The organism is Desulfitobacterium chlororespirans DSM 11544 (assembly GCF_900143285.1).
Classification (GTDB): Bacteria; Bacillota; Desulfitobacteriia; order Desulfitobacteriales; family Desulfitobacteriaceae; genus Desulfitobacterium; species Desulfitobacterium chlororespirans.
This window is the reverse complement of record NZ_FRDN01000003.1, coordinates 575,262-632,932: the sequence shown is the minus strand read 5'-3', so window position 1 is coordinate 632,932 and position 57,671 is coordinate 575,262. Positions and strand designations below refer to the sequence as shown.

General features: G+C 47.1%; 59 protein-coding genes (2 of these 59 cut by a window edge). 44 read left to right on the top strand and 15 right to left on the bottom strand.

Annotated elements, in window-relative coordinates; all coding sequences use genetic code 11:
* From BUA14_RS02845 to BUA14_RS02825, 5 genes are all read left to right on the top strand, one after another.
* A protein-coding gene (locus tag BUA14_RS02845) for a response regulator transcription factor (RefSeq protein ID WP_005810448.1) crosses the window boundary here: on the top strand, positions 1-614 show its 3' portion. It extends 37 nt beyond the left edge of the window; the window shows 614 of its 651 coding nt (coding positions 38-651); the start codon falls outside the window, past its left edge; its stop codon occupies positions 612-614.
* Between the two features lie 278 nt (positions 615-892).
* Entirely contained in the window at positions 893-1,318 is a 426-nt protein-coding gene (locus BUA14_RS02840; protein ID WP_072771177.1) for a GntR family transcriptional regulator, read from the top strand.
* Positions 1,315-2,229, top strand: a complete 915-nt coding sequence (locus tag BUA14_RS02835; protein WP_072771176.1) for an ATP-binding cassette domain-containing protein — start codon at positions 1,315-1,317, stop codon at positions 2,227-2,229. Before BUA14_RS02840 ends, BUA14_RS02835 begins: the two co-directional genes overlap by 4 nt.
* Positions 2,207-2,971, top strand: a complete 765-nt coding sequence (locus BUA14_RS02830) for a hypothetical protein (RefSeq protein ID WP_072771175.1) — start codon at positions 2,207-2,209, stop codon at positions 2,969-2,971. The genes BUA14_RS02835 and BUA14_RS02830 overlap by 23 nt, the downstream gene beginning before the upstream one ends.
* Positions 2,968-3,723, top strand: coding sequence for a hypothetical protein (locus tag BUA14_RS02825; RefSeq protein ID WP_072771174.1), 756 nt, complete (start codon positions 2,968-2,970; stop codon positions 3,721-3,723). The genes BUA14_RS02830 and BUA14_RS02825 overlap by 4 nt, the downstream gene beginning before the upstream one ends.
* A 56-nt stretch (positions 3,724-3,779) precedes the next feature.
* Here BUA14_RS02825 and BUA14_RS02820 read toward each other — a convergent pair whose 3' ends face one another.
* Positions 3,780-4,022 (bottom strand): DUF2164 domain-containing protein, encoded by a 243-nt coding sequence (locus BUA14_RS02820; RefSeq protein WP_072771173.1) that lies wholly within the window; start codon positions 4,020-4,022, stop codon positions 3,780-3,782.
* Entirely contained in the window at positions 4,019-4,927 is a 909-nt protein-coding gene (locus BUA14_RS02815) for a putative RNA methyltransferase (protein WP_072771206.1), read from the bottom strand. The genes BUA14_RS02820 and BUA14_RS02815 overlap by 4 nt, the downstream gene beginning before the upstream one ends.
* Before the next feature lie 129 nt (positions 4,928-5,056).
* Here BUA14_RS02815 and BUA14_RS02810 point away from each other — a divergent pair, with 129 nt between their 5' ends.
* From BUA14_RS02810 to BUA14_RS02775, 8 genes are all read left to right on the top strand, one after another.
* Positions 5,057-5,356 carry a hypothetical protein gene (locus BUA14_RS02810; RefSeq protein WP_178371604.1) on the top strand — a complete coding sequence of 100 codons (300 nt, stop codon included), beginning with the start codon at positions 5,057-5,059 and terminating at the stop codon, positions 5,354-5,356.
* A gap of 164 nt (positions 5,357-5,520) precedes the next feature.
* Positions 5,521-5,823 (top strand): zinc-ribbon domain containing protein, encoded by a 303-nt coding sequence (locus BUA14_RS02805; protein WP_072771171.1) that lies wholly within the window; start codon positions 5,521-5,523, stop codon positions 5,821-5,823.
* Between the two features lie 183 nt (positions 5,824-6,006).
* Positions 6,007-7,098 carry a serine hydrolase domain-containing protein gene (locus tag BUA14_RS02800; protein ID WP_072771170.1) on the top strand — a complete coding sequence of 364 codons (1,092 nt, stop codon included), beginning with the start codon at positions 6,007-6,009 and terminating at the stop codon, positions 7,096-7,098.
* Between the two features lie 219 nt (positions 7,099-7,317).
* Entirely contained in the window at positions 7,318-8,949 is a 1,632-nt protein-coding gene (locus BUA14_RS02795; RefSeq protein WP_072771169.1) for a methyl-accepting chemotaxis protein, read from the top strand.
* A 165-nt stretch (positions 8,950-9,114) separates the two neighbouring features.
* On the top strand, positions 9,115-10,116 hold the full coding sequence (locus BUA14_RS02790) for an acetylxylan esterase (protein ID WP_072771168.1): 1,002 nt from the start codon (positions 9,115-9,117) through the stop codon (positions 10,114-10,116).
* Between the two features lie 237 nt (positions 10,117-10,353).
* Positions 10,354-10,626, top strand: coding sequence for a CD3324 family protein (locus BUA14_RS02785; protein WP_015942661.1), 273 nt, complete (start codon positions 10,354-10,356; stop codon positions 10,624-10,626).
* Between the two features lie 159 nt (positions 10,627-10,785).
* Positions 10,786-12,456, top strand: a complete 1,671-nt coding sequence (locus tag BUA14_RS02780) for an ATP-binding protein (RefSeq protein WP_072771205.1) — start codon at positions 10,786-10,788, stop codon at positions 12,454-12,456.
* The gene (locus BUA14_RS02775) at positions 12,453-13,142 is read left to right on the top strand and encodes a response regulator transcription factor (protein ID WP_072771167.1); all 690 of its coding nucleotides are present in this window, start codon (positions 12,453-12,455) and stop codon (positions 13,140-13,142) included. The genes BUA14_RS02780 and BUA14_RS02775 overlap by 4 nt, the downstream gene beginning before the upstream one ends.
* A 121-nt stretch (positions 13,143-13,263) precedes the next feature.
* Here the strand turns inward: BUA14_RS02775 and BUA14_RS02770 are convergent, their stop codons facing one another.
* Genes BUA14_RS02770 through BUA14_RS02755 form a run of 4 tightly spaced genes read right to left on the bottom strand, consistent with a single transcriptional unit; the run spans position 13,264 to position 17,670 of the window.
* The gene (locus BUA14_RS02770; protein ID WP_072771166.1) at positions 13,264-14,061 is read right to left on the bottom strand and encodes a dimethyl sulfoxide reductase anchor subunit family protein; all 798 of its coding nucleotides are present in this window, start codon (positions 14,059-14,061) and stop codon (positions 13,264-13,266) included.
* 28 nt (positions 14,062-14,089) lie between these two features.
* A complete protein-coding gene (locus BUA14_RS02765) occupies positions 14,090-14,659 on the bottom strand; it encodes a DMSO/selenate family reductase complex B subunit (protein ID WP_072771165.1) in 570 nt (189 codons plus the stop codon).
* 27 nt (positions 14,660-14,686) lie between these two features.
* Positions 14,687-17,032: a DMSO/selenate family reductase complex A subunit gene (locus tag BUA14_RS02760; RefSeq protein WP_072771164.1), complete on the bottom strand. Its 2,346-nt coding sequence runs from the start codon at positions 17,030-17,032 to the stop codon at positions 14,687-14,689.
* 2 nt (positions 17,033-17,034) lie between these two features.
* Entirely contained in the window at positions 17,035-17,670 is a 636-nt protein-coding gene (locus tag BUA14_RS02755; RefSeq protein WP_072771163.1) for a TorD/DmsD family molecular chaperone, read from the bottom strand.
* 699 nt (positions 17,671-18,369) lie between these two features.
* Between BUA14_RS02755 and feoB the strand changes: the two genes are divergently transcribed.
* Together feoB and BUA14_RS02745 are read left to right on the top strand one after the other, a co-directional pair.
* Entirely contained in the window at positions 18,370-20,724 is a 2,355-nt protein-coding gene (gene feoB, locus BUA14_RS02750; RefSeq protein ID WP_072771162.1) for a ferrous iron transport protein B, read from the top strand.
* 4 nt (positions 20,725-20,728) lie between these two features.
* Positions 20,729-20,887 carry a FeoB-associated Cys-rich membrane protein gene (locus tag BUA14_RS02745; RefSeq protein WP_072771161.1) on the top strand — a complete coding sequence of 53 codons (159 nt, stop codon included), beginning with the start codon at positions 20,729-20,731 and terminating at the stop codon, positions 20,885-20,887.
* Between the two features lie 62 nt (positions 20,888-20,949).
* On the opposite strand, the gene BUA14_RS02740 is transcribed toward BUA14_RS02745, so the two are convergent.
* Positions 20,950-21,411, bottom strand: coding sequence for a hypothetical protein (locus BUA14_RS02740; RefSeq protein WP_072771160.1), 462 nt, complete (start codon positions 21,409-21,411; stop codon positions 20,950-20,952).
* 208 nt (positions 21,412-21,619) lie between these two features.
* Here BUA14_RS02740 and BUA14_RS02735 point away from each other — a divergent pair, with 208 nt between their 5' ends.
* The 8 genes from BUA14_RS02735 (at position 21,620) to BUA14_RS02700 (ending at position 30,291) form a co-directional block, all read left to right on the top strand.
* Entirely contained in the window at positions 21,620-22,543 is a 924-nt protein-coding gene (locus BUA14_RS02735; RefSeq protein WP_072771159.1) for a ketopantoate reductase family protein, read from the top strand.
* 161 nt (positions 22,544-22,704) lie between these two features.
* Positions 22,705-23,028 (top strand): MFS transporter, encoded by a 324-nt coding sequence (locus tag BUA14_RS02730; RefSeq protein WP_207649523.1) that lies wholly within the window; start codon positions 22,705-22,707, stop codon positions 23,026-23,028.
* Positions 23,029-23,200: 172 nt separating this feature from the next.
* Positions 23,201-24,472 carry a serpin family protein gene (locus tag BUA14_RS02725; RefSeq protein ID WP_072771157.1) on the top strand — a complete coding sequence of 424 codons (1,272 nt, stop codon included), beginning with the start codon at positions 23,201-23,203 and terminating at the stop codon, positions 24,470-24,472.
* Between the two features lie 206 nt (positions 24,473-24,678).
* Positions 24,679-25,341: a GntR family transcriptional regulator gene (locus BUA14_RS02720; RefSeq protein WP_072771156.1), complete on the top strand. Its 663-nt coding sequence runs from the start codon at positions 24,679-24,681 to the stop codon at positions 25,339-25,341.
* Between the two features lie 58 nt (positions 25,342-25,399).
* Positions 25,400-26,782 (top strand): dihydropyrimidinase, encoded by a 1,383-nt coding sequence (gene hydA / locus BUA14_RS02715; RefSeq protein ID WP_072771155.1) that lies wholly within the window; start codon positions 25,400-25,402, stop codon positions 26,780-26,782.
* Between the two features lie 336 nt (positions 26,783-27,118).
* Entirely contained in the window at positions 27,119-28,447 is a 1,329-nt protein-coding gene (locus tag BUA14_RS02710) for an MFS transporter (RefSeq protein ID WP_072771154.1), read from the top strand.
* Positions 28,448-28,507: 60 nt separating this feature from the next.
* A complete protein-coding gene (locus tag BUA14_RS02705) occupies positions 28,508-29,254 on the top strand; it encodes an aspartate/glutamate racemase family protein (protein WP_072771153.1) in 747 nt (248 codons plus the stop codon).
* A 239-nt stretch (positions 29,255-29,493) separates the two neighbouring features.
* Entirely contained in the window at positions 29,494-30,291 is a 798-nt protein-coding gene (locus BUA14_RS02700; RefSeq protein WP_072771152.1) for a fumarylacetoacetate hydrolase family protein, read from the top strand.
* Positions 30,292-30,435: 144 nt separating this feature from the next.
* Here BUA14_RS02700 and BUA14_RS02695 read toward each other — a convergent pair whose 3' ends face one another.
* From BUA14_RS02695 to BUA14_RS02680, 4 genes are all read right to left on the bottom strand, one after another.
* On the bottom strand, positions 30,436-31,188 hold the full coding sequence (locus BUA14_RS02695) for a maleate cis-trans isomerase family protein (protein WP_072771151.1): 753 nt from the start codon (positions 31,186-31,188) through the stop codon (positions 30,436-30,438).
* Between the two features lie 174 nt (positions 31,189-31,362).
* Positions 31,363-31,794 (bottom strand): DUF3830 family protein, encoded by a 432-nt coding sequence (locus BUA14_RS02690; RefSeq protein ID WP_072771150.1) that lies wholly within the window; start codon positions 31,792-31,794, stop codon positions 31,363-31,365.
* An 88-nt stretch (positions 31,795-31,882) separates the two neighbouring features.
* Positions 31,883-32,563 (bottom strand): Crp/Fnr family transcriptional regulator, encoded by a 681-nt coding sequence (locus BUA14_RS02685; protein ID WP_072771149.1) that lies wholly within the window; start codon positions 32,561-32,563, stop codon positions 31,883-31,885.
* A gap of 157 nt (positions 32,564-32,720) precedes the next feature.
* Positions 32,721-33,791 carry a nitrilase-related carbon-nitrogen hydrolase gene (locus BUA14_RS02680; RefSeq protein WP_072771148.1) on the bottom strand — a complete coding sequence of 357 codons (1,071 nt, stop codon included), beginning with the start codon at positions 33,789-33,791 and terminating at the stop codon, positions 32,721-32,723.
* A 330-nt stretch (positions 33,792-34,121) separates the two neighbouring features.
* Between BUA14_RS02680 and BUA14_RS02675 the strand changes: the two genes are divergently transcribed.
* The 12 genes from BUA14_RS02675 (at position 34,122) to BUA14_RS02620 (ending at position 44,612) form a co-directional block, all read left to right on the top strand.
* Complete coding sequence (locus BUA14_RS02675; protein WP_072771147.1) at positions 34,122-34,751, top strand: MarR family winged helix-turn-helix transcriptional regulator; 630 nt, start codon at positions 34,122-34,124, stop codon at positions 34,749-34,751.
* A 113-nt stretch (positions 34,752-34,864) separates the two neighbouring features.
* Positions 34,865-36,208 carry an MATE family efflux transporter gene (locus BUA14_RS02670; protein WP_072771146.1) on the top strand — a complete coding sequence of 448 codons (1,344 nt, stop codon included), beginning with the start codon at positions 34,865-34,867 and terminating at the stop codon, positions 36,206-36,208.
* Between the two features lie 220 nt (positions 36,209-36,428).
* Positions 36,429-36,695 carry a type II toxin-antitoxin system Phd/YefM family antitoxin gene (locus tag BUA14_RS02665; protein WP_072771145.1) on the top strand — a complete coding sequence of 89 codons (267 nt, stop codon included), beginning with the start codon at positions 36,429-36,431 and terminating at the stop codon, positions 36,693-36,695.
* A 242-nt stretch (positions 36,696-36,937) separates the two neighbouring features.
* On the top strand, positions 36,938-37,456 hold the full coding sequence (locus BUA14_RS02660; protein ID WP_072771144.1) for a GNAT family N-acetyltransferase: 519 nt from the start codon (positions 36,938-36,940) through the stop codon (positions 37,454-37,456).
* 23 nt (positions 37,457-37,479) lie between these two features.
* A complete protein-coding gene (locus tag BUA14_RS02655; protein ID WP_072771143.1) occupies positions 37,480-39,036 on the top strand; it encodes a PucR family transcriptional regulator in 1,557 nt (518 codons plus the stop codon).
* Positions 39,037-39,178: 142 nt separating this feature from the next.
* Positions 39,179-40,588, top strand: coding sequence for an aminomethyltransferase family protein (locus BUA14_RS02650; protein WP_072771142.1), 1,410 nt, complete (start codon positions 39,179-39,181; stop codon positions 40,586-40,588).
* A 196-nt stretch (positions 40,589-40,784) separates the two neighbouring features.
* The gene (locus BUA14_RS02645; protein ID WP_345788625.1) at positions 40,785-41,354 is read left to right on the top strand and encodes a cyclodeaminase/cyclohydrolase family protein; all 570 of its coding nucleotides are present in this window, start codon (positions 40,785-40,787) and stop codon (positions 41,352-41,354) included.
* Between the two features lie 177 nt (positions 41,355-41,531).
* Positions 41,532-42,143 carry a MarR family winged helix-turn-helix transcriptional regulator gene (locus BUA14_RS02640; protein ID WP_072771140.1) on the top strand — a complete coding sequence of 204 codons (612 nt, stop codon included), beginning with the start codon at positions 41,532-41,534 and terminating at the stop codon, positions 42,141-42,143.
* A gap of 142 nt (positions 42,144-42,285) precedes the next feature.
* Positions 42,286-42,861, top strand: coding sequence for a Uma2 family endonuclease (locus tag BUA14_RS02635; RefSeq protein WP_072771139.1), 576 nt, complete (start codon positions 42,286-42,288; stop codon positions 42,859-42,861).
* A gap of 226 nt (positions 42,862-43,087) precedes the next feature.
* Positions 43,088-44,011: a DUF3102 domain-containing protein gene (locus BUA14_RS02630; RefSeq protein ID WP_072771138.1), complete on the top strand. Its 924-nt coding sequence runs from the start codon at positions 43,088-43,090 to the stop codon at positions 44,009-44,011.
* An 88-nt stretch (positions 44,012-44,099) separates the two neighbouring features.
* Positions 44,100-44,324, top strand: coding sequence for a DUF1659 domain-containing protein (locus BUA14_RS02625; RefSeq protein ID WP_072771137.1), 225 nt, complete (start codon positions 44,100-44,102; stop codon positions 44,322-44,324).
* Positions 44,325-44,372: 48 nt separating this feature from the next.
* Positions 44,373-44,612, top strand: coding sequence for a DUF2922 domain-containing protein (locus tag BUA14_RS02620; protein WP_072771136.1), 240 nt, complete (start codon positions 44,373-44,375; stop codon positions 44,610-44,612).
* Positions 44,613-44,770: 158 nt separating this feature from the next.
* On the opposite strand, the gene BUA14_RS02615 is transcribed toward BUA14_RS02620, so the two are convergent.
* The 4 genes from BUA14_RS02615 to BUA14_RS02600 are packed head-to-tail and all read right to left on the bottom strand — an operon-like array spanning position 44,771 to position 48,926.
* Positions 44,771-45,385: an ABC transporter ATP-binding protein gene (locus tag BUA14_RS02615; protein ID WP_072771135.1), complete on the bottom strand. Its 615-nt coding sequence runs from the start codon at positions 45,383-45,385 to the stop codon at positions 44,771-44,773.
* Between the two features lie 24 nt (positions 45,386-45,409).
* The gene (locus tag BUA14_RS02610) at positions 45,410-46,273 is read right to left on the bottom strand and encodes an ABC transporter permease (protein ID WP_072771134.1); all 864 of its coding nucleotides are present in this window, start codon (positions 46,271-46,273) and stop codon (positions 45,410-45,412) included.
* Positions 46,266-47,249, bottom strand: a complete 984-nt coding sequence (locus BUA14_RS02605; protein WP_072771133.1) for an ABC transporter permease — start codon at positions 47,247-47,249, stop codon at positions 46,266-46,268. The genes BUA14_RS02610 and BUA14_RS02605 overlap by 8 nt, the downstream gene beginning before the upstream one ends.
* A 48-nt stretch (positions 47,250-47,297) precedes the next feature.
* Positions 47,298-48,926, bottom strand: coding sequence for an ABC transporter substrate-binding protein (locus BUA14_RS02600; RefSeq protein ID WP_072771132.1), 1,629 nt, complete (start codon positions 48,924-48,926; stop codon positions 47,298-47,300).
* Positions 48,927-49,312: 386 nt separating this feature from the next.
* On the opposite strand from BUA14_RS02600, the gene BUA14_RS02595 reads away from it, so the two are divergent.
* The 9 genes from BUA14_RS02595 to BUA14_RS02555 form a co-directional block, all read left to right on the top strand.
* Positions 49,313-49,693 (top strand): CGGC domain-containing protein, encoded by a 381-nt coding sequence (locus tag BUA14_RS02595; RefSeq protein ID WP_072771131.1) that lies wholly within the window; start codon positions 49,313-49,315, stop codon positions 49,691-49,693.
* 181 nt (positions 49,694-49,874) lie between these two features.
* Complete coding sequence (locus tag BUA14_RS02590) at positions 49,875-50,177, top strand: metal-sensing transcriptional repressor (protein ID WP_072771130.1); 303 nt, start codon at positions 49,875-49,877, stop codon at positions 50,175-50,177.
* A gap of 282 nt (positions 50,178-50,459) precedes the next feature.
* A complete protein-coding gene (locus tag BUA14_RS02585) occupies positions 50,460-51,215 on the top strand; it encodes a class I SAM-dependent methyltransferase (protein ID WP_072771129.1) in 756 nt (251 codons plus the stop codon).
* 83 nt (positions 51,216-51,298) lie between these two features.
* Positions 51,299-52,258: an ABC transporter permease gene (locus BUA14_RS02580; protein WP_072771128.1), complete on the top strand. Its 960-nt coding sequence runs from the start codon at positions 51,299-51,301 to the stop codon at positions 52,256-52,258.
* Positions 52,258-53,100, top strand: coding sequence for an ABC transporter permease (locus BUA14_RS02575; protein ID WP_072771127.1), 843 nt, complete (start codon positions 52,258-52,260; stop codon positions 53,098-53,100). The genes BUA14_RS02580 and BUA14_RS02575 overlap by 1 nt, the downstream gene beginning before the upstream one ends.
* A 23-nt stretch (positions 53,101-53,123) precedes the next feature.
* Positions 53,124-54,689 (top strand): ABC transporter substrate-binding protein, encoded by a 1,566-nt coding sequence (locus BUA14_RS02570; protein WP_072771126.1) that lies wholly within the window; start codon positions 53,124-53,126, stop codon positions 54,687-54,689.
* A gap of 36 nt (positions 54,690-54,725) precedes the next feature.
* Positions 54,726-55,667 carry an ABC transporter ATP-binding protein gene (locus BUA14_RS02565; RefSeq protein WP_072771125.1) on the top strand — a complete coding sequence of 314 codons (942 nt, stop codon included), beginning with the start codon at positions 54,726-54,728 and terminating at the stop codon, positions 55,665-55,667.
* Entirely contained in the window at positions 55,657-56,622 is a 966-nt protein-coding gene (locus BUA14_RS02560; protein WP_072771124.1) for an ABC transporter ATP-binding protein, read from the top strand. Before BUA14_RS02565 ends, BUA14_RS02560 begins: the two co-directional genes overlap by 11 nt.
* Positions 56,623-56,702: 80 nt before the next feature.
* Positions 56,703-57,671, top strand: the 5' portion of a protein-coding gene (locus tag BUA14_RS02555) for an ABC transporter ATP-binding protein (protein ID WP_072771123.1). The gene runs 774 nt beyond the window's last position; the window shows 969 of its 1,743 coding nt (coding positions 1-969); the start codon lies at positions 56,703-56,705; its stop codon lies beyond the right edge, outside the window.

Below are 57,671 nucleotides of genomic sequence, written 5' to 3'. Positions count from 1 at the left end.
TTGTTCGTTCCGGGCTGACGATGCTGATCAATTCCCATGATGATATGGAGGTCGTGGGAACGGCTGCGGATGGGCGGGAAACCTTTGAGCTGGCGATGAAATTGAAACCGGATGTTATTTTGCTGGATCTAAGCATGCCTCCGGGAGAAAACGGCTTGTCGGCAACCCTCCGGATCAAAGATGCGGCTCCGGAAATTCAGATCCTGATTTTAACCATGCATGACGATGAAGAGTATATCTTCAAAATCCTGCAGGCAGGAGCATCAGGCTATATTTTGAAAAGCGCTTATGATAATGATTTGATCAATGCGATCCGGACGATCTATCACGGCAATGCCTATCTGGGTCCCAGTATCACAAAAACTCTGATTCATGAATTTGCTCAGAGGAGTCTGCATGGAAATGAAAGTGGGACGGATTTGACAGTGAGGGAACAAAATTTCCTTAGTCTGATGGCCATGGGTTATTCTAATAAGGAAATTGCTGAAGAGTTATCTGTTTCGGTGAAAACAGTCGAATCATACCGGTCTAAAATCAAGGATAAATTAAATCTGAAAACCCGGCATGAATTAGTTCGGTATGCTCTTAAAAAGGGTTTAATGGATTTAGAATAAATCTAATAAAAGCGCAGGTATATCATTTAGGTTCAGGGTTATAGGTAAAACGGCACGAATTCCAACAATCGGGATTTGTGCCGTTTTAATTTCTTTCTCATTTCGGTGAAAGCAGCGTCAACGCTCTTTTAAGCCCCCAAGTAGAACTTTCAGGGTGAAGGCCAAGGCTTTTTATTAAAAGTATCTTAATTATGGTATTTACAAAATAAGTTATATCTCATATACTATAGCCACAGTACATTACATGACTAATGTACTGTGGCACATAAGCTCTGGAGGTGAGGGCGATTATTTTAAATTCAGATAGTATTAAGCCTATCTACATTCAAATCGCTGAGTGGCTTGAGGCGGAGATCTTAAAAGGCAACCTTACCGAAGATGAACGCATCTATTCTCAGTATCAATTGGCGGAGATCTTTACGATTAATCCGGCTACGGCAGCGAAAGGCCTTAATCTCCTCGCCGATGAAGAGATTGTCTATAAAAAACGAGGGCTGGGAATGTTTGTATCCCTCCATGCTAAATCTTATATCCTGCAGAAACGCAAAAATCAGATCCTTGGGCAGATGATCAGGGACCTGGTGGATGAGGCGGTGCGCCTGGGAGTTAGAAAAACAGAACTTTTAGAGATGATTGAGCTTGCTCATCAGGAGGCAGATGATAGAGACCGTGAAGCAGGTGGGGAAGAGGAGGAAAAACAATGAGTGTCGTCGTGGGATATGAGCTTTATAAGAGATATGGCAAAGTTCAGGCTCTGGGGGATGTATCCTTTGCCATCGAAGAGAACACCATCACCGGCTTGATTGGCAGAAATGGCACGGGAAAGACCACGTTATTGAAGATGATGGCCGGTCATCTTAAGCCTACCCAAGGCAAGCTGAGGGTGTTTGCTCAAAACCCCTTTGATAATCTGGATGTCGCTGGGAAAGTTTTTCTCGTGGATGATACCATGGCTTTTCCCGATTCTTTTACTTTACAGGATATCCTCAGGGAAGTGGCTGTCTTTTATCCTAATTGGAATAGTCAAATAGCCCAGGGTTTATTGGAGTATTTTCTGCTTAACCCTCAGCAGCGGCACAGCAATTTATCCAAAGGGAGCAAAAGCACCTTTAATGCCATTCTGGGTATTGCCGCCCGCTGTCCCCTCACTCTTCTGGATGAGCCCACCACAGGTATGGATTCAGCAGTGCGTAAGGATTTCTATAGGGTCTTGCTCAAGGATTACCTGGAGCAGCCCAGAACCATTATTCTCTCCAGCCATTTGCTTGGGGAGCTGGAGGATATTCTGGAAGATATTCTCCTCCTTAATCAAGGGGGCCTGTTGATGCATAAGCCGATTCTGGATCTGAAGCAGTATGCCCTTGGTTTTCGGGGGAGCGCTCAAGCCCTGCGGGAAAGCCTGCTGAACAGGCTGAGTGAAGAAGCCGTCCTCCATCGGGAGGAGTTTGTTAAAGGAAGCCTCTATTTGGTGATCAAGACCGAGGAGCTCCCGGAGGATTTTGAGAATATCCGCTCCAGCGGTGTGGAAATCCTTCCGGTGGCTTTGGATGATCTTTGCAACATTCTCACTGCACCAAGGAAGGGAGGAATAGATGATGTCTATAAACGAGGTTAAGACGGGAACCAGTACCTTGTCCCAAATGATTCTCAAGCAATATGGATATAAACTGAAAGGGCATTCAGGTCTCATCTATTCCCTGATGATTGTTCAATTGTTGAGTTTGCTGTTATCCCTGAGCTCAAACGGTGGCATGTCTTCCAATAGTGATTCAATAAGTATTGCGGTGCGAACGTATACAGGAGATATTTTATTGATCTTCTCTCTTTTGTGGTTGATGGTAGTGGCTTCCCTGCTGGGTTCTCAGCCTTATCGAAGTATGGAGCTTTCAGTGGTCAATAATCGACTGGTCAGTCACGCTTCGAATATCCTGCTGCTTCTTACCTATGCTGCTTATGCAGGAGTAACCAGCACCCTGGCGGTGATCATCCACCGTCTGATGCTCTCAGCAACTCTGAAGGAAGGGGAGTTTCTCTTGGGAGGGCTGCAAATCATACCCCAGGATCTCCTACTGGGAATGTTCGTTGCAACGCTTTACTTTATCCTTCTGGCGGCCACCGTGTATTTGATTCAGAGCTTTGGTCTGCACAGTAAAGGATTGGGAATTATCCTGTGGATCTGCTTTTTCGCTTTCGGCTTTGGAACCGTGAGGATTTTCGATTTCAATTTGGGTAAGGTCCTGGAATTTTATGCGGCGGAAACTTCGCTGGGGGTCTTTGTCTTGAAGGTATTCTGCACAGCGGTTCTTTTTTTGGGGTCCAGTGTGCTGATTACTAAGGGGATGGAGGTAAAACGATGAGTAATGTTTTATTTGCTACTATTATCATTTGGTTTTGCATCATAGCCTTCATTTACCTTCTGGCTAAATTTGTGTGGCCCAGACTGCGCCGCGTTTATCGATGGCAGACGAATCTCCTGATCGCCGGCGCTTATCTCGCCTTGCTTATAGTTTCCATTCCCCTGGCCCTCTTTCTCAATCAAGGAGAATTCTTCCAATCCCGTAATGCTCAAACACAAGGACTGTTAGCTGAGGCTCCTGCCGACTGGTCGGAGGATGGCCGGATGTATCATATTTTTGAGAATGAGCCTTTGGCAAGTCAAGCAGGGCTTGTGGAGAACAGCCGGCAGACCTACGCGGCAGAAACCCCTCAGTTAAAAATCAGAACTGTAGGGGACACAGGGTATGGGCGAATCTTTTTGGAACGTAAAAAGAATGCCGACGGGCTCATCGAGGTCAGCACTTATGTAGCGCCTCATTATGCCAGAACCGATACTTTCAAACCTATCGACTTCACGAAATTGGTCGCTCCTCCCCAAATAACATGGGAAGCAGGTGTCCTGAAGATTGGAGATCCTGTTAAGCAAAGGTTCGAATTTAAGGTATATAGTGACAGTTTCCCAGTATGGCAATTCAAAGGGGAAAACCAGAGTCACTATGGCGTGGGCGGCAGCATGACTTTCGGAGAGAAAGGGATATTGGTCCGTATCCCCCCGGGTGTGGAGGTTATGGATGGGGACAGCGGAGAATTTACCTGGGTGTCCAATCAGTGAACAGGGCCACTTCCAGTGGGGGGGCGCCCCTACAGAGGTGGGGCTATTAAGGCGGGTTAGCGATAAATTTGCAAAGAGAGCAAATCCTCGGTCCGCTCATTCATAAATTGGTAGGAATCAGAGACTCCTTGATTGTAGAATTCCGGGGCCAATTCTTTAATGATAAAATCCAGCAGGAGGCTGGAAGCCAAAGCCCCTATTTCTTCATCCCGTTCCTGCAGGAAGTATCTTTGGATGGCGGCAGCCATCCCTTCTTTTTGCTCTTTGCTTAGCTTAATCCGAGTTGCTTCCTTTTTCATGACCGTACCTCCCTTTTTTGTCCTACCATAATGGTCAAGTCTATAGTAATCTCAAGGGACTCCAGCTTAAGAACTTTCTCGATCCGGGCCTCTTCAGCCCCCCAGGTGAGAGGGGTCATCCGGACCAGGTTCCCAATCAGCGGCTGGTCCAAAGCCACAGAGTAGCGAAGGGGCACCAGCTTACAGAGTTGCAGATGGTTTTCAAAAAGTTCTAGGGTTTTGGCATTGGAGTAATCCTGTTTTTCCGTTTTTTCGTAAAAAATTCCCCGTAATTCTTTGAGATAGTCTTTTTCGGGAACGACCTTGATGACCAGCCCGTCATCGGCGAGGATTCTTGCGAACTCGGAGTAATTGGCAGGGGATAAAATATTCAAAATCACATCGAACTGCTGATCGCCAAAGGGGCATTGAGCCAGATCCGCTACACACCAAAAGATGCTCCCGTAATCCCGGGCCGCCATTTGAATCCCTTCTTTGGCAAGGTCCATTCCTATACCTAAAGGCTGTATTCCCTTGCTCTGCAAAAGTTTTTGTTGGATGTTGGCCAGATGAGATCCCTCGCCGCAACCGGCATCCACAATGTTTAGGGAAGGGTCTTGAGCCTTACCTTCTGAGTTGTTCAAAAGGTTGCCGATCAAGGTACAAAGCAGCTCGTTCAGAGGCTCGAAGAAGCCGCTTTGAGCGAGGAGTTTCCGTGCTTCGAACAATTGCTTATTGTATTTGGTCTTAATTCCATGGGATAATAAGTTGACATAGCCTTGTTTGGCCAAATCAAAACAATGCTTATCCCGGCAGATTAAACTCTTCTTATTAATGAGCGCCATGGAGTTATGGCAGATAGGGCATTTCAATAGGCCGGCATATTTGTCCGCCAGGCCGTCGTTAAGGAGAACACTTTTGGGCATCTTCGGCATCCTTTCACTTCCATGTGGTGACAGTCCACAGTACTGTCTTTTATCATAGCAAGAATTTGGGAGCTTGAAAAGTTAGCGGGCCGATGTTCATTATAATTCGGCTCTACGGAGAGAGGGAGAATGAAAATGAGAAAGAGCATGATGTTTTCGGGGTTAGCCCTGGTCTTGATGATGTTTATCCTGACAGGATGCATTCCAGGGGATGGTTCCTATGATTTTGACAATCCGGCCGGTTTTTTGTCCGGTGTCTGGCATGGCTGGATTGCGCCCCTTTCCCTGATTATGGGGATATTCAGTGAGACGGTCAGAGTCTATGAAGTGTTTAACACCGGCTGGTGGTATGATTTTGGCTTTTATATTGCCGTAATCAGCGGTTTTGGAGGGTTGTCCCTGTCCCGAAAAAATAAGAAAGATAAATAAAAGCGAGATCTATTTGACTTATCACCCAATTGCTGGTATAGTAAGTATGCCCGTTAAATTAATATTGGATTTTGTAAGAACCTTCTTGTGTTGCCTAAAGCGCTGGGAAGTGATGAAAATTCCTTTTAAGTAGCGGCAATTAAACTATCGGAGGTTTTTTTATTATGTATCAAGAAAAAGTAATCACTTGTAAAGATTGTGGCGCTGAGTTTGTATTCTCCGTGTCAGAGCAAGAATTCTACGCAGAAAAAGGCTTCACCAATGAGCCTGGCCGTTGCCCTTCCTGCCGTGCGGCAAGAAAGCAACAATCCCGTGGCGGCAATGGTGGTGGCTACCAACGTCAGGAACGCCAAATGTATCCAGCAGTCTGTGCTTCCTGCGGCGTAGATACCATGGTGCCTTTCCAACCCAGTGGTGACAAACCGGTTTACTGCCGCGATTGCTTCACACCACGCAGCCGTTACTAAGATTTAACAAAAGACCTTTTTGAGGTAAAGCCTTGGGTCAATAAGGATAATTTCAGTTTTGAAGATTTGCCGCAGGATTTTGAAGTCCTGCGGCTTTTCTACCTGCATTGATTTTGTGATTGAGATGAGGATAGGGAATCCTTAAATGAACGCTGACTGTCTGAAATATGGAGTGGGCATAAAATGAAATCTAAAATACTGCTATTGATGGCAATGCTGATTGGATGTGTTTACCTGACCGGCTGTGGAAGGATTGCTGAGCCGGATCAAGGAACGGTCATGGAAGAAAGGGATCAACAAAACCCAGAGCAGCAGGATGTCTTTGTTTGGGAATGGCAATATGGCGCTCCCGAGGATCACGGCCTAAACGGTGATACATTGGAGTCACTTCATTCCACATATGACACTACTCAGATTCTAGCCTCCGTCATTTTCAAAGATGGACACATAGTTGATGAGTACTACAAGGATAGTTATGATAAGGCAAGCTTGTTTTTGCTGCATTCCTGCTCGAAAAGCGTGACGAGTGCGCTGATCGGCATTGCCATAGACAAAGGATATATTGAGAGTGTGGACGTTCCAATATCAGAGTACTTCCCGCAAATTCTTGAGTCTGATGACAACCGTTTGAAACAGATTACCCTGGGGCATTTGCTTACCAATACTTCAGGTTTTGATAGCAGCGATACCGAATACTGGCGCGAATGGCGGAACTCGGAGAACTGGGTGGATTTTGTGCTGAATCGTCCGATTACGTCAACACCGGGTACCGTATTCAGCTATTCTACCGGAAATACTCATTTGCTGGCGGCTATACTTCAAAAAGCAACGGGAAAAACTGCCTATGAATTTGGAAAAGAGTTCTTGTTCGATTTAATTGGTATGGATAGCGTTCAATGCAATATGGATTCACAGGGTATTTCAGACGGCGGCAATGGTTTCTCCATGACGGTTTATGATATGGTGAAGCTTGGTTTGCTGTATCATAACGGAGGGCTTTGGGGAGAACAGCAAATTATTTCAAGAGAGTGGGTTGAGGAATCCACAAGACTTCAATTCAAACGGTCATCAGGAACTGCTGATTACGGATACCAATGGTGGGTACGTACATTTGGAGAAGAACAATATGACGCCTTTTTTGCTCAGGGGCATGGAGGGCAGTACATCTTTGTAATACCGGAATTAGAGCTGATCATAGCTTTCACAAGCAATCATAACGGCAGCAGCGATATGTATTGGCAGTTTGTTAACGACATAGTTGCAGCATCAGACTGATGGAGCGTGTGTCCCAAGTTGGGACACATTTTTTTGATGCATCAATGGGAAAGATGCGTGCTGAATAAGGAGGATTTTCATAAACATCCTTATTGGAGGAATGCTAATTCCTGAGAAGACTTTTAGTAGATAGCAACTATAATAATTATAAAATAATGATAGGAAAATCAAAAATTGTTTGATATGATATGAGATAATACTTTCTACATAGCAGGGATTTTGGAGTTGAAAGGCTGGGGATGTCGGGTGACGATACGATCCACACTAAGAGCCATCGTAGTACTTTTATTGCTTTTTTCTGTTACCAGCACAGTGGTCGTCTTTTACCAATTAGAAAAAATGCAGCAGGATGGTGCTGTCATTAATACGGCGGGAGTGGTCAGGGGGGCAACCCAGAGACTCATCAAGCTGGAGATGGCAAAGCAACCTAATGATGAGCTTATCCAAAAATTGGATGGAATTATCGAAGGGTTGATTCAAGGTGACGAGAGCTTGGGCCTGCCCAAGGCTGTTGACGAGATGTTTATTCAAGAGATGAACAAGGTGAAAAGTGAATGGCAGTCCTTGAAGGGTACCATTGAATCAGCCCGTCGCAGTGGGGATACGACCTCTCTTGTTCAGGAAAGCGAGACCTATTTTGCCACCACCAACGCAGCGGTAGCAGCTGCTGAAGGGTTCTCCGCCGCCAAAGTTAAAGCCTTAAAAGTGATTCAATCTGTACTTATGGTGTTTAATCTTATCCTTTTAATCGTCATCTGGTTTATGAGCTCCAATCGGATTTCTCAGCCTATTCATAAGCTGATCGGGATCGTCGAACATCTCAATGTATCCGAGAACATCCCCGAGCACTTCATGAACCGTAAGGATGAAGTGGGAGGTCTCTCCCGTGCCTTCCAGGGGGTGATTCATAATATTCGCGACCTGGTGGCAGGGCTGGCCCTTTCCTCGGAGAAACTGGCTGATTCAGCAGCCTTCTTGGGGAATATCAGTCAGGAATCTTCCACCGCAGCCATGGAAATTGCCAAAACCATCGAAGGAATTGCCCTCGGGGCCAGCGACCAAGCCAATGAGATTCAAAACGGTGTCGCTCAAATGGATGTCCTGGGACATTTAGTGGCAGAGGATCAAAAGAAGGTGGAGGATCTGCGCCAAGCAACGGATCGAGTGGAACAACTTAAAGATGAGGGAACCATGATTCTGGCGGATCTGATTAAAATTACTTATCAAAATGGGAAGAGCGCTCAAGAGGTTCAGGAGACCATTCTGGAAACCAATGAAAGCGCTAAAAATATTGTGGAAGCCAGCTTGAAGATCAAGGAGATCGCCGCCCAAACCAATCTCTTGGCCCTTAATGCCGCTATTGAAGCGGCCAGAGCAGGTGAACAGGGGCGGGGCTTCGCGGTGGTGGCTGAGGAGATTCGCAAGTTGGCGGAAGAATCCAATCGCTTCACTACAGAGATCGAAAACATCACTAAAGTATTAACCCTTAAGACCCGGGAAGCGGTGGTCAAGATGGGCGAAATGGATTCAGTGGTCAAGATTCAGTCGGAAAGCGTCTCGGCCACCGAGACCAAATTCGCAGGCATTGCCGAGGCTATCGACAGAATCCAGGGATATACGGAGATTATCAGCAACTCTACAGATGGGATAGCCGATAAAAATCAGTCCATTATGAACATGATTCAGAGCCTTTCGGCTATTTCTGAGGAAAGTGCAGCAAGCACCCAGGAAGTATCCGCATCGGTGCAGGAGCAGACGGCAGCCATGGATCAGATCGCCGGGGCCAGTCAGGAACTGGCGGCTCTTGCTGAAGAGCTTGAATCCAGCATGCAGCAATTTACCCAAAGATAAAAAGAGAAGATTAAGAGGAGTGAGCCATCTAAAAGTGGGTCACTCCTTCATTATCTTCTGGATTTAGAGAAGACGGTTGAGGGATAGGGAGGTTTTTGGAGGCCTTTTTAAGAAATATAGAAATACTAGAGTGGATTAAGACTAAGTTGGTAGAGGTGAAGGCCAATGACGATAATTCAAGATGCCATACAGCAATTAGAAACCATCCCTTATCGAGGAGTGCGGCCTGAAGACTTTAAGGAATTCTGGCTGGAGAGCCTGAGAAGGGATGCCCAAACCAAGGCTCTCCTGGAGCTTGAAGCAATCGCTTATCCCTTGTCCAAGGTGGAAGTCTTCTCAGCCACCGTGCTATCCGGGGATCGGATAAAGCTCAAGGGTTATTATCTGCGCCCCAGAACTATTGGCCCCCATGAGACCTTGCCCGGTCTGGTGCGCTTTCATGGGTATTCCGGCAACCGGGGGCAAATCTCGGAACTCCTCTTGTGGGCCTTGCAGGGGTATGCTATCCTGGCTCTGGATGTCCGGGGGCAATGCGGAGAAACACCGGATTCCAGAGTCTATCCCTCGGGAGCTTTTTCCGGATGGTTGACTTTGGGTTTGGAATCGCCTCATACTCATTATCTCCGCCAAGTCTACCTGGATGGAGTTCGGGCCGTGGAGGCTCTGGCTAATCAGCCGGAGGTGGACGAAAAGCGCATCGGCTGTATGGGCAAAAGCCAAGGGGGAGGATTAGCAGTCATAGCAGGAGGGGTGATCAACGCTCTGGGGCAAGAAGTCAACTTAAAGGGCGGGGTGAAGGCAGTGAGTGCTGCGATACCCTTTCTGGCTGATTTCCGCAGAAGCTACCAGCTGCAAAGAGGTGGACCCCTGGAGGAGCTTGCTTGGTATTTTCAACTTCATGACCCGGAACATCAGCAAGAGGAAAAAGTCTTTACCACCCTGGACTATTTTGATGGGGTTCACTTTGCTCCCTGGCTGGGAAAAGAAACTGCCTGCCTGGTATCCATGGGCTTAAAGGATACAGTCTGCACGCCTGCTACTGTCTATTCGCTGTATAAGGCGATCTGTGGAGAAAAGAAACTGCTGGTCTATCCGGAATATGGGCATGAATCGCCGGATGGGTTTGTGGATCGGCAGATAGAGTTTTTCGCCAAGGAACTTCTTTAGGATTATAATTATTCTTTCCATTGCTTTTAAATCGGGCAGCCTCTAAAATAAACTTGTAGTCCGGATCTACAATCTCTGCTGAAAGGGGATGGTTAAATTGATCAAGGATATTTATGAGGTGGCAAACCTCTAGATAAATATTCGGGTGTAGAGGCATGGTCGTTGTTTCCTGAGCACTGCTGAGGACAGGCCATGTCCTATGCCGCATTTTTTGAACCTATTTTCAGGAGGAGATTTATGGAGTATCAGAATGCTAAAAATATATTGCCTGAGAAGCTTATTGACGAAATTCAAAAATATATACAAGGACAAACCCTTTATATTCCCCGCAAAACATCCCACAAGACCGGTTGGGGTGAAATGAACGGAACCAAAGCTGCTTTACGGGAAAGAAATCAAAGTATTATGAGGCTGTACCGGGTGGGAAGCCGGATTGAGGATATTGCGGCCCAATATTATCTTTCGCCGGATAGTGTCAGAAAAATTGTCAGCACCCAAAACATGGACTGAACCCAATTGCTTTGCTGCTGATACAGTCAGCGTGAAAAAGAAACACCGATGCTGCCTTTTACAGGTGGTATCGGTGTTTCTTTTCACGCCTGGAAGAGTTTTTTCTTATTAGTGTTTTATAGAGCAAGCTTTAATGTTAAGATAGACAGGGGTGTTTTATTGAAAGTCAAAAAACTAAAATATCAGCTTATTATTCCTACGGTGATCATCGTGTTCATTTTAATGAGCATCAACATAGTGCTGGTATTTCAAATTCAACAAAAGCAAGCGGTTAACGAACTGAAGGAAAAGGGTCTGGCCCTGACCCAACAATTGGATTCCACTTGGGAATTTTTATCCATCAATCAACATAGGATCAATACCAGTGCCAAAGGCGACTTTGATTTTAAAGGGCTCAACTGTTCTACGGCAGGAATGAGTATCGGCGTCATTTTTGCTGAAAAAAACGGCTATAAGATCCGATATGTGAATACGAATCCCCGTAATCCTTTGAATGAGCCTGATCCTTTTGAAAAAAGGGTATTAGAAAAATTTTCGAATGATACCGCAATAGATTCCTATTGGGAATTAGTCAAAGAAGAGGGACAGCGCTATTTCTGCTATGTCACCCCCATGCGCATTGATGAAACCTGTCTGGAATGCCATGGTGAACCGGCGGGAGAAATGGATATTTCCGGTTATGCTAAAGAGGGCATGAAGATCGGTGATTTGGCCGGTGCGATCAGCATTACCATGCCCACAACCATTCAGGATCAGGCCCTTGTTTTTAACATGTTCTGGCAATGTATGACCTTTACTTTACTGATCATAGGTTGTGTTTTAGCCATCTATTACTTTGTGACCAAACGGGTAACCAAGCCCATAGAGCATTTGGAAACTGCGGTAAAGCAAGTTGGTGAAGGAGATTTGAACGTTGATCTGCAAAACTTCAGGGCGGCAGAGGAAATTGAAGGCTTAGCAGAGCATTTTGACAACATGGCCAAACAATTGAAAGAGCTGTACTCTGATTTAGAACATAAAGTGGAGCTGCGGACCGCAGAGTTGGGGAAAGCCAATGAGCAACTGCAAATCAAGCAAGTGCAGCTGGAAAAGGTCAATACCTTATTAAAAGAAGACAGTCAGTATAAAGCCGATTTCCTGGCGATGGTCAGCCATGAGTTGAGAACGCCCTTGACGGCCATCATCATCTTTGCGGAGATTCTCCTGAAAAAGAACCGGTTTGAAGACTCCTCGGAAGAACAAATCCTTTGTGAAATCAAAGAGAACAGCGAAGTATTGCTCCACATGATTAATAATATTCTGGATCTGGCACGCCTGGAAACCGGTAGGAATTCTCTGTCGATAGAGACGGTGGACTTAGTGGATGTCATTAATAATGTGGAATGCGTGATTCGCCCCTTAGCCCAGCGCAATGATATTCACCTGACGGCCAGAGTCGAACGTGGCGTGCCCCTCATTCAAGGAGATTATGAGAAGGTGCGCAGAATCATCGAAAATTTAGCGGGGAATGCCATTAAATTTACGCCTTTGGGCGGCAAGGTGAATATTCAAGCCTCTTTGGCAGAGGACCCGCACTATGTTAAGATCACGGTTCAGGATGACGGGATAGGGATCTCCAAAGAAAATCAAGCGTATATCTTTGAAAAGTTTATTCAGGTGGATTCATCCTCCTCAAGGCAATATAATGGCAGCGGATTGGGATTAGCCTTGGCTAAGGAACTTACCGAGCTCCATGGCGGGGTTATTTCCGTAGAAAGCGATTTGAATAAGGGCAGCACCTTCATGGTGCTGCTGCCCATTGAAAGACCGCAAAGGGGAGATGCAAAATGAAGATCATGTTGGTCGATGATGAGAGAAGCATTCAAAAGGCTGTTGAATATATCGTACGGGAAAATGGCTATCAGTTTTGCTATGTGGATAATGGACTGGAGGCCCTTGAAGTTTTTGCCGGAGAATCCCCTGACCTGCTGATTCTGGACGTTATGCTGCCGGGACTGGATGGGTTTGCCGTGTGTGAGAAAATTCGCTCCTTCAGCGATGTACCCATTATTTTTCTATCAGCCAAAGGGGATATTGTCGATAAAGGGATTGGCTTTAAAATGGGGGGAGATGACTATCTTGTTAAGCCCTTCAGCTCTATGGAACTGGATTTTCGGATTAAGGCCTTGCTGCGCAGACCCCATCGCCTGGAAGATGAACCGAGTAACAGTGATGAAGTCTTAAAAGTCGGTGATTTAGAGATGCGCTTAAATGAGTATGAGGTTTACTCCGGTGGTGAAAAGGTGGAGCTGACCGCTAAGGAATTTGAGGTCCTGGCTTTTTTGGCCAAAAACCGGGGGCAGGTCTTTACCCGGGAGCAGTTGCTGGATAAAATCTGGGGTCTGGATTTTGAGGGAGATACCAATACGGTTACGGTATTTATTCGCCGCATCCGCGAGAAGATCGAAGCTGATCCGGCAAAGCCTCAACATATATTGACCGTATGGGGAGTTGGGTATAAATTCAGATCCAAGTGAGGCTGGGTTAATTCCAAACGGTATTGCCTATAGTTGATAACAAAAGGAACTGTCCTGGCTGAGAGGCCGGATAGTTCCTTCTTTTGGTGTGCCACGCATGAGCGCAATCTAACGGGTGAGATTAGCTTAAGGGAAGATAGAATAAGTATCTGCCAATCAATTCACCAACGAACAAGAGCCCGAAGGAGATGTAAAGCAGTTCGGATTTTTTCGGGTCTTTAAAATATAAGTAGACCAGCAGGAGAGCTGCCAAGGCTGAACAGAACCAACGGACTAAGGATATGGCAGGATTAAGAGTGGCGAGGCTTGACCCTAAAGCTGCTATGAAAGCGAACTGAATAATGAAGGCGGCTAAAACAGCCAGCAAGGTGGGCAGCTTGATCGCCTCAAAGGAGCCGCGGGTGCTTTTAAAGACTGGGAAAAAGACGAGGTTAATCAGCACGGCCCCTAAGATGATGGTGGAACCATAGAAACCGATCAGGGTATTAAGGCTGTTCCAGGGCTCAAAAATCGTATGGCTATAGAGGGAGCCCATGGCAAAGATTACGGCCAGTCCGGCGATGCCGGCAACGGCCAGCAAGGCTTGCGAAAGGTGCTGTGTTTTCCAGTTAACTGCTAATGAGACGGAGATTAAGGCAATAAACAAGACGGTAAACAGGATTTCACGGCTTAACCAAGAAGCGCCAAGATTGGTAATGGCGTTGACGGCGTTGAGTGGATAGCCAATATCGAAAAATGAGAAACCAAGGCCGAGAACGGAAAGAACAGTCAAGACAGTTAAGCTTTTTAGGTTGGCTTTTTGCAAGGTGTCTTTTGCGAGCACTTTTTTAAGCAGGATATTAAAAAGCATAAGCATGATGCAGCCGCCCACAGCGGATTGAATAGCCAGGGTGAATAGATACAAAGGCCATGAATGCATAGTAGTAATCCCTCCTATGATCGCTGTATTATCTCTTATGAGGTTTGAGGACTATATTAGGGTGGGTCTCATCTGATGAGGGTAAATCCGGAGAATCGGCCAGTGTGCCATACTTCGCCCGCAACTCTTCAATGGGGCCGTAATCAAGAGCTTCATAGGGACAGGCGGCCACACATACGGGAGTCTCACCTTGACTGAGCAAATCTGCGCAGAAGTCACATTTGGACATCCGGCCGGCTTCCTTGTTGTATTGGGGTGCGCCATAGGGGCAAGCCCATGTGCAATAGCGGCAGCCGATACAGCGGTTTTGATTCACAGAGACAATACCGGTTTCCGAATCCTTGTGCATTGCACCGCTGGGGCAAGCTTCCGTGCATTTCGGATGCTCACAATGATTGCAGGAGATGGATGTAAAAAAAGCATAGGCATTGTGAGCGTATCCTTGATTAAAAGGGGTAAATTCCCCGCCGTCGGTTTCCTTGATGCGCCGGAAAAGACGGCCTGGTTCCAGATCATTTTTATCATTGCAACTGGTCTGACAGGCATGACAGCCGCTGCATCTGCTTTGGTTAATATAAAAACCATACTGTACACTCATCAATATCCCTCCTTAAATTCCTGGTCTTTATAATTTGCTTATTTCCACCAGGCTGGTATGTTGAGTATTGCCATGAGAAAGAGCGGTTTTTCTTAAGGTAGTCAGGACGTTAAGATTGCCGTTAGTGCAACCGCCTTTGCCATCGGGAGTAAACCAGGATCCTGTGGGGGCGGCGATAACTCCGGGAATAACTCGTGATGTAACCCGGGCTTGGAGCATGGTCGTGCCACGATCGTTAAATACTTTGACCCGGTCGCCGGTAACAATGTTTCTGGGTTTTGCATCCATGGGGTTGATCCATACTTCCTGGACCATGGCTTGCTGCAGCCAGGGATTATTATAAAAGGTGGAGTTGTCTCTTGCTTTCGTTTTCCAGCCAATCAGCTGCAGGGGATATTTTTCGGTTAACTCATCTTCCGGTCCTTCCCAGGCCGGTACGTAAACAGGTATAGCGGGAATTTCGGGGTTATGCATATCGTAAAGGGTCTTGGAGAAGAGCTCTATTTTGCCGGATGGGGTGGGGAAAGGATTGTTGACCGGATCTTCGATCTGATCCTGGAAAGCTACCCGGGGACCGTCATAATGGAATTTGCTGATGCCTACTTTCTCCAGCTCCTCCCAGGAAAGGGTTTCCGGATACTTGGCTCGGGTCTCATCGACAATCCAGCGCACCCATTCTTCCTCTGTCTTGCCGTCGGTGAAGACATCCTTTGCTCCCAGCTTATCCGCTACTTCAGCCAACCAGTCATATTCGGAACGGCTTTCATAATAATTATCCACAATCTTTTGGGAGAGAATGAAGTAATCCCCATTATTCCAGGTTGCGCCGATATTATAACGTTCAAAGAAGGTGTTGCCGGGCAGGAGAATGTCCGCATAGCGGGCACTGGGGGTCATGAACAGGTCGCTGACTACGATGAATTCCACGAGGCTCTCATCTTCTAAAACTCTGATCGTGCGATTGATATCAGGATTTTGATTGGCTATGAAATCTCCGGCCAAGTTCAAAAGCATTTTGATCGGACTGTTCAGTTTGTCCACACCCAGCAATCCTTCTGCCGGGGTGACTTTTTCGGGGCATTCAATGGCATCGACCCAGGATAAGGTGGGAATAGCTCCGGGATAAGGATTCGGTACGTCAGGAAGCCCAATGCAGCCTTTGCGGCTCAGACCGATATAGCCGCCGGCCCAGCCGCCAAGAACGCCTACATTGCCGGTAATGGAAGCCAGCATGGTAGCACCGAGAGCGGTTCTTTCTCCGCAGGAATGCCGTTGGGGGCCCCAGCCCTGGATAAGGGCCGCCGGTTTCGTGGTGGCATATTCCCGGGCAATACGGCGAATGGTTTCAGCAGGAACTTTGCAGATAACCTCTGCCCATTCCGGGGTTTTCTCCACTCCATCCTTTTTGCCGAAGAGGTAAGATACTAAAGATTCATGGGCGGGTACGCCTTCGGGCATATGTTCTTCATCAAAGCCCTGGACGTATTGATCCAGAAAGGCTTGATCATGCAGATTCTCGCTGACGATCACATGAGCCATCGCGTCCATCAGGGCATTATCTGTCGTAGGCAGCAAGGGAATCCATTCGTCGGCAAAAGCCACAGCCGTATTGGAGTTGCGGGGATCGACGCAGATAAACTTACAGCCGCGGTTTTTCATTTGACGGAAGTAATAATTGGAGGCGCCAAAAATGGTCTCGGTGGTATTGTGTCCCCAAAGGATAACCAGCTTGGTGTCTTTTAAGCTGTCCAGACTGCTGGCGGTAGCGGCGACCCCATAGACATAAGGGGTGGCAGTGCCTGTATTACCCATACTGACTGAATTGTATAAGGGGAGATAACCGCCGGTGGCGCTTAGGAAACGACCGCCAAGACCCATACGGTAAATTACGCCGCCGGTATCCCCAGTGCCTACATTGCAATATCTTGATTCAGGTCCATATTGATCAAAGATGCGCCGGGTTTCTGTGGCAATGGTATCAATGGCTTCTTCCCAGGAGATCTGTTCAAATTTTCCTTCTCCCCGTTTGCCCACCCGTTTCATGGGGTACTTCAAGCGATCAGGGTGATAGAGATGTTTGCGATAGCTCCGTCCCCGCAGGCAGGCTTTCATATTGGCACCGGGTTCGTCTTCTTCGTAAGCGCTCCGCGTACTGATTCTTGTGATTACGCCGTCTTTCACATGAGCTTTAATCAGGCAACGGCCGCCGCAGTCCTGTGTGCTGGCGGTGGGGATGATTTGTTCTCCTGCGGAAGCCCCTTCGCCGCCGGTTAAGGAAGCGTTTTGACTGCAGGCGGTTAATGACATAAGTCCTGTTCCCATGGCCCCCAGGGTGGCAGACCACTTTAAGAAACTTCTTCTTGATAGGTTCATCACTAGCTTACCTCCTCCAGATGTTCAAACATCTCACATTCCATGTCCAAAAATTCTTTCAGTAACTGTCCGCCGCCTCGATACAGCAGGCAGTTGGTTGACTTCTCCAGAAATTGGAGGAACTCATCTTTCCAGGTGGCAAGATGTTTCTGAATAAACTCTTTTTGATCCCTAAGCAGCTCTGTTTGCTGGACGCCATCCTCACTTGCCAGATATTGGCCAATCAGATAAATCATAAACTCCAATTCCACTGCCAGGTGGTCTTCGGGTTGCCGGTTCTTGTGAATCGACTCGAGATGATACTTGCAGTAGAATTCTCTCACTGCCAAGGTGCGTTCCCCGAACATCAAATGCTCCGGGTCAAAATAGACGGACTCCCAGATGGGTACAAGTACCTGTCCGGGGCCTACAAAAAGCCTCTGATACTCAGCTTGAAGTGCTTGGCAAAGTGTTTCAGGATAATCGTCTTTGTTCGTAACTAAGAAATCGTTAATGCTCTGTGCTCCGGAACTTATATGAGCCAGTTCCTTCAGTCCAGGCTGCTCTTGTAATTGTTTTAGGCTTTCAGGGTTTAAAGGTTGTTCAAATAAGTACTTGAGTAGTTGATAAACATATAAGCGCCCTTCATGTACACCCATGTCTTTCCCTCCTTTCGTCGCCAGCCAACGTCTATACTCTAACAGTTAATTATTAATGTCTTGTAACAAGATATTACAAAAATATTAATGAAATATTAATCTGTGATTTTTTTTATACAATCAGGAACTTATCCACAGAAATATCCACAAACCTGTGGATAAAGGGGATAACTTTGTTAATAAACCGAAAAGTAATATTTTGGGAGCCGATTAATCTTGGACATCTTTTTAAACCTCCTTCTTAATAGGAAAAAACGAGGGCAGAAGCTAATGCTTAGCTAAGCAATAACTCTGCCCTGTTGTGTTAAAAGGGGACGCCGCTAATCGCTTCACTTTTTTTGTGATCTTTGGCAAACTCAGGGAAACCCATTGGCCGTTGATAAATTAACTTGCCCATTAATTGGCTGAAATTAAAATAATTTTCTCCTCGATTATGATTTAATGCTCACCTGAATTCTACAATAATTACACTGTTTATTCGACAGGTAAGTAAAACCAAATCAGGACGAAAGATGAAAGCAAAGCATCTATGATAAAAAGTTAATAAGCTCCGAAAAAAGCATAAGACATTTTTGGATAAAATTTAAAATCCCTATTGATTATAGTGTAGGTTGGACTATACTAACTTTTGGGTGGAGAAAATAAAGGCATATCAAATGGCGCTTATGCTAAACACATCATGCACTAAAGGAGAATTATATGAAGCTTAATGAACTGGAAATAAGCCGGAGCGCCTCCATCATTTCCGTAGGCGGAAAAGGCGCTCTGCGTCAGCATTTTCTTGATATGGGCGTCATTCCCGGTGCCATCGTAACTATGGTTAAGCTGGCACCCTTAGGAGACCCTATGGAAGTGCGCATCCATGGCTATGAATTGACACTGCGCCTGGCCGATGCAGAAAAAATCGAGATCCTGCCGGTTGCTGAGGCGGAACCATTAGCGGAGAGCTCCAAGAAAAGGGAGCTGGCCAAGCATCCCGGCCTTGGGGAGACCGGGATATTTCACACGAAAGCGGACGGAGACCCGCTGCCGGACAGCCAACTCCTGACCTTTGCCTTAGCAGGCAATCAGAACTGTGGCAAGACAACTCTGTTTAACCAACTGACCGGCTCCAACCAACGGGTGGGCAACTTTCCGGGAGTGACGGTGGATAGAAAAGACGGCGTCATCAAGGGACATGCCAATACTCTGGTCACCGACCTGCCGGGGATCTACTCCATGTCTCCTTACAGCAATGAAGAGCTGGTAACCCGCCAGTTTTTGCTTCAGGATAAGCCTAAGGGGATCATTAACATTGTAGATGCTACGAATATCGAAAGAAACCTGTATCTTACCATACAGTTGATGGAATTGAATATTCCCATGGTGTTGGCCTTGAACATGATGGATGAAGTGCGGGAAAACGGCGGTTCTATTCACATTAATGAAATGGAGAACAGGCTGGGAATACCCGTTGTTCCCATTTCTGCTTCCAAGAACGAAGGAATCCAGGAACTGGTGGATCACGCTATTCATGTGGCCCAAAATCAGGAACGGCCCGGCAGGATGGATTTTTGCGATCCGGACCATGATAACGGCGCTGTTCACCGCTGTCTTCATGCCATCATCCATCTGATTGAGGATCATGCCAAACGGGCTCAGATTCCTTTGCGCTTCGCCGCCAGCAAGGTTGCCGAAGGGGATGAGGAAATTCTCAAAGCGCTGAATTTGAATCAAAACGAGCTGGAGCTCCTCGATCATATTATTCAGCAGATGGAAGATGAAAGAGGCTTGGATCATGGGGCAGCCATTGCCGATATGCGGTTCAAATTTATCAAAGAAATATGCGACGCCACGGTGGTTAAACCTAAGGAGAGCAAGGAATACGCCAGAAGTGTGGCCATTGATAATGTACTGACGGGGAAATATACAGCCATTCCAGCCTTTGTGGGTATTATGAGTCTGGTTTTCTGGCTGACCTTCGGCGTGATCGGCACCTGGTTGGCAGATGGCCTCGACCTGGGAATTACCTGGCTGTCGGAGTTGGTGGATCTGGGACTGACCGCCTACGGGATTAACTCCGTTGTCCACTCGTTGATTATCGACGGTATTTTTGCCGGTGTGGGCAGTGTGCTGAGCTTTTTGCCGATTATTGTGACTTTATTCTTTTTCTTATCCATCCTTGAAGATAGCGGTTATATGGCCAGAGTAGCTTTTGTCATGGATAAGCTTTTAAGAAAAATCGGCCTTTCCGGCCGCAGTATTGTGCCGATGCTGATCGGCTTTGGCTGCTCTGTTCCCGGGGTTATGGCCAGCAGGACTCTTCCATCCGAACGGGACCGGAAGATGACCATTCTGTTGACCCCTTTTATGAGCTGCTCCGCTAAACTGCCAATCTACGCTCTCTTTACAGCGGCATTCTTCCCCAGATATGGGGCTTTGGTGATGATTGGGCTGTACTTTACCGGCATTGTGACGGGGGTAGTATTTGCTTTGCTTTTAAAGGGCACTATGTTCAAAGGAGAACCGGTCCCTTTTGTGATGGAATTGCCCAATTATCGCATGCCTGGGTTCAAGAATGTCTGGCAGCTTCTGTGGGATAAGGCCAAGGACTTTATTACCAGAGCATTTACGGTGATCTTTGTCGCAACGATCATTATTTGGTTCCTGCAGTATTTTGACCCTCGCTTAAATGCGGTCTCCGATTCCCAAGACAGCCTCTTGGCTTTGGTTTCGGGTATTATTGCTCCGATTTTCGTACCGCTTGGTTTTGGGGATTGGCGGATTTCGACGGCCCTGATCACGGGATTTATGGCCAAAGAAAGCGTCGTTTCCACTTTGACCGTGTTATTGGGGGGCTCCACTGCTTCCTTGTCCACCATGTTCACTCCCTTTTCGGCCATCGTATTTCTGGTATTCACCTTGTTGTATACTCCCTGTGTGGCGGCCATCGCCTCCGTAAGGCGTGAACTTGGCGGAAAATGGGCTGTAGGTGTAGCGGTTATGCAATGTGTTATTGCCTGGGTAGTGGCCCTGTTCGTCAATCTCCTTGGCATAATGATGGGATGGGTGTAAAGCAATGAACGGATGGAGTGTTTTGCTTCTGGTGCTCATTATGGCGGGCTTTTTGATGGCTGTACGTTCTATCTGGAGGAACAGGGATAACCCTTGCGGGGGCTGCAGTGGAGACTGCAGTTCCTGCAAGCATCCCAATCCTCCGGATCAAGCTGAAAAATAAAAGGAACTCCGGCGGGGAAACCTACCCATAGAAAAAGCCAGATTTTATTCTGGCTTTAAGTATTACTCAATGGATTGAATTTTAAAATCGTCAATGAGCCATTGTCCTTCGATTTTTTTGACCGGCATGGAGTACTCGATGGTTTCCCGATAAGCCGAGCCATTATCGTGACCGGATACTTTAATGATGCAGTAAACATTGCCGCTGGTTTCGGTCTCAATATTCACACGTATAATATCCACGGAATCCACTGCTTGAGTGAGTCGATTATCTATGAAGGACTGTTTGAAATCGGCAAAGCGTCCTTGCATGATCTTGGCCTGGTCAGGAGTTAAAAAAGGGAGCTCGTTCTCACCGGTCCAGGTAGTGTAATCAATGTTAAAGGCAGCTGTAAAGTAGTCGTTGACTAAGGTTTCTATGGCAGCTTTATCGGGGGCATACTGATCATCTGAGCCCATGCATCCGGTAAAGGTCAAGAGGATGAACAGCAGGGCAACCCATAGCAACCTTTTCTTTTTGTTCACGAAAAAACCTCCTTATAGTAGTGCAAGAGTATTTGCTTTTTACGACTAACTAATAAATTCTGCTTAGCAATTTGAAATACCTTTATTTCCTCAATAGGACATTATTATGGACAGGAGCAGGTTAATCTTTCAATATCTGAAGATTTGAGTAAAATAGAATATAGAGAAATTGATCTGTCAAAATAGCGAAAAGAAAGGACTAGAGACCATGAACATAACCATAGTGGGTGCAGGAGCTACCGGAGGATACTTTGGCGCAAGATTGGCGGCAAGCGGGCTTAATGTCACGTTCTTAGTCCGTGAGAAGCGGGCGGCTCAGCTGAGGGAAAAGGGCTTGGTGATCAAGAGTGTGGTAGAGGATTTAACCCTTGCGACCCCTCAGATAGCCATTAATGCGGAGGATATTCCTGCCTGCGACTTAGTGTTGCTGGGATTGAAAAACTACCAACTGGCGGCAAGTCTTCCCCAGCTCAAGGTCTTAGTGAATGGGGGTGCTAAAATATTGCCTTTCCTCAATGGGGTAGAGCATTTTGAAATACTGGCTAAAGAGCTTGGCCAGGAGAATGTCCTGGGTGGTGTCTGCAAAATCATCTCCACTCTCGACTCGGAAGGAACCATTCATCATACCAGCAAAGTTCACCAGATCATCTTTGGCGAATTGGAACCCACCGGCAAGGAGTTTTGCCTGGGGCTGGAACAAGCCATGGCGAAGGCTAACTTTAAGGTGAAATATACGGAGAATATCTTGAACGAAATCTGGAGTAAGTATGCCTTTATCACCGTATTCTCCGGGGTTACCTCCGCTGGAGATCTGACCACGGATCAAATTTATGCTCATGAGGCCACGGTAAAAGTCTACCGCCGTTCTCTGGAAGAGATGAAAGGCCTGGCCGATGCCTACGGAGTAGCCTTAAGTGAAGAGTTCGTGGAGCAGAATGTGGAAGGGCTGCCGAAATACGCAAAAGGCTCCACATCCTCTATGCATCAAGACATGCGCAAAGGATTGTTCCTGGAAGTGGAGAGCCTTCAGGGGGCCGCAATTCGCTTGGCCGGCAGAAAGAATATGGAACTGCCCACCATTGAAACTTTGTATGGGCTGATTAAACCCTATGAGATGGGGAGTATCGGGTAAGGAGAGTTGCTTTTCAGAAGCAGGTTCGGACGTGGTGGAATAGAGGAAAAGGCTTAAGAATAAAAGTGATTCTTAGGCCTTTTTGCCCTATACTTGTTTATGCAAGTATTACCCTCGGGAACCTGTTTATATTTCTTGGTTTTCAAATGCTTCTCCCGATCATGCCGGTATTTGCTCTTGAATTAGGCGGAACGGAAGCATGGGCGGGTATGGTTACAGGGATGTTTACATTGGCATCCGTGATCATGAGGCCTATCACTGGGTTCCCGGTATTGTGTTTTTACTTCTTTTGCGTTTCATCAACGGCTTTAGGCTGGGGTGCTTCCAGTACAGCCAGTAGTACTATCGCCACAGATATTATTCCCAAAGCCCGTATGGGAGAAGGGATGGGCTACTTTGGCCTGACAGGTACGCTGGCCATGGCAGTGGGACCGGATTCGACCTGGGCATTGGCGTGGGGCTATGCTTTGGGGCGCTGTTGCTGAGCTGGTCGGCTATCAGGCCATTTATCTTTGGGCATTGCTTCCTATTGGAATTGCCTTTGTGATTTATTGGAAAGCCCAGCACACCATGGGCTTATAGTTTTCGGGGATTAATTTTTTTCGTGTCAGCTTTTGGCTTGGATAAACGTCTTAATCTTTGATAGGAGGGAAGGCTATGAAGCAAAAATATCGATTAATGGTAACTTGGGCCTTAGTGGCGGTGCTGCTGGGCATGACTCTGACCGGCTGTTCAGGAAACTCCAAAGTAGCTGCCGGGGATTTGATGAAGGGGATTACTAAAAATCCTGTCCAGCTTCCCCAGGAAATGGGTGGAGAGTTGAATCAAGCGCTGCTGGATTTCACTTGGAAGTTGTTTAGGGAAAGCGGCGTCGACAACGGGAATGTCATGATCTCGGCACCCTCTGTCTATCTAGCTTTAGGGATGGCTTTAAATGGTGCCGACGGAGAGACCAGAGAAGCTATGCTCAAAGCTCTGTCTGCCCAAAACATAAAGCTGGAAGACTTTAATGCAGGTTTGTCCGCATGGAGCAATTCCTTGATGGATGAGAAAAATAAGACTGATGTGCGTATTGCTAATTCGATCTGGATTCGCAATGGCTTTGAGGCCGCTCCGGCTTTTCTGCAGACCAATGGGGATTATTATCAAGCAGGCATAAGAAGTCTTGATTTTGCCGATCCCTCGGCCCCTAAGATCATCAATCAATGGGTGGAAGAGAAAACAGAGGGAACCATCGATAAGATCATTGAAACGCTGGATGATAATTTAATGATGTATCTTATCAATGCGATCTACTTTAAAGGGGATTGGCAGGAGCCGTTTAAGGCTGGAAGAACCTACGCGGGAACCTTCTCTGCCCCGGCAGGCAGTGTAGAAACCCCATTTATGAGACGAAGCGGGAATATGGATTATATCCAGGGTCAAGGGGCTACGGGGGTCATTCTTCCTTACACCGATGAGCGCTTTGCTTTCGTAGGGATCTTGCCTGAAGAAGGCCAATCACCCCGGGATTTTATCAACACGATTACTGCTACAGACATGCTGAAATTAATCAGCTCGAAAAAGATCAAGAACGTTGACCTTTCTCTGCCGAAATTTGCAAGCAGCTATGAAAATGAACTGCAGGATGAACTCAATGCCTTGGGAATGGCCATAGCATTTGATCCTTCCCGCGCCGATTTCTCATTAATGAATAAGGCCCATAACAAGGACCTTTTTATCGGGGGAGTAAAGCATAAAACCTATATTAAAGTGGATGAAAAGGGAACAGAAGCCGCTGCAGTAACAGGAGTAGAGGTCAACACGACCAGTATGCCCATCGATCTTACCCAAGTCGTATTTGACCGGCCTTTTGTCTATGCCATCATCGATTGGCAGACCAATAGCCCGTTATTTGTGGGAATCATGGAAGATCCAACTCTTCGTTGAGTTTGGGTTTAGCTGCAAATCCCTCTAAAACCCAGATAAGCTGATCTTATCTGGGTTTAGAGGGATTTTTGTTTTTGGTGGGGTATAGGTTGCTTCTGTTTAGCCAATATGCCTAACAAAAAGGGGATGAATAGGCAGGAATTAGGGAAATAATAACGAATATACTTATTCAGAAGACTGTCGACATAGAACTTGAGGGGGATATTATGAGTGCAATAACAAAAAGCCTGCCATTTCATCTTCAAATATATGAGATTCTTAAAGGCAAAATATTGAATGGTGAGATCAGCCGTGGCGAAAGACTTTATGAGAATAAGATTTCTCAGGAGTTGGGGGTTAGCCGCAGCCCCGTGCGAGAGGCTTTACGCATGCTCGAACAGGATGAATTGGTTGTGGTAACGTCTACGGGGCTGGTTGTTAACCCGATGGAATTTTCGGATATGGAAGAAATCTATCAATGCAGGATGGCCTTAGAGCCTTTCGCCGCGAAAATCTCCGCAGATAAGCTGACCAATGAAGATTTGGATACCCTGCGCAACCTTGTGACCCAAGCTCGGGTCTATCATAATCAAAAGGCCTACGAGAAAGTGGTCGAGTCAAACACCCAATTTCACGATATTATTATTCAGAGCAGCGGCAACAGCCGCCTGATTGGAATCATTGAAAAAATTCGCTCACTCATTATTCTTTCGCGGAAAACAGAATTTGAATGTTACCAGAGAGAAGGGGATTACCTGGATGAGCATGAAGGGGTATTGGCAGCCCTCACCCAAAGAAATGGGGACGAGGCCGAGAGATTGCTGAGAACTCATATCATGAACGATTTTGAGTTCTATAGCTTGGCTTATGAAAAAGTATTAAAGAATTAAAATGGATTCACCCGAAACAGCTGCCGGGAATTTTAAAGTAGAAAGTGGGGGGTAGGAAATGAAAAAGCTTATTAGAAATGGTACGATCATAACCGCTTCAGAATATTGCCGGGCAGATCTCTTGATTGAGGATGGAAAAATAGCCTGTATCGGGACAAATATCGGGGATGAGGCCGATGTTAAGATTGATGCTCAGGATAAGCTTATCTTTCCGGGCGGAATCGATGCTCATGTCCATATGAATGTCCCCTGTTCTGATGGCAGCGTGTCGGCAGGATATGATACGGAAACGATGGCAGCCGCAATAGGCGGGACCACCACGATTCTTGATTACGTCCTGCAGGAATACGGCAAGAGTATGCAGGAAAGTATCGATGGCGCTTCTGCCTTGGCTGTGAACCAGGCCGCTGTTGATTATGGGTTTCATGTCATCGTAACCAACCCGGATGCTCAGACGATTGCAGAGATCGAAGACCTCATCCCTTCCGGGATTACTTCCTTTAAGCTGTTTATGGCCAATGATTTAGCTTTGGATGATCAACAATTGCTTAAATTTATGGAAGAATTAGCTCGTTTAGGCGGACTGGCTTGTGTCCACGCGGAAAATGGAGCGATTATCGCTTACCTGCAAAACAAACACCGGCAGAAAAAACAACTTGAACCTTACTATCACTTTCAGAGCCGCCCTTTAAGCAGTGAAAATGAAGCGATTAACCGGGCTATTACCTTGGCGAAGACGGCTGACTGTGCTATGCTCGTTGCCCATGTCAGCAATCTGGAGGGAGTCAAGATCATAACCGGAGCACGGGCTTCTACCCCGATTTACATAGAGTCCTGTCCCCATTATCTGGTCCTGGACGATGAGGAATATGGGCAGGGTGAATTCACAACAGCCAAATATGTCATATCTCCTCCATTGCGCAGCAAAGAGGAAAAAGAAAAATTATGGGTGGGAATTAAAAATAAAGCTATAGATATTATTTCCTCAGATCACAATGGGTTTAACTATGCTACCCATAAGCAACTCGGCAAAGAAGACTATACTCGTATTCCCAATGGCGGACCGGGAATCGAGCAGCGCTTCACCCTGATGTATCATGCTTTAACCGAACGGGGAATAGATCTTTCGCGATTTGTCGATCTTATCGCTACAAAACCGGCGAAGATCTTTGGTTTATTTCCGCAAAAAGGGACGATCGCTCCGGGAAGCGATGCCGATCTTGTGATCTTCGATCCGGAGCTGGAATGGACGATTACGGCAAAGGAGCAGCAGCAGGCTTCTGACTACACTCCATACGAAGGATTGAGAATGAAAGGCGGGGTCGCTAAGGTTCTGCTGCGGGGAGAAGTGATTGTCGACGCAGGAAAATACGTTGGCAAGCCAGGGGATGGGAAATTTATAGCTCGTCAAACCTTACGAAGCCAGAACGGCAAAGTATAAAATTCCCTATTGGCCCAGCTTAAAACCGAGGAAGCAGCAGCTTCACTCGGTTTTAAACATTAATCCACTGCGCTCAGAATGAATGGATTAATCCAAATAGTGTCAATGAAATATTTTCTCTGAATTTGCTAAAATTTTTGAAGGATTATTGGCAAGAACCAAGAATATATATACTGTCGACAGTCTATTAACTACAGTATACAATATTAGGGAAGGAGTAGAACTGAATATACTCATATCCTTGGGTCAAGCTTGATTCAAAAGGCTTTTTAGAAACCAAAGAGCACTAGCAATTAACCCCCTGCAAATTAAACTGAAAGAAGCGAGGTTAGGAACATGTCGAATGCATCAAAGCAAGATCATGAACCCAAAAACACTCTAGTGGGTAACGTTAAGCGGACAAATGTGCGTTGGTACGTTTTCATTGCTATGTTAGTACTTGTTACAATTAATTATGTTGACCGTGCGGTTTTATCTATTGCTATGCCTGCGATTCAAAAGGACTTAAACTTGGATCCCGCAATTGTCGGAGTTATTCTCAGTTCCTTCTTCTGGGGTTATGCCCTAATGCAAATTCCTTCCGGCTTTCTTCTTGATAGGGTTAATCCCTCAAAGGTAGTCCTTGGCTCGGCGGTGGGCTGGGGAATTGCCCAAACCTTGACCGGTTTTGTAAACAGCGCCGGCTCGCTGATGTTCTTCCGGGTTCTCCTCGGAGTTACGGAAGCGCCGATCATGCCTGCCGGAGCAAAATTGCAGGGTATTTGGCTGCCAAGTAAAGAAAGAGCCAGAGGCGCGACCATCATCGATAGTGGTGCTCCCTTAGGTACAGCTGTCGGGGGACCGATTATTATTGCTTTTATGGCTTGGTTTGGCGGCTGGCGTGGGGCCCTCATCGGCGCCGGTCTGATGACTATTATTCTCGGGGTTATCTGCTATTATATCCTTAAAGGAAATCCGGCCACTCACAAGGGAGTTAATCAGGCTGAACGTGAATATATCCAAACTCATTTGGCTCAAGAGCAGGAAGAAGCTCAGAAAGAAACCAAGACAGAGCTTAAAACATCCACATATTTGTCCAATAAAAGTTTCTGGGGGATGTGCTTAGGCTGGTTCTCCTTCAACACCGTATTCTATGGCCTGTTAACCTGGGGACCAAGTTTCCTCGCTCAGACTCAGGGCATTGATATTAAGGCTATCGGTTTCTCGACACTGCTGATTTTTGGCTGCGGCTTTGTGGGCGAGCTTGTCGGCGGCCAACTCGTTGACAAATGGCGTCAAGTGGGCGGTAAATATAACACGGTGATGAAAACTTGCATCGGCATAGCCGGTCTGGCAACCTCGGCATCCATCTTCCTCCTCACAAGGGCCAGTTCCCTGACGATGGCGATTGTTTTGTTATCCACCGCATTGTTCTTTTTGCGCTGGGCAGGTATCTTCTGGAGTGTTCCGGCAGCCATTGCCCAACGCCACCATGTCGGTGTACTCGGTGGATGCATGAACTTTGCCGGTAATATTGCCGGGGTTATCACTCCGATCTACATCGGTTTAATTGTCAAATTCACAGGATCGTTCCATGCTGGTCTGCTGATCTTCGTTGCGGCAGGTGTCCTCCTTGCTATTGCCGGTGCGCTCATCAACTATGAAAAGAAAATCGGTGTTGTTTGAGTGGAGCCCCTGGCGGACTAAGTGAGGTATGTCCTGGAGAAGAAAGGAGAGTGAAAGATAATGCGGATTTTAGTTATAAATCCCAATATTTCTGAAATCGTTACCAATCTTATAGCTCAGGAGTCAAGGCGTGTAGCTTCGCCGGGAACTGAATTGCTGTTTGCAACAGCACCTTTTGGCGTAGAGTATATTGAAACTCGTATGGAGGCTCTTATCGGCGGGTATGCTGCAGCGTGTGTTGCAGCTGAACGCCAGGGGGAATATGACGGGGTAATTATTGACGCCTTTGGCGATCCCGGACTCTTGGGCATCAAAGAAATGCTCAACGTTCCCGTGGTGGGGATGACGGAAGCGGCTTTGGCATCGGCCTGCCTTTTAGGTCAGCGCTTTTCCATTATTGCTATTTCTTCGCGGATTAAGGCATGGTATCTGGAAACTGTGGAACGCAGTCACCTGACCACTCGTCTGGCCAGTATACGGTCTTTGAATGATACGCTGCGGAGCATCGGTACGGTACAGGAAGATCATGCCAAACGCTTAAAAGAGCTGGCGCTCGAGGCGGTTGAGAAAGATGGCGCTGACGTGATCATACTGGCGGGAGCGCCTTTGGCAGGTCTTGCCCGCAGTCTTGAAGGTCAGTTGCCGGTGCCGGTAGTGGACGGAGTGTCCAGCGCAGTGCGTCATTGCGAATCGCTGATTGCGCTGAATCCCGGCTATGCGGTGCAAGGAAGCTTCGCTCAACCTCCCCTGAAACCCAATAAGGGATTGCCGGCAGCTCTGGCCGCACTATTGGATCGCACACGCTGATGTCAGTAAGGGATTCTGGCATACTTTTGCCGGAATCCTTTGCCACGGCTGGGGAAGCACCGTATAGGCCGGTGTGCCGGCAGCGATATGATAAAAAGCTAAGATCATGGGAACTGGCCCGAAGCGCTAAGTGCTGGGGTAAACTGTTCGATGCAAAACAAGTCGTAAAATTGACTGGAACAGGCGGTGTTCAGGGCAGCCCTTGTACACACTCCTCTTCCGCGTGCAGGGGGTATCCGATGGAACGGTACGTTCGTTTTAATAATGGTATTAAGATTTGCTTTGGATTAGTTAAAGGAGATAGAGTTGTGGAGCTGAGCGGTGAGGAGCTTGCTGATTTTAAAGAATCCGGAATAGAGCATGAGCTTTCCGCCCTTAAGCTATTGGCCCCTTGTCACCCTACGAAAGCGGTCTGTGTTGGGCTTAATTATAAAGACACAGTCCTCGAGCCAGGAGCACAATGGCCTAAGGAACCTCTTTTATTTATCAAGCCATCAACAAGCGTTGCAGATCCTGGAGATGATATTATCAAATGGGCAATGGCGGAGGAGTTGGCTTTTGAAGCGGAGCTGGCTGTTGTCATAGGAAAGAAGGCGCACCTGGTGTCCGAAGCGGAAGCTCACGACTATATCTGGGGGTATACGATTGCCAATGACGTAACGGCAAAGGATCTGCAGAAGGCCGACATCCTCTGGACCCGCGCCAAGTCCTTCGATACGTTTCTCCCTTTGGGGCCCTGGATCGTCAGTGGAATTAATGCCGATAATTTAATGATTACTTCTTCGGTAAACGGTCAGGAAAAGCAAAAAGGTACTACTGCCGATTTAATTTTCGGCATAGAGTACCTGGTAAGCTTTATTTCTCACATTACAACGTTGTTGCCGGGAGATATTATCTTGACAGGTACACCTGGCGGCTATGGTTCATCCCTAGATGTTAATGATAAAGTTGAAATTGAAATATCAGAAATCGGCAAATTAGTGAACACTTGTAAAGTAAGCTCAGAAAGCTGGAGTCTGGCGCCACGCCATAAATAGCATGTATTTAAATAGCGATTAACCAGACGGCGAAAGTCCGTTGTGGGGATAGGTAGCGACCAGCCATGGGCTCAAGGGTCCATGGCGAGGTGCATGAAAAAGGCGAATTCTTCAGGAATTCGCCTTTTTCATTGGGACAGCCGGTTATTTCCCCGCGAATAATCTACCCCAGCCTTTAACGACGCCAGGATCGACGCCGACCATTTTTAAGGTTTTCCAGACAGTAACTGCGGTACTATCGTAGACGGTAAGGCCATAATCTCTTTCCAGTTGTTCAATCTGCCAGGTGGAGCGTAAGTTGGTGCAAATGATGCTGATCCCATCAGCGGGATCAACGCTGACTTCTTTACACATCCTATCAATTTGTTCCGGCGTGACTAAACTGAAAGAACGGTTGACAGTTTGATTCAAGCCGCGGGAGTTAATGACCTGGTAACCGCATTTTTCCTCAAATTGTTTAGCGATGAGCTCATCGATAGCCGGGATATAGGGTGTAACCATGTGGAGAGTCTTGACCTTGTTTTCCTCGAAGGCTTCCAGCATAGCCAGCATGGAGGTGGTTGCCGGGATCCCCGTTGCTTCGGTAATTTTCTCACATACCATCCTGTCGAATTCGAAGCCCGTCCAACCCCCTGAGGTTCCGTTCCAGGCAATGGCGTCCACGTCGGCATGAGCGAGAAATTCTGAGGCACGCAGAAAAGGATCGAGATCAAACTGAGATAAGGCGTCTTTTTCCAAAGAAATCTTTGTCACCTCTAAACGTGAATAGTGCATGGTGACAAGAGCCTCCAGACCGGAAACCATTCTCGAGCAGATAGGCTCCAGGGCTGTGTTTGAAGATGGGGTCAGCATTCCAATCTTCTTTTGTTCTGCAGGATCAAACATAGTTTTTGGCATGTGAGTATCCCTCCATTTGAAAATAGCGGGTCGCAGTGCCGGTATATGAATAAACCGACATGCGACAGTCGCTTGTCGACAATATTTGATATATGTTTTCGCCGTTTCTTTTCGAAATCCTCTTTTGTTTTTGATGTTTCTGAATATTTTCTGTAAGCTTTTTCGCCATTTGCCTTAATGGATTCCAGCAGTGGGATAATCTTCAACGAGTATGTCCTGGGCCCCTTGCCAGAGAACAATTTGGCCTAATTTCCCCAAGTTTTCATGCCCTTCGATGATCGTTAAGAAATGGTTTCCGGCTAATTGCCCTATTTTACTTGAAAAACAAGACCCTCCATAAGGGATGAAAATCTCTGTTTCACTGATATCACCCGGATATAAAAGGATCTCCCCTTTGGCAGGATGGCTGGTAGGGTTTTCATAGCCCACCCCTAATTTGAAATCGCCTAAGGGAACCCAAACGGCCTCACCGCTCCAGCGGACATGGATGAGCTTGTTTTGGAAGGGCAGAAGCTTTTTGAATGCCGCACAAGTTTGGGGGGCGTCTTTTTCCTCAAAGCGTGCCACGAAGTGAAATCCACCGGCAGTAATCTTTACCAAATTCATAACTTATCGACCTCCATAAATAAAGATAAGGTTACTACAACATCCTCATTTTTTCAATATCATTCTCCGACCATCAGGGACCCTCTGGTTATGTCTGACTCTTATGAGCATACTTGTTGAGCCCCGCTGTATCCAGAATGCGTATTTCTCCTCGTCTAAGCTGGATCAGGCCTTTATGGGCAAATTCGTTAAGATAGGTCGTTACCCTGGAACGTGCTGTGCCAATAAAATGGGCCAATTCCTCATGGGTAATCATCAGGCAGTTATCGTTGTTTTTACTGGTAAAGATACCATAGTGTTTGAAATCCAGCAATAATCTGGCCAGCCGGTACTCGATTTTTTGCGTGGATAAATCTTCAGCTTGTAAGGTAGTCCACCTTAATTTAACGCCGATGGATTGAATAATCGATAGAGCAATGTCCGGATAGGTATAGATAAGCTCCTTCGTCTTATTCCCGGAAATGGCGACGATTTCAACATGGGTGAGAGCGGTTGCGGAAACCATGCGCGGGCCTTGGTCCAGGGTTTCTGTTTCCCCGAACAGCGCAGGGGCAACAAGGATGCCGAAGATTTTTTCACCTCCCTCGGAGAAAAAGCTGGAGACTTTAACTTTGCCTTTCTTTAGGCAAATAAGTCCGTTGCTGGGTTGATCCTTCTCGAAGACAAATTCTCCTTTTTGATAATGCCTTGGTATCCCACTGCTTAAGAGGATATTCCACAGGTTTGTATCCGTGGGCTGAGAATAGATATTGGGAATGATGTAATTCATGATCGTACCCCCAATCATTGCGTTACAATCATATTGTACAATAATAATGGGAAGCAGAAGGTTAATTCTTAGAAAAAATATAAAGGGAGGATAGTTTCGGGATTTGCCCCGAAGCTATCCTCCTTTAAGTTTATAGAGTCATAACGGAGAGCACTGGCTACTTTTTAGAACGAGCGGATTCGACCCAGATGCCGCGTTCGATTAATTGTCTGATATGCTGACGGTAAATTTCGTGAGTGTCTTTGTGTTTGAGGGGAGCGCGATCCAGGCAAAGGTTCTTGGCAAAGAGGGGTTCTTCGTAAATGAGCTTAAATTGCTCAGTACGCAAGTCCTTCATCCAGTTGCCGAAGAGGGAGCGTTCGCGGTATTCTCTCAGGGACTCAACATCGATAATCGCTCCGGCATAGGAACTGCCTGAACCATACTTATGGTTGGAAATTACTTCGCCATGATGATTGACGATCATGGATTGGCCGCCAAAGGTGTCAACAGACAGCTCGGCTGCCTGGGAGGGATAATAGGTGGCGACATTAGGTGCCACCACATAGCAGGTATTATCCAAAGCCCGGGCTCTGTTTTGAAGTTCCCACCAGCCGTTGGCTGCGGCCGGTTCAGGAGCGCTGGACCGGTAGATGATTTCCGCACCATTCATGGCAAGCCCCCGGGCCGGCTCAGGGTAATCTCCTTCCTGGCATACCAGGAGGCCGATTCTGCCGATTTCCGTGTCAGCTACGGAGTAGAAAGAATCTAATTTATAGCCATAAAGCTCTATCCATTTGTCCCACACATCATGAGGAACGGTGGAATGCTCCTGGCAGAAAACCTGCATTTTGTAACTTTGCAGAATGACTTCGCCTTTCGGATCAATCAAAAAAGCTGAATTAAAGAAGCGGCCGGGAAACTCAGGGTGCTTCACTTTGGCCTGAGCTATCAGGTAGGCATTGTATTCCTTGGCTTTTTTGCCAAGGAGTTCTGTCTCTTCACCAGGAATATCAATAGCCATATGATCGACATAGTGTTGGTGATCCCAATCGAATAATTCATCGGTAAATCCTTGCAGTGCGCCTTCAGGAATAGTAATGAGTCTTACCGGCATTTCAATTCCGCTTAACCATACTGCGGCATCGATGACATCTGAGATATGGGCAATATTCCGTTTGATATCCTCCCTTTTTTCCGCACCGCGCATGGTAGGCTGGATGGCTAAGGCCATATACTGCTCAATCATTGATATTACCTCCTTGTACACTTCTTGGATTTAGATTAGCACAAGGGTTTTATCTATGTATGTTACAATAGTAACAGTTGTCTAAATTTTCTTGAATTAGATTCGGCATAAGTTTCAAAAAACATAGATTTGTTTCGGTGTACAGTCCGAAAGGACTGTTGGCCGGCAAAATCCAATTATAACGGAGGCCATCCCAAATGAATTTTACATGATGAAAAAATAAAGGGTACCTTCATAATTGTATTGACAAATTACTAAGGTACCTTTTATACTTATGAATAGTAAGGTCCCTTCTGATGGGTTTAATACAAATATATTGAGGTGTATACAATGGAAACAAAGAACTTTGACCTAATTATGCAGCTTACACGTGTCGAGTGGTTACTTCATCGATATCATCAGCAAAACCATATGAATTTTGGCCCTATGGGCGATCCGCGCAGAGGGCAGGGCAGAGTGTTGGCAATCCTTAAGATGCAGCCGGAAATCAGCCAAAAAGAATTATCGTATCTCTTGGACATGAGACCACAATCCTTAGGAGAGCTTCTTTCCAAACTGGAGAAAAACGAGTATATTACACGTACACCATCAGAAAGCGACCGCCGGGTCATGAATGTCAGGCTTACCAAAAAGGGAATTGAGGCAACTGAGTCAGCTGAGGAATTCAGCTTCGATCATCTCTTTGGATGCCTGAGTGGAGAAGAACAAAAGAGTTTGAGCGGTTATCTTGACCGTATCATCGCGACACTGGAAGCAGAACTGGGCGATGAACAGCTTGCAGCAGATTTTGACCCGCGCCTTCATAGGGGCAATCCATTTGACGATCATTTGGGCGGACATCCCCATTGGGGAAGCGATAGAGATTATCCAGATGATAGGCGATTTGGTCCCCGGTCCGGAATGAGTCGAGGTCATGGAGGACGCCCTGCTCCATCACTAGATAAGCAGGACGAAGAATAATCCATATTAGGATAGCATGGTATAAAGGCGCTGCGGAAAAACAACCGTTTTAAACAGTGCCTTATTTTTTTGCGCTAATTTTTGCGGATATATTGCCCGAAAGGAGTTTTAACATGGAAAATACAAATCAAGAATCCCTTTACTATCTGGAAAAAGCACCTGTTTCCAAGGCAATAATGCATATGGTTCTGCCCATGATGCTGAGTTTTATTGCCACCCTTATTTACAATATCACAGATGCCTTTTTTATCGGTAAACTTAACAACACAGCCATGATGGCAGCAGTAACCTTAGCATTGCCATTTTCATCGCTGTTGATGGCCTTTGGTCATTTGTTTGGAGTGGGTGCCGGAACTTATATATCGAGACTTTTGGGTGAGGACAATACCGACAGCGCCCAAAAGGTTTGTTCTGTAAACCTCTGGTCATCACTACTCGCCGGTATCATCTTTATGGCGATATGCCTGCCGCTGATCTCACCGCTTTTGCAGCTTCTAGGAGCAAAGTGTGACACATTGCTGTACACAAAGAATTTTATTTGGGTGTTTATTATGGGTGCTCCATTCGTTATTGCCAATTTTTCGCTGGAGGAAACGGTTCGCGCTGAGGGAGCAGCCACTGCCTCTATGATCGGTATGATATCCGGCATTATCATCAACATCATACTTAACCCTATTTTCATTTTTGTTCTTCACATGAACGTCATGGGTTCCGCACTGGCATCTGTTATTGGCAACATGGTCTCTGTTGCTTGGTTTATTTATTATCTGCAAAAGAAAAGCACGGTTCAGAGTGTGTCGATCAAAGAGTTCAAGCCTACTAAAGAGATGTATAAAACTATTTTTAAAGTTGGTATTTCTGCTTTTCTGCTTGATGGTTTTATGGTCATTACCAGTTTGCTCTTCAATAATTACTCCATTCTCTATGGTGACAATGTTGTTGCGGGATTTGGTATCTCCCAAAGAGTTATTCAAATTGTGGACTTTGTAGGCATGAGCTTTTCAATGGGGGCTGTGCCATTGATTGCCTATGCCTATTCAGCAAAAAATCAAGAGCGTCTCATGGAAATTATCAGAACGACCGTGGTATATATGTTGAGTATCATATTGGGTTTGTCCGCAATTCTTTTTGTACTCAGGGCACAGGTCATTGGCATCTTTAGTATTGATTCTGAGGTCATCGCCATTGGTCAAACCATTCTCTTCGCACAGCTTTGCTCCACTGTCTTTGCCAGTCTAGCCGCACTTTTTACAGGCGTCTTTCAAGCATTCGGAACAGCTGTGCAAGCTACTGTTATGTCCATGATAAGGGGGATTGTGTTTATTCCTATTTTGATTTTCGGGAATTTACTATTTGCCGTAAAGGGTGTTATTTGGGCTATGACAATTTCCGAGGGGCTCACCTGTATAGTAGGACTCATTCTCTGGCTCGGAGTAAGGAAGAGCTTGCAAGGATAGATAGACTGCCGCCAAGGCTGCTTGCATCCCAAATAGTATATCAAGGCAACATTTGAGCTGCATCTAAGGATATCTACGGTGAACATTACGGAGATACTGAAAAATCCACTGAGAGTAAGAGAAGTTGAATGATTAAAAAGGACATAGTCTAAAATTATCATAGCTTTTACTGAAGTTAAGATAAAATAATAATATTATTATGATAGGACTATGCTAAAGTATAATTCATATTAGATCTGTTTCAGATTTAAGAAATAAGTTTCCAGAAATAGAAAATATAGTTGTTAAAGAGGGGGAGCCTGTTTATTTGACGAAAAACGGTTATGGCTCAATGGTCGTGTTAAGTCTGGAGAAATATGCGGAATTAACTGATGATATTGAGCTGAAACTTGATGAAGCGGATAAACAGGCGGATTCAACGGTTAGTCGTTATACCCACAATGAAGTTTTTTCAAGGGTGAAAGAGAGAATCAACGATGGAAGGTGAATATTCTTTAAGATATATTCTACAAAGGCCGGAACACAGTGAATCTTTTGAAATAAGCCACTGGACAGCTAAATTTTGGACCCGATATAAGATACGCTGCCGCCAAGGGCCATCAGGCTTAAGCGGTATCTTTTTTATATCTTCAAGGCATGTTGGGAGTATAATTGGGATGACGTATAGTAACGTTTGTCGATTCGTACCGAGGGAGAATCAAAATTAAATAAAGAAAGGTTAAACGCCTTATGATTTTAGAAACGGCAAGATTGATTTTAATGACCCAGGAGGATTTCCCGACGCTTTACAAGATTCTTCAGGATGACGAGGTGATGTATGCCTATGAGGGAGCCTTCAGTCTGATTGAATCTCAAGTATGGTTGGACAGGCAGATCGAGCGTTACCGCAAAGATGGGTTTGGTCTCTGGGCAGTTGTTTTGAAGGAAAGCGGAGAAATGATCGGCCAGTGCGGCTTGACGATGCAGGGGTATAAGAGTGGTCAAGTCCTGGAAGTGGGTTATCTGTTCCAGAAAGAGAGCTGGCACCAAGGCTACGCCACCGAAGCGGCAATCGCCTGTAAGGAATACGCTTTTAAGGAGCTGGGGGCTCAGGAAGTGTATTCAATCATTCGTGACAGCAATATTCCCTCCCAAAACGTGGCCAAACGGAATGGCATGACCTGCATCGATGAGATGGTTAAACATTACCGGGGTGTGGATATGCCCCACTTGGTTTATTGCGTTAAGGCTCAACAGCAGAACAACTGAGTTGTTGTGAAGGGCGGTGGATTATGAAGCTTAATTTAGCGGTATTTGCTTATCACTTAGCTGATTATGCCCCAAGGCTTTATGATTCGGATGTGCATGGGTTAGGGGTCGCGGATGTGCGATTTTTAGACAGACAGGAAACATTCCTGTCTGAGTCTGTGTACATCGGTACGTGGGATAAGTTACAAGCGCTGATCAAACCTCCTTGCTATGCCGTATGTATCGGTAGGGATGAAACCACAGACCGATGGCTGGAGGAGCATGGGGTGAAGGCCCTGATGCTGGACTCCGAAGTTGAATTGAATGAAGTCTTTGAAAGGCTTCAGGATATTTTCCAGCATTACAACCGCTTGGAGTCTGAATTGCTGGAGGCCGTTTTAGGTAAAGAGCCCTTGAATACATTGCTGAATATCTGTGCAAGATTCTTTGCTAATCCGACCTTTATCACCGATGCTGCCTTATGTTTAGTCGCAGCCTGCGATAATTTTGCCCACCCGGAGACAGATCGAGCCTGGCAAGAGACCGTGGAATCAGGACGATCAAGTTCAGAACTGCTCTTGCTTATGAAGCGAAAAAAGCTGACCAACCTCCTCAATACTTCCCGAAAAGCGGAATTTGTCAATGTAGGCGAAAACTATGCGAAGATCATCTGCACCAACTATTTTGATCAGGAAGTGAGGATTGCCACGTTTACCGTCAGTGAGGCGTACACACCCCTGAGCCCCCTGCAGGCAGGTCTTGTCGACCATGTGGCAAAGCTGCTGACCGCAGAGGTCAGGAAACAGCACAAGGCATCCTCCCGTTACCTGTCTGCGATTCGCAGTACTATCAGCAATCTGCTTCATGGTCAAAAAATTGATGGAGCTATCCTGAAAACCAATTTTGCCCACATCGGCTGGACCGACCAAGAGGATTACCGGCTTCTGAAAATCCCTTTGACTGCCGCCGAACTGGCGGACGGCACGGCCGGTCATAACCGGAAAATCTATGAAAGCATCTTCCCCCACTATGTTTCCCTGGATCTGAATGAGGTGCTGCTCCTGGTCATCCGCTGCGCCAAGGATCCGGAAACAGACAAACATCGTTTTACTGAACTGAAAAAACATCTTAAGAATGAAAATGCCGGCTGCGGCGTCAGCAAAACCTTTCATGATTTTGACATGCTGGGCGAGGAATACAAGCTTGCCAATGCAGCTCTGGAAATCGGCAGCTGGAAATATCCTAAGGAAGCCCTTTACTTCTATGAGGATATGATGCTGGAACATCTTTTCAGTGAAGGCAGCCGTATTTTTAATCTGCGCTCCTTATGCCACGATGCGGTGCTGCGGATCGCCGAGCATGATCAGCAGAATAAGGGCAGCCTGCTGCAGACCCTGAAGGTTTACCTGCTGCAAGAAAAAAGTCTGCTTGCCGCCTCTCAGGAGCTGCATATTCATCGCAATACTCTGGTTTACCGTCTAAGCAAAATTGAGCAGATCAGCGGCCTGGATTTAAATTCGCCGCTGATCCGCCTGCAGGGGATCTTATCCTGTCTGATCCTGGAATATCTGGATGGATTGGAAAAGAAAGCTCCTGATTGATGAAGGATTGTACCGGGAGGACAAATTGAAGCCCTTGTTTTAGTACCGCCGGCACATTGTTTGGAGCCTTGTTGCTATCTATAGTTAGAAATAAGCAGAAAGCGCTAAAAAACAATGAAGTGTGAAAAAGGGGGTACTTAACATGAGTTCAGACGACCAAAGAGCACAATTTCAAGTGGTTACCGGCAATGAGAGTCCCGCTATTTATCATCAGTTCAGCCCGGCCCTGGAAACAGCAACCCTGCTGTTCCAGATGGCGCCCGGCCTTCTTGTACCTTATGAATTCGGCGGTGTCGACTATGAAATCGATGGTTACAGAAAGAGTGCCTGGATTGGCACAACGCTGATGATCAGTCCTATTTATGATGTGGTTGGACCGGATGCGGTTAAGTTCTTAAACTCGATCTGTGTGAATGATTTTACCAATTTGACCACCAAAGGATTAAGGCATGCGGTCATCTGCAATGAGCAAGGCCAGGTTTTAACGGACGGTGTTGTGATTCGGATTGGTGAAGACAGATACCGTACCTATTGGCTGAATCCCCCGATCGATTACTTTTTGAAAACCAGTGGGATGAATGTGGCTGGTGAAGATCTGAGCGGGACTGAATACTTCATTCAGATTGCCGGTGAACGATCTTTGGAAATTCTGGAGGATGCCTTTGCGGCGGATCTTCATGATATCAAGTTTGCCACCCACCGCAAGGCGGTCATGGACGGAAAAGAAGTGGAAATTATCCGTCTCGGCATGTCAGGGAACCTTGCATATGAAATCCATGGACCCATGGCTGAATTTGACGAAGTATATCGTAAAGTCTGGAACAGCGGTCAGAAGTTCGGTGCACGGAAGTTAGGAATGCATGCCTATAACCTGTTTAATCATACAGAAGCCGGGTTCCCCAATATCCATCTTCATTATCCTCTTCCCTGGTTCGAATCAGGGGAGGATATGGCCAAGTATATGCTGGCCAACCCTCAATATTCTATGTACAACCTCAACCGCAAGCTGGTAGGAAGCGTGGGTGAGGAGCTGCAAGCCCGTTTTGTGACTCCTTATGATGTGGGCTGGGGGTTCCTGGTCAAATTCAACCACGAGTTCAGAGGCCGCAAAGCCCTGGAGAAGATAGCCGATAACCCTCCCCGTACTGCTGTAACCCTGGAATGGAGTGGTGATGACGTAGGCGCGGTGTTTGCAACCCAGTTCAAACCCGGTGAAGAAGCCTGCGAAAGCATAGGGGCTGAGTCGGAAGGGGTGTTCACAAGCAATACTTTCAGAGGTGAGGCGGCTTATCGTGCCGACCGTGTTCTTTACAACGGTAAAGATATCGGCATCAGCTCCGGCCGAATCGTTTCTTATCACTACAACAGCATGATTTCGCTGGGTTTCATTGATCCGGCCTATGCCAAAGAGGGTACCGAATTGACTCTGATTTGGGGTACTCCGGGGACCCGGCAGATGAATATCCGCGTCAAGGTGGCCAGATTCCCCTATAATGGAGATTTCATCAGAAACGAGAATAAGGATGTGGAGGAAATACCCCGTCATAATTAGATTACGGCAAATAACTTGAACCCGGTTCCGAATGGGACCGGGTTTTGCGTCGACAGGCAGTCGCACCGCCTTGTTTAGTTCAGCTTAAGGACTGGAAAAATTTTCGTGAGCAATCCAGGTGTAGGGAAACCAGAGTTGGAAAAAATACCATAGAGAGATGAAGTTGGCGAACTTAAATTAGAGATGGGGTGAGAGTATTCTTTTTGACGAAACCATAAATGTCTTTTTGGAAAAAGTTGCCTTGCTGCCGTCTACACCTGCAGGCGGAAGTGTGGCCGCGTTAAATGCCGCATCCGCCGCGGCGCTGGCAGAAATGGCCTCCAGATTGACGGCTGATAAAATGGAAGATGGGGCACTGGCCAAAGAACTGAAAGGGATGGCAGAAGTATTCCATAGTTACAGAGTAAAATTTACCGATGCCATTGATGAGGATGCCAAAGTATTTTCAGAAGTTTTAAGTGCTTATAAACTGGCAGCGGATTGTGCTGAGAACCGCAAAATAAGGGATGAAAAAATCCAGGAAAGCTATAAGAAAGCTGTAGTCGTACCTATCAAACTGGCGGAAGACATCTGGGCAATGATGCAGTTGATCAAAATGCAGCATCATTATATTGGTGACAGCTATATTACGGATTCTGCCCAGGCCTATATGCTGGCGGAGACTGCCTTGAAGTCTTTGATCTATCATATAAAATCAAATCTTATTTATATTCGGGATAACGAATTCACGGAAAAAATCGAAGGGGTTTTGGAGCAATTTGAATAAGCGGGCAAAAGGCAGAGTGGAATGAAACGATGACTTAAAGCGCTTACGATAGAGAGGCGCTTTTTTTAAAAAAATATTTAGTCAGGTACTTGACGTATTGGGTGACTGTTGCTAAAATATAGTCAGGTACTTGACTATAGTGCCTCAAAAATAAAATCAATAACGGGGGTGCATCACATGGGTGAAACAAAAAAAGAGATATTAGGACGGTTCATGCGTTTGCAAGGGTTATTGCATCGCTATCAGGCACAGAACTTTATGAATTTCGGGCCTTGGGGTAATCCGCAAAGAGGACAGGGAAGGGTTCTTGCCCTGTTGAAGCTGAAGCCTGAAATCAGCCAAAAGGAATTGACTTACTTGCTGGATATGAGCAAGCAGGGGCTGGCGGAACTCTTAAATAAGCTGGAGAAAAATGAATTCATTACCCGCGAAACATCGGAAGAAGACCGGCGCAGTGTCAACATCAAGCTGACCGAGAAAGGTGCTGCTGTTGCCAGTGAGATAGGCGATATGCCACAGGAATTGGAAAAATTGTTTGATGTCTTAAATGACGAGGAACTGGCCAATCTCAGCGACTATCTCAAGCGCATCACTGAGCGGCTTGAGGAACAGTTTACAGATGGCGATGGGGACTTGCGCAAGCATATGATGGAGAAATTCATGAAGTATCATCCTCACCATGGCCGCAACTTTGGCGGACACAGGGGTGATTTCCACGGCTTTTATGGAGGCGTATTTCCCCACAGACGAGGTGGCAGACGCGATGATGACGGCGAGAGAGAAGAATAATAAGACCATATGGAGCGGGTTGCAATGAAAGTAGAGAAGGCCGTGGAATAACTTTAGCTTCACCAAAGCAGCATGGGATGGTATAATATGTTAAAATAGGTCGGCTTTCCGTAGTACCTTCCAAGAAAAGGTGGGGGCAGTTATGAAGTTACACCGAGAAGATAAGAAATATACTTACTCTGACTATCTTACCTGGCCGGACTACGAGCGGTGGGAGATATATGAGGGAGTTCCTTCTCTGCAATCAGCTCCCACTTGGCAGCATCAGGCGATAGCGAGAGAGCTTTTAACACAGTTCAATGTTTTTTTGAAAGGTAACTCTTGTCAAGTGTTTGCGGCACCTTTTGACTTAAGGCTTCCGGAAGGCAACCAGAAGGATGAAGAGACCACCTTTGTAGTCCAGCCGGATCTAGTGGTCATTTGTGATAAAAAAGGCCTCAGAGGAACCGGCTATTACGGAACACCTGCTTTAATTATCGAGATTTCTTCTCCTGCCACAGCAAGAAATGATAAAGTATTGAAGTTTAATCGCTATGAAAGGGCGGGGGTCCGGGAATACTGGATTGTGGAGCCGGAGGGGAAATTTATCAGCGTTTTTACCCTGCAGGAAAACGGGCGTTTTGGCAGACCTGAAGTTTACACGGAGGAGTCCAAAGTCCGGGTCACCGTTTTTCCGGAGCTGGTCGTTGATTTAGGTTTAGTTTTCGAAGGAATGTGAATGTTTAGAGCTTCAATTAGCTCTTCAAGCTTAGTTTCAAATCCCTCACTACTGGATAAACGGGTGTTTGTCTATGTTGGGAGGGGTTTTTATTTTGTCTATCATTAGGGGCTCATTCCTGCTCAGGAAGCGGGAATGAGTTCTCTGCCTTGTCTATGAATTTCACGATCCCTTGCCCATCGGCATATTTTGTGATTAGACAAATTAACGAAGGGCGGGCATTGGAGTGAATGATTGTGCAACCGAACGGACGCCGCTGGTGATTGCGGCTGAAATCAATATGATTACCCACCAAACCAAGAAGATCCTGCTGGCCAGCGCCGTGGAAATAGGCCGACGGCTCAAGGAAGCAAAGAGCTTGCTTAATCACGGGGAATGGGGGAAGTGGCTGGAAGAGTCGGTGGGCTATTCCCAGAGTACAGCCAACAGACTGATGAAGCTCTACGAAGAGTATGGGACAAGTTTCCTGGACGAGCCAAGCATGTCAAATTGCGCACCAGTGCGTAATTTGACATACACTCAGGCGCTCCTCCTGCTGGGTTTACCCGAAGAGGAGCGGCAGGAATTTTTGGCTCAGAACGATGTGGCTGGTATGACAAAACAGGAGTTGCAGCAGGCTCTCAAAGACAGAGACCAGGCCAAACAGGAAGGGGAGCGGGCCTTTCAGGAGAATCAGGTTCTCAAAAAAGGGCTGGAGCTGATTGGCAGCACCCTCACCAAAATAAAAAAGGAACAGGCTAAATCTTTCCTGCACCCTGAGAATACGGGAAGTGTTCAGGGGGAAGGGGACTCTGTCGGCGCGGATTCCCCAGTCAGCAGTACCGCCCAAACAAGTAATATCCCCCAGGCAAACAGTACTGCTCAAGCAAGCAATACCCCCCAGCTAAATGATACCCCCTTGCCGACCCACAACCTGCCCACGGAAATTGACCCCAACGCTGTTGCCAAGTATGTGGGACGCTGTGATAACTGTTGTAAAACCATCAGCACGGCCTTCTTTGAGCTGACCACGGCCCTTACCAACCTCACGTATATTGATGAGGAGATGAAAGAGGAAAAGAGAAAAGAGGCTCAGAAGTTGCTGGAGACCATAGCCGAAACGATTAAGGAATGGCCCCCCGCTAAAAAGCCTCTTAAAATTATGCGCTGAGAATGGAACCTTCTGCCGGCCCAAGCCATAGTATGTTGGTAGGGGACAGACCAAGTCTGTCACCCTGGGCCGAAAGGAGGTGTTTTCTATGCCCGTAGTTGCCGAACCGTCCGGAGCTGCTCTGGTCTTGGTCTATCAGACCGGTCTTAGCCCCGGCGGTGCGCCGATCACTAGGCAGAGAACTCTGAGCAATATAGACTACAATGCATCTGAACAAGCGATGCATGAGGCGGCACACGCCATCTTCAGCTTGTCCGAGTATGAGCTTCTGGAAGTCTATATCCGCAGAACAGAGGAGTTGATAGACGCGTAGTGATGAGTCATAGTGCAAGTAAATTTTAAAAAAAGGGAGGTGTTTAGCTTGGCTGTGACTACGAACAGGGCAGGGAGATTGTCCTTTGTAACCAGCGAGGGAAAAACATTCACGCTGGCGGTTCCCCAACCGCGGGAGGATCTTCAGCTGGCGGAAGCTATGAGTGTCATGAATTCGCTGATTGCCGGCGGGATATTTCTCACGGCCCACGGTACCCTTACAGGAGTAAGGGATATAAAGGTCATTGACACCATTATCAATGACCTTTACGATCCTCCCCAAGGGTAAGGGGGCAGTGTCGGCTTAAATGATGGAGAGCTGGGGCAGGCTGAAGGAAAGTGGATTCACCGGCAGCCTGCGCCCCGGTTTCAACATTTGCCCGGCACTGTTGATACTATGATATGTCTGCAGCACTTAAAACTTCCATGGCCCGGCGAGGAAAATTTTCAGACATGATTGATATCCGTTAGCTTTACGATTCTATCGCAGACCTTATCCGCCAGATAGTTATTATGGGTCACGACGATCAAGCCCAACCTGTTCTTTTCAGCAATGTCCAAAATGATCTGCCATAGCTGTGCCTGGGTAATAACGTCCAGCATAGTGGTTATCTCATCACAAATCAAAAACCTTGTCTCCGGTCCAAGGGCCCGTAGGACGCAAAATCTCTGAAGCTCGCCTCCTGACAGCTCTGTGGGCCAGCGGGACATCCATTCCTTCTCAATGCCCATGTCCTTGAGAAGTTCCTTGTTGGGGGTCCAGCATTCATGGATGATTTTGGACATTTTCCATCTTGGATTGACCGCCAGTTCAGGATGCTGATAGATCATCTGGACAGGAGAATAGCCTTGATCAGGGAGGGACCTGCCATCCAGCAGTACCGTACCGCCGGATGGCTTGATATATCCGGCCAGGATTTTGGCAAGGGTGCTTTTACCGCAGCCCGAAGGGCCGACCAAGGCCAGCTTTTCCCCTTCTTTTAATGTGAAATCCACCTGACTGAGTATGGGTGCCGTTTTGCTCGTATAACGAAAATAAATGTCTTTTGCTTCAAGTTGCATGATACACCTCACCTCTTCGCCACTTTACTCATTACCGCTGTTGGGATTCAGCAGCTTTTTAAGATTTTCGCCGATAACGTCAAACAGAATGACCGCGATCAAGAGCAACAGGCCGGGGAACAGGGCAAGCCACCATTTACCCGTGGCGATATGAACCATCGCCTCCGATAGAATTGCTCCGATTGCAGGGGATTCCGCAGGCAGGCCGAAGCCCAAAAAGGTGAGTGCAGCCTCATGCATAATAGCATGGGGAAACAGCAGAACCAGCCCGATCAAATAGGTGGGGAGCACATGAGGGACCATATGTTCCTTGGCGACCCAGAAGCGTGACTTTCCCGCCTTATAGGATAACTGCACATACTGGGAGGAGCGAATCTGCAGAACTTCGGCACGTACGATCCTGGTAAGCTCCGGCCAGTGGGTCAGAGCAACGGCTATCGCCACGCCTTTCACTCCGCGGCCCAGCATGAAGGAGATCAGTAACAGCAGGACCAGATGGGGCAGACCCATGCAGCAATCGACGCACCAAGTGACAAACCTGTCGAATTTCCCGCCTATGGTCGCCGCGGCTATCCCCAGCAGCAGAGCCAGAATCGAACTGACGGTGGAGGCAAGCACTCCGATGACAAGGCTTGTGGACAGCCCTTTAATGCTGCGGTAAAACATGTCCCTGCCCATGAAATCCGTGCCGAAAAGATGCTCCAGGCCGGGAGGGATAAATTTGTGAGTATAACTGACCGCATACAGGGACTCGTCCATGAAAAAGCCCCAAATAAGAATGCCGAATAAATAGATGGCGGAAATAATAATTAAAAAAAGCATTTTGGTCCTTATATTGATCTCTGGCAGTCCAAGTTTTCCGACAGGCGTAAGCTTGTTGTCATACATAGTCGCCGCCCTCCTTCACTCTTGGATCCAGCACCCCGTACAGGACATTCGCGATCAGGTTCCCTGAAAAAACAAACAAGGCACTGAAGATGGCGATGCCCAGCAGCAGCGGAACGTCGCCGTTGAGGGCGGCGGCGGTAGTGGCGGTACCGATGCCCGGATAGGCAAACACGGTTTCGGCCAGCGCCATGCCTCCGAACAGTTCACTGAAAGAGGCAAATTGTATGGTAATAGCCGGCAAAGCGATATTCCTGAGCACATGGCGGGTGACAAGCTGCCCATCGCTTTCACCTCTTGCTTTTGCGAACAGAATATAGTCGCTGCCCATGGTTTCAATCAGTTTTTGCCTCGTGTAAAGGGTGATTTTGCTGATACTGACAACAGTAAGGGTGAGTGCCGGCAGCACCAGGTGGTAGGCCCGGTCTCCCAGGGTCACGTCTGAGGCAAGCTTGCCCATGGGAGCGGCCATGCCGATGGGGAACCATCCCAAAGTAACGGCAAAAAGGCTGAGTATGAGCAGGCCGAGCCAGAAGGTCGGAGCCGATTGCAGGCATAGGCAAAAGGTCTTAACCATTTTGTCAAAGACGCTGCCTTTGCGCATCCCGGCTGCGATGCCAATCAGGAATCCCAAGACGCCGGAGGCTGCCCACGCGACCAGCATCAGGACGGCGGAATAGGAGAAGCGTTCCCAAATGACGTCACGCACCGGTTTTTTGTAAGTAATGGAATCGCCAAAATCCCCTTGCAGTACATTGGCGGTCCAAGCTGAAAATCTTTCCGGCAAAGGGTCATTAAGCCCCCAGTAATCGGAAATCTCCTGCTTGGCTTCTTCCGACAAGGTGGAATTTGTCCCGATATAGGAAACCAGAGGATCGATGGGCGAGTTTGTAATCAAAACGAATGCAATTACACAGACCGCCATCAGCAGCAGAACCATCCGGACTAAAATAGAAACCATATGTTTAGTGCTGGTCATTTTTATCTCCCCCAAAAGTGCGGTAACCGGAAAGACCTCTCGATGTCATTATTTATATTGCCAATCCTTCATGTTGCAGATAATCGGCGAGCCGTGCCCGTGTGGATGGGCAATCTGGGTATCCAGGGATAGGTTCAAGGAATCTTTGACCAGATAGCAGTGCTCGATATTCACAATATACAAATAGGGATAATCCTGATTGACTGTCGCCTGAACTGCTTTCCATGCGGCAATGGCGCTGTCGTGAGTGGTGGAGGTGAAGGCCTTTTCAATGTCGGCGTCTACCTGAGGGTTGGCGTAGCCGGAAACGTTATCGTAAGCGCCCTTGAGGAACAGTTGGGAATTGAAAAGCGAATTCAATACAGTGGGGCTGTACTGTCCCCAGCCCCATACGATACCTGAATGGCTTTGCAGATTAGCGACCTCATCCCAGCTGGCCGTTTTGACGTTGATTTTTATACCTAACCTTAAAGCATCCTCGGCAACTGCGTTGGCCAGCAGGAAGCGCTCATTGTCGGAGCCGGGGGCATAGACGTTAAATTCACATTTTAGGCCGTTTTTCTCCCGGATGCCGTCGCCGTCCGTATCCACCCAACCGGCGTCCTGGAGCAGGGCGGCAGCTTCTTCTGCTCTGTTATCTTGATAGGTGTCGGTATTGGCCCATTGCAAATTGGCAGTGAAGCTGACCGCGGGCTTGCCTATGCCGTTAAAAGCGTGATTGATAATCGTCTGACGGTCGATGCCGATGGCCAGAGCTTTGCGGACATTGATGTCTGAGGTTACGTTATTCCCGACCTTGATGTCCTTACCATCAGGATTTTTCATGGTTTGCTCCTTGAGAACAGGGAGATTAACCATCCTGATATCCATCGTTTCAAATCTTTCAGCCGTCATGTGAGCTACTTTTTCAGAGGTGTAATTAGGCCCGATCATCACGATATCCAGCTGACCTGATTTGGCGTTGGAAAAGGCGGCTTCACTGTTCATGGAGACAAAGGTTACCTTTTTGATGGCGGGAGCACCCGCGTAATAGTTCTCGTTGGCCTTGACGATAATCTGTTGGTTGGCATCATATTGGGTGACGATCCAGGCTCCGGTTCCTATGGGATACTGGTCGAATTTTTTGCTGTCATAGCTGTCGCTGGGCACAATCCCCAGACAGGCGGTTGTGTCAAGGAAAGGTGAATAGGGTTCCGACAGGGTAAACTCCACTGTATAATCATTGAGAGCCTTGACCGAGGCCAGCTTGGTAAGATCGACATTTTCATTATGTGCCTGATTCTCTTTGACAGTAGTGTAGGTAAATACCACGTCGTCGGCGGTGAAATCCGAACCGTCGCTGAATTTGACGTTTTCTCTGAGTTTATAGGTATAGACCAGAGAGTCCTCACTGATCGACCAGTCTGTGGCCATGTCACCTTCGTAGTTAGAATCCGGGTTTACCCTCAGCAGAGCACAGTTGGTAAAAGAATACCCATAGCTCATGGCCCCTTTAATGGGGTCCAGGCTGCTTTCAAAAATGGTGCCGCCCACATAGGCAACGATTCCATCGGCTGGAGGCGGGGCTGCCCCCTCTTGGGAAGGCGTGATTTCCACAGGTTTACCGTCACCGCTTGAGCAAGCGGTGACAGTAAGCATGAGAAGTACGGATAATACCAGAGCAAGTTTCTTTTTCATAAAGTCCTCCTTCGTAAATCCTAAATGTAATTGGAATTTTAGGGATGATTTACTCTATAATTTCTTTTTCGAGTATAACAATGTCGAAAAATTCGGACAAGCTCCCAGGGGGGATTAACGACAGACAGAGAAGGAGATTATTTTCAAACGTCGAATAGAGATTAGCCATAAGGGAAATCTGAAGATTTCCGCTAAATCTTAGAACAAACCAGATTCTAAGGGCTGATTCTTTGTATTCAGCGATAAGACGATCAAACTAAAAATGCATAAGCAAGGCCATGGAGGTCTGCCTGATTCACGGGCACTCTATGGCTTTTTTATTGTGGACTGACACCTGTTTAATGGGCAAAGGCCTATTGAAAAACGGCGAGGAGGTACATGCGGCAATGAAAATCGCTCTTTTTTGCTGCTCGAAAGTGACTCAAAAGCTTGGCTGCTCCAGTGCCCAATGCCTGTATGATGTGAAAAACAGAGTTGGTGAATTTGGTAGATATGCCAGGGATATACAGGTTGAGCTGGTAGGAGTGGTCAATTGTCCTGGGTGTCCGTCTCAAATCGCTCCTTATCGGATTATTGCCCAAATAGAAAACTTAGCGGACTTTCAAGTGGAGGCTATTCATTTCACGAATTGCATAAGTACTTTTTGTGCTTTTCATGAGAACTACCGCTTACTGATTGAGCGTAATTACCCTGAACTGGAAGTGATATTGGGCACTACACCTCATTTCACCCCTGCCCAAGTTGAGCTCGTGTCAATAAACAATTGATAAACCGGCCAAAGGCTCATCGAAAGCCCCTAAAGGAGGAAAAAGCAAAATTACAGCGAATAAGGTACCTCATAAAGAAGTGAATAAGATTTAATTAAACCATGGAGGTTTAGCCCAAAGGGGTTAACTCTGTGGTTTTTTATTTTTCAGCGGATGTCTTAATTTGTAATGAAGGAGTCGGATGATTATCATGAGCGAGAAGGTCCACAGTCACCAGCATCACCATCATCATCACACTAAAGCCGTACTCAATCGTTTATCCCGGGCTATTGGTCATCTGGAATCAGTAAAACGGATGGTGGAAGAGGAGAAGGACTGCAGCGAAGTGCTGATTCAATTATCGGCAGTTATAGCCGCTCTCAATAATACCGGTAAGGTGATTCTTAAGGATCATATTGAGCATTGTATTGTTGATGCTTGGGATCATGGTAATGAAGAGGCTATGGAAAATCTGCATAAGGCTATTGATCGGTTTATAAAATGATCCCCCCAAATATCCCCCCATGGGGCTTGTGAGATAAAAAAAGAATTGTTAACCTATAGATAACTTTGGAGGTTGGCCATGGATGGGCCATTTCATCATAGTATAACGAAGACCATGGAGGTCTGTTTACCCTAACTATAGGGCGGACACTTCATGGTCTTTTGTATTTCATCAGGTTGTTAGGTTCTCAAATCGTTGATATTGGATTTCCTTGGCAGGATTCAATATATCTTCTCTTTTTGCTCATTTTTTTTAATATTATACAAACGAAAGGTGATACATATGGGAATTTCTGAAGCAAAAGCAATTGGCAAGCGTTGGAGTTTTTGCGCCGATGGTTACAATGCGATTATTCAAAATGAATTTTCCGGTGAACTGTCAAAAAAATGGAGCGACCTCCTCATCGGCAATGCGCCGTGCCCGGTCGGTAAAGTGCTGGATGTTGGCACCGGCCCTGGTTTTTTTGCCTTGCTGATGGGAAGCATGGGCTGGAATGTTCATGGCATTGATTGCGCTGAAAAGATGATTGAAACCGCAGTTTCAAACGCCCAAAAGGCGGGGATCGACGCAGAGTTCAGTGTAATGGACAGCCATTCTCTGGATTTTCCTGACAATACCTTCGACTATATCGTAGGACGCAATGTCACCTGGATACTCTATGAGCCTGAAAAAGCTTTTAAAGAATGGCTGCGTGTCTTGAAGCCAGGCGGGCGTCTGCTGTATTTGGATGGGAATTGGCACTATACACTTAATGAGGATTGGAATGCCGCCAGAAAAGCAGACGAGGCGGAATACAGGGAGAAATATGGCACTCCGCCCAATTCATATCGCGGGGACGAGAAAACAGAAGAAGAGTTTAAAAAGCTCCTGTACTTTAATAATATCCTGCGTCCCGATTGGGATACTGAGCAACTGCCGGTATTTGGATATGAGAATATAAAAGTTGCATCCAGACTTAATGAAGAGGTGTATAGTGAGGAAAAACAGCTCCTCTATCGCTCTATCCCCCTTTTTATGGTCACAGCGGATAAGGCATAAATTCCCTGCAAATTATGAAACCAGGTTAGGGCACTGTTGCATACAGACAAAGATAAGCAGTGACTGGCGGAAGTGAGAGTCAAATGTGGAAACACGGTATTAAGAAACTACTGCATACACTATTCGACGTAGCGATAGTGCTGTTTGGTGTAACTTTCTTATCTTTTTCCCTTATGCATCTTGCGCCCGGTGATCCGGCGGCAACCATACTGCGCGCAGGAGGGGCCATGCCAACCGAGCAGGATATTATTGCGAAAAGAGCCGAAATGGGTTTGGACCGGCCATTTCTGGAGCAGTATGGCTCCTGGCTGTCGGACTTTGTTCATGGGGATCTCGGCGTTTCCATGGTCGATGGGAAAAACGTAACGCCGCGGATTATGAACGCGCTTAAAAACAGCATGCTGTTAGCGGCCGTCAGTCTGGCTTTCGGTATCGTTGTCGCGTTGCCTGTCGGTGTATTTGCAGCTGTAAAAAAAGACAGGGCCTTTGACAAAATCACATGCACCCTTGCGTTTATACGGCTGGCTATGCCGTCTTTTTTAGTAGGACTGGGGCTGCTGTATGTTTTTGCCTACAAACTGAAATTAATCTCTGTAATGAGCAGCACGGCAGAAGCGGCCGGCATCATCCTGCCAGTGGTAACCCTTGCTACAGGTATATGCGCGAGAATGGTGCGGCAGATACGGACTACTTTTTCCGCAGAGCTGAAAGAGCCCTACGTCAATGGACTCAGGTCAAAGGGTATCGGTGAATTAAGAATTCTCTTTCGCCATGTTCTAAAGAATACAATGCTCCCCATCATGACCCTTATCGCCCTCAGCTTTGGAGAATTGATTGGCGGAACGGCAGTCGTGGAAACAATTTTTTCCTGGCCGGGATTGGGGCGTTTGGCCCTTAACGCAATTAACGAAAGAGACTATACAATTATTCAAGGTTTTGTTGTGACAACATCTCTTATCTTCTGTCTTATTTATGGGTTGACGGAACTATCATACGGTTTCTTTGACCCGCGCGTTAAAAAGGCTAAGGGGAGAACGACCTAATGCACGATGGGATGAAATGCAGAAGAACAAAAATAAGGCTTGCCGTATATATGATACTGACACTGGGCCTGCTCTTTGTGGCCTTGTTTGGTGAGAATATATCTCCCTATGATCCCTATAAGACCAATGTCATGGCCATTGACCAGCCACCAAGTTACGAATATTGGTTTGGGACGGATAATTTGGGGAGATGTCTGTTTTCAAGGGTGTTAACCGGTGCGCGGAGTTCATTGTCGGCGACATTGCTTATCGTTGCCATGACCGGAATATTGGGTACCTTGATAGGAGTGGCTGCCGGATATTATGGCGGGACAGTAGATAATATCCTAAAACGGCTTTTACTGATCTTTCAGTCGTTTCCCGGTCAGGTTCTGGCGATTGCCATCGTCGGCGTCCTCGGAGCCGGTTTTGGTAATGCGGTGATTGCTCTCGGTGCAATAGGTTGGATAGCCTATGCGAGAATAGCAAGAAGCATGGTGCTGAAGATCAGGAACGCGGGCTATGTTAATGCCGCGAGACTGTGCGGATGCGGCTCAGCGTACATTATTATTCATCATGTTATTCCCAATATCAGTCCATTATTGTTGGTAACAGCCATGAACGCTCTGGCGGGAACCATGCTGGAAATTTCCGCCCTTTCTTTTCTGGGACTCTCCGCAACTCCACCCATACCTGAATGGGGATTTATGATCAGTGAGGGCAGAAAAGTGCTTATGACAGCGCCGTGGCAGACCTTATTTCCAGGAATTGCAATATTGATCACCGTGATCATTTTAAACCGGCTTGGTGACAGTGTTCAGGACTATATGGCAGTGAGACAGCAAGAGCTCTCTGTAATATAAAAACAAAATACGGGAGGTAAGTTATGAGAAGACGATTAAAATGCTTCATACTGCTCGTCATGGCAGCCGTGATCCTGGCCGGGTGCTCCAACACGCCCGCCGCGATTAACCCTGGGTCTGAATCCCCGGAGACAAGCCGGACTGAGGCCGGGGCAAAGCACTTGAATGTAGCCTATCACTCGGAAATCAAATCTCTTGACCCCGGCAAAACAAGCTGGGAAACCACGCGCATCGGTGTAGGCGAGCGCCTTTTTAAAATTAATGATCATTTGGAGCTGGAGCCTTGGCTTGTCCAAACATATCGGCGCCTTGACGAGTTTACCTGGGAGTTTATTCTCCGTGATGATGTAAGCTTTTCCAATGGGAAAAAAATGACGGGTGAGTCTGTTAAGGCTTGTCTGGAGCGCACGATTGCCATGAACCCGCGGGCTGTGACCATGCTGAATATCGCCTCCATAGAAGTGAATGAACAAAAACTCACAGTTAAAACAAATGGGATCAATGCCGCCCTTCCTAACAACATGGCAGATGTTGTCTGCACCATCCTGGATACTGATACCCTTAGCAATGAAACGGGTATACCGGTTGGAACCGGGCCTTTTGTGATACAGTCGATGACGGAAGGCCAGATGGAACTAACCGCCAATCAAGACTATTGGAACGGTACGCCCAAGCTCGACTCCATCACCATAAAGTACATAACGGATGGCAATGCTCAGGCGATGGCCCTGGATAATGGGGAAGTCGATCTTATCTTCCAGCTCCCTACGGAGAATGTCATGCAGTTTATGGGCAACGATCGCTTTGCTGTGACTAAATCCTCGGGCTCCCGTTCGCAAATTATCTATTTTGATTTTGAAAATCAATTTCTGTCCGATCTTAATGTGCGCAAGGCCATTACCATGGCCATTGACCGGGAGACCTTTGCTGACGTTATCAACAAAGGCAACTCAGAAGCGGCGACGGCAATTTTCCCCGTCAGCTTTTCGTATGGAAATGTTAAAGGCGTCGACTACGATCGGGAAGGGGCAAAGAAGCTTCTTGCCGATTCCGGGTATATAGACCGCGACGGGGATGGCATCTTGGATAAGAATGGGGTACCCATGAGCTTCAAGATCTACTCCTATGGTTCTCATGGCAGCCTGCTGTCCACATTTTGCGAGGCGATTCAGGCGTCGCTAAAAGAAATCGGTATCGGCATAGATATCCAGATCAACGATTACGAACCCCATACCAATTTCCTCAAAAACGGCGGTTTTGATCTGGCCCTCAACAGCTATATCATGGCTCCTGTGGCCGATCCTCAGTACTTTGCGGACATTATGCTTAAAAGCGGCGCTGACTATAACTACGGCAAGTATTCAAATCCCGAGGTTGACGCACTGATCGCGCAGCTTGATGAAGAATTTGATGCCGGCAAAAGGCAAGAGCTTGCCAAAGAGATTCAGAAAAAGATCGTGGAGGACTGCGGGTTTTTGACGATTGGGCACCTCAAATATCAGATTGCAGCCAATAAAAAGGTCACTGGCTATTCCACCCAGGCCACAGAATACTATTTGCTCAACGAAACTACGGATATTAACGCCTAAGCACCTCTAAAATTATGTTAGGTAGGAGGTGAGCTCTTGCTCGAAATCAACAGGCTTTCAGTGGCCTATGGTAATCATTTGGCTCTCAAAGACGTCACCCTTGCTATGAAACATCACGAGACCTATTGTATAGTCGGCGAAAGTGGCAGCGGAAAAACAACGCTGCTCAAAGCGGTTATCGGATTGCTGGGAGAGGGCGGCAGGTATATTGAAGGCGAGGTAGTATTTGAAGGGAAAGAGCTTATCTCGCTGCCACAGCCGGAGCTGCGTAAACTGCGCGGAGCCGCCATTGCCACCGTCCACCAGCAGGCCGGCAGCGCTATGGATCCAATTACGAAGGTGGGGAAACAATTTCATGAGGCACTTTCCGTCAGGAAAAAAATAAGCCGAAGGGAATCCGACCGCCTGGCGCAGGAGTGTATGAAGACACTGGCGTTAAAAGAGCCGGAACGAATACTCAAATCATATCCCGGCATGCTGAGCGGCGGCACAATTCAAAGAGTAGCGCTGGCCATGGCCATGGCGATGAACCCCACTATAATTCTGGCGGATGAGCCGACATCTGCTTTGGATGTTACGGTACAGGTAGACGTTGTGGGTACACTGAAAAAACTGCAGGAAAATTGCCGTGCCGCTATTCTCCTCGTAACTCATAATATAGGCGTTGTCGCGCGTATGGCGGACAAAATCGGCGTCATGCTTGACGGGCGATTGATCGAATCGGGCTCCAAAGCTCGGGTTCTATCAAGCCCTGCACACCCTTATACCCAAATGCTGATTAACTCTGTTTTAAACAAAAAGGGCCGGCTGCCAGTGTGCCCGACGATTTACCATGAAGAGAAAAATCAAGGCTGTTCATTTTATAACCGATGTCCCATAGGCTGCGGGCTGTGTAGGGAGACGCTTCCCAAAACCCGGGAGATTGCCGCAGACCATAGGGTTATGTGCCAATTGGCAGGAGAAGCATATGTACAGTAATCTCCTGACCATTGAAAATTTGACAAAGTGCTACGGAGGGCTAACTGCAGTTGATGATGTGAGTTTCTCAATTCGAGAGGGAGAATCCATCGGCCTGGTGGGGGAGAGCGGATGCGGTAAGAGCACACTGGCTCGCCTGCTGTCAGGACTTGAAGCGCCCAGTTCAGGCCAAGCACTCCTGAATGGAAAACCCATACGCATTGAGAAAGGCCGCAGGCGGAAACACAGGGTCAATATGGTGTTTCAGGATCCCTCAGATACCTTTGATAAGCATATGACGGTTTTTGCCTGTCTCTACGAGGCGCTGTCCCATACCCGTAAAACGTCTAAGGCAGAAGCGAAATCGATTATAACGGAAACCCTGCGCATGGTAGAAATCCCGGAAGAACACATTCACCGGGGGGTACGGCAGCTCAGCGGGGGAGAGTGTCAGCGTGTCGCCATAGCGCGGGCACTTATAACCGAGCCTCATCTGCTGATTTTCGATGAGGCAACAAGCGCCCTTGACGTTACTGTTCAGGCACAGATCCTGCGATTGCTGGTCAGGCTAAAGCAAGAAAAAATGTCAACCTATTTATTTATTTCCCACGATCTGGCTCTCGTCTCTTGCCTGTGCAGCAGGGTCCTTGTTATGTACCGGGGTAAATTGATAGAGTGCGGTACAGTAGAATGCGTCATGGATTATCCCCTTCATCCGTATACGGAGTTGCTCATATCCTGTGCGGAAGCCTTTATGCTGGATACTTCCGGTACGAATAAAGAACTGCCGGCCATACAATCTGCAGAGTTGAATGCTGAAGACAATGGATGCTGCTTCTTTGCGAACTGTGGTAGGAGAAGGCAGGTTTGCGCTGAAAAAAGACCTCAGCTCAAGGATTGCGGCCCCGGACATCAGGCGGCTTGCTTTTTTCCTCGGGTGATGGACACCGGCAGCGGCATGATCGGGTCAGCTTAATAGAGACCCTTGTGCTCAAATACCCAATAAATTTGTCAAAAATTGTGCTTTTGCATATAAAATAACGAGAGGATAAACAGATGAGAGCATATGGACGACTCTTGCGATACGTGGCGGCAATTAAGGGTGAGGTTGCCTTGAAGGTTCTGATTGGCTTGGCAATCAGCGCCACTTATATCGGACAGGCCTTGGCCATGGCCAAGGCGGTGTCCATTGTTTTTGCACGCAGTGATTTACAGACTATTGTCGTCCCGGTGGTAAGCGCTCTTGCAGCGGTGCTTTTGCGCGGATTTTTGAGCCGTGTGATGGAGAGCTACAGCAAGGTAGTGGCCGCTAAGGTCAAGAACAAGATAAGGCTTTTGGTCTTCGACAAGATACTGCATCTCGGTCCGGGGTATCTGAGCGATAAGCGGAGCGGGAAGGTCCAGTCCCTTGTGCTGGATGGGATCGAATCCCTGGAGCCGTTCCTCGTCAACTATATTCCCCAGATTATAACCATATCCATATCCGGTCTTGCCATCGGTATTTACCTGACGTCCCTCGACGTCGTGACCGGTCTGATCATCATTGTGTCCATGCTGCTTTGCGTTATTGTCCCCTATTTAACCGTACCGCTGGTCAGCCGCAGCATCGTGACCTACTGGCGCTCCTATGGGACCCTCAACGCCCAATATATAGATGCTGTCCAGGGGATGTCCACATTGATGGCGTTTAAAGCCAGCCGGGCCAAGGGCCGTGAACTTGCTGAAAACGCTCAGGGCTTTTATGTTCAGGCCATTCGCAATACAACCTTCTCTCTGATCGATTCAGGCCTTATGATGCTGCTGACTTCGGTCGCGTCGGCGATAACAGTTGCCATCGCCGCCTATCGGGCAGAGTCGGGCCTTTTTCCTGTGATGGCCATATCCACCTTCCTGTTTCTTGCCGCGGAATGCGCCCGCCCGATGTCGGAGCTTAACGGCCACTGGCACAACAGCTTTCTGGGCTTGTCCGTCGCGGAAGAGCTTTTTGAAATCGTGGATGAAGAGCTGAAAATCACGGAAAAAGAG

Excerpts from the sequence above, each read along its gene's own strand:
- BUA14_RS02835 (WP_072771176.1), top strand. The coding sequence starts at position 1,315 with ATGAGTGTCGTCGTGGGATATGAGCTTTATAAGAGATATGGCAAAGTT.
- BUA14_RS02830 (WP_072771175.1), top strand. The coding sequence starts at position 2,207 with ATGATGTCTATAAACGAGGTTAAGACGGGAACCAGTACCTTGTCCCAA.
- BUA14_RS02825 (WP_072771174.1), top strand. The coding sequence starts at position 2,968 with ATGAGTAATGTTTTATTTGCTACTATTATCATTTGGTTTTGCATCATA.
- BUA14_RS02820 (WP_072771173.1), bottom strand. The coding sequence starts at position 4,022 with ATGAAAAAGGAAGCAACTCGGATTAAGCTAAGCAAAGAGCAAAAAGAA.
- BUA14_RS02815 (WP_072771206.1), bottom strand. The coding sequence starts at position 4,927 with ATGCCCAAAAGTGTTCTCCTTAACGACGGCCTGGCGGACAAATATGCC.
- BUA14_RS02810 (WP_178371604.1), top strand. The coding sequence starts at position 5,057 with ATGAAAATGAGAAAGAGCATGATGTTTTCGGGGTTAGCCCTGGTCTTG.
- BUA14_RS02805 (WP_072771171.1), top strand. The coding sequence starts at position 5,521 with ATGTATCAAGAAAAAGTAATCACTTGTAAAGATTGTGGCGCTGAGTTT.
- BUA14_RS02800 (WP_072771170.1), top strand. The coding sequence starts at position 6,007 with ATGAAATCTAAAATACTGCTATTGATGGCAATGCTGATTGGATGTGTT.
- BUA14_RS02790 (WP_072771168.1), top strand. The coding sequence starts at position 9,115 with ATGACGATAATTCAAGATGCCATACAGCAATTAGAAACCATCCCTTAT.
- BUA14_RS02785 (WP_015942661.1), top strand. The coding sequence starts at position 10,354 with ATGGAGTATCAGAATGCTAAAAATATATTGCCTGAGAAGCTTATTGAC.
- BUA14_RS02775 (WP_072771167.1), top strand. The coding sequence starts at position 12,453 with ATGAAGATCATGTTGGTCGATGATGAGAGAAGCATTCAAAAGGCTGTT.
- BUA14_RS02770 (WP_072771166.1), bottom strand. The coding sequence starts at position 14,061 with ATGCATTCATGGCCTTTGTATCTATTCACCCTGGCTATTCAATCCGCT.
- BUA14_RS02765 (WP_072771165.1), bottom strand. The coding sequence starts at position 14,659 with ATGAGTGTACAGTATGGTTTTTATATTAACCAAAGCAGATGCAGCGGC.
- BUA14_RS02760 (WP_072771164.1), bottom strand. The coding sequence starts at position 17,032 with ATGAACCTATCAAGAAGAAGTTTCTTAAAGTGGTCTGCCACCCTGGGG.
- BUA14_RS02755 (WP_072771163.1), bottom strand. The coding sequence starts at position 17,670 with ATGGGTGTACATGAAGGGCGCTTATATGTTTATCAACTACTCAAGTAC.
- feoB (WP_072771162.1), top strand. The coding sequence starts at position 18,370 with ATGAAGCTTAATGAACTGGAAATAAGCCGGAGCGCCTCCATCATTTCC.
- BUA14_RS02745 (WP_072771161.1), top strand. The coding sequence starts at position 20,729 with ATGAACGGATGGAGTGTTTTGCTTCTGGTGCTCATTATGGCGGGCTTT.
- BUA14_RS02735 (WP_072771159.1), top strand. The coding sequence starts at position 21,620 with ATGAACATAACCATAGTGGGTGCAGGAGCTACCGGAGGATACTTTGGC.
- BUA14_RS02730 (WP_207649523.1), top strand. The coding sequence starts at position 22,705 with ATGCCGGTATTTGCTCTTGAATTAGGCGGAACGGAAGCATGGGCGGGT.
- BUA14_RS02725 (WP_072771157.1), top strand. The coding sequence starts at position 23,201 with ATGAAGCAAAAATATCGATTAATGGTAACTTGGGCCTTAGTGGCGGTG.
- BUA14_RS02720 (WP_072771156.1), top strand. The coding sequence starts at position 24,679 with ATGAGTGCAATAACAAAAAGCCTGCCATTTCATCTTCAAATATATGAG.
- hydA (WP_072771155.1), top strand. The coding sequence starts at position 25,400 with ATGAAAAAGCTTATTAGAAATGGTACGATCATAACCGCTTCAGAATAT.
- BUA14_RS02710 (WP_072771154.1), top strand. The coding sequence starts at position 27,119 with ATGTCGAATGCATCAAAGCAAGATCATGAACCCAAAAACACTCTAGTG.
- BUA14_RS02705 (WP_072771153.1), top strand. The coding sequence starts at position 28,508 with ATGCGGATTTTAGTTATAAATCCCAATATTTCTGAAATCGTTACCAAT.
- BUA14_RS02700 (WP_072771152.1), top strand. The coding sequence starts at position 29,494 with ATGGAACGGTACGTTCGTTTTAATAATGGTATTAAGATTTGCTTTGGA.
- BUA14_RS02695 (WP_072771151.1), bottom strand. The coding sequence starts at position 31,188 with ATGCCAAAAACTATGTTTGATCCTGCAGAACAAAAGAAGATTGGAATG.
- BUA14_RS02690 (WP_072771150.1), bottom strand. The coding sequence starts at position 31,794 with ATGAATTTGGTAAAGATTACTGCCGGTGGATTTCACTTCGTGGCACGC.
- BUA14_RS02685 (WP_072771149.1), bottom strand. The coding sequence starts at position 32,563 with ATGAATTACATCATTCCCAATATCTATTCTCAGCCCACGGATACAAAC.
- BUA14_RS02680 (WP_072771148.1), bottom strand. The coding sequence starts at position 33,791 with ATGATTGAGCAGTATATGGCCTTAGCCATCCAGCCTACCATGCGCGGT.
- BUA14_RS02675 (WP_072771147.1), top strand. The coding sequence starts at position 34,122 with ATGGAAACAAAGAACTTTGACCTAATTATGCAGCTTACACGTGTCGAG.
- BUA14_RS02670 (WP_072771146.1), top strand. The coding sequence starts at position 34,865 with ATGGAAAATACAAATCAAGAATCCCTTTACTATCTGGAAAAAGCACCT.
- BUA14_RS02660 (WP_072771144.1), top strand. The coding sequence starts at position 36,938 with ATGATTTTAGAAACGGCAAGATTGATTTTAATGACCCAGGAGGATTTC.
- BUA14_RS02655 (WP_072771143.1), top strand. The coding sequence starts at position 37,480 with ATGAAGCTTAATTTAGCGGTATTTGCTTATCACTTAGCTGATTATGCC.
- BUA14_RS02650 (WP_072771142.1), top strand. The coding sequence starts at position 39,179 with ATGAGTTCAGACGACCAAAGAGCACAATTTCAAGTGGTTACCGGCAAT.
- BUA14_RS02640 (WP_072771140.1), top strand. The coding sequence starts at position 41,532 with ATGGGTGAAACAAAAAAAGAGATATTAGGACGGTTCATGCGTTTGCAA.
- BUA14_RS02635 (WP_072771139.1), top strand. The coding sequence starts at position 42,286 with ATGAAGTTACACCGAGAAGATAAGAAATATACTTACTCTGACTATCTT.
- BUA14_RS02625 (WP_072771137.1), top strand. The coding sequence starts at position 44,100 with ATGCCCGTAGTTGCCGAACCGTCCGGAGCTGCTCTGGTCTTGGTCTAT.
- BUA14_RS02615 (WP_072771135.1), bottom strand. The coding sequence starts at position 45,385 with ATGCAACTTGAAGCAAAAGACATTTATTTTCGTTATACGAGCAAAACG.
- BUA14_RS02610 (WP_072771134.1), bottom strand. The coding sequence starts at position 46,273 with ATGTATGACAACAAGCTTACGCCTGTCGGAAAACTTGGACTGCCAGAG.
- BUA14_RS02605 (WP_072771133.1), bottom strand. The coding sequence starts at position 47,249 with ATGACCAGCACTAAACATATGGTTTCTATTTTAGTCCGGATGGTTCTG.
- BUA14_RS02600 (WP_072771132.1), bottom strand. The coding sequence starts at position 48,926 with ATGAAAAAGAAACTTGCTCTGGTATTATCCGTACTTCTCATGCTTACT.
- BUA14_RS02595 (WP_072771131.1), top strand. The coding sequence starts at position 49,313 with ATGAAAATCGCTCTTTTTTGCTGCTCGAAAGTGACTCAAAAGCTTGGC.
- BUA14_RS02590 (WP_072771130.1), top strand. The coding sequence starts at position 49,875 with ATGATTATCATGAGCGAGAAGGTCCACAGTCACCAGCATCACCATCAT.
- BUA14_RS02585 (WP_072771129.1), top strand. The coding sequence starts at position 50,460 with ATGGGAATTTCTGAAGCAAAAGCAATTGGCAAGCGTTGGAGTTTTTGC.
- BUA14_RS02580 (WP_072771128.1), top strand. The coding sequence starts at position 51,299 with ATGTGGAAACACGGTATTAAGAAACTACTGCATACACTATTCGACGTA.
- BUA14_RS02575 (WP_072771127.1), top strand. The coding sequence starts at position 52,258 with ATGCACGATGGGATGAAATGCAGAAGAACAAAAATAAGGCTTGCCGTA.
- BUA14_RS02570 (WP_072771126.1), top strand. The coding sequence starts at position 53,124 with ATGAGAAGACGATTAAAATGCTTCATACTGCTCGTCATGGCAGCCGTG.
- BUA14_RS02560 (WP_072771124.1), top strand. The coding sequence starts at position 55,657 with ATGTACAGTAATCTCCTGACCATTGAAAATTTGACAAAGTGCTACGGA.